The organism is Kribbella turkmenica (assembly GCF_004348725.1).
Lineage (GTDB): Bacteria > Actinomycetota > Actinomycetes > Propionibacteriales > Kribbellaceae > Kribbella > Kribbella turkmenica.
Window position 1 is genome coordinate 1 of the sequence record NZ_SMKR01000027.1, and the last position, 53393, is coordinate 53393.

45 protein-coding genes, 1 tRNA gene, 1 pseudogene and 1 riboswitch are annotated in these 53393 nt (G+C 69.3%); of the genes and pseudogenes, 38 read left to right on the top strand and 9 right to left on the bottom strand.

Annotation, left to right across the window (positions count from 1 at the left end; all coding sequences use genetic code 11):
* Window positions 1–3: 3 nt before the first annotated feature.
* Window positions 4–546 (bottom strand): PAC2 family protein, encoded by a 543-nt coding sequence (locus tag E1218_RS08560; protein ID WP_233712103.1) that lies wholly within the window; start codon window positions 544–546, stop codon window positions 4–6.
* 184 nt (window positions 547–730) lie between these two features.
* On the opposite strand from E1218_RS08560, the gene metH reads away from it, so the two are divergent.
* From metH to E1218_RS08620, 12 genes are all read left to right on the top strand, one after another.
* On the top strand, window positions 731–4201 hold the full coding sequence (gene metH / locus E1218_RS08565) for a methionine synthase (protein ID WP_202865858.1): 3471 nt from the start codon (window positions 731–733) through the stop codon (window positions 4199–4201).
* Window positions 4201–4851, top strand: coding sequence for an HAD family hydrolase (locus E1218_RS08570; protein WP_132318047.1), 651 nt, complete (start codon window positions 4201–4203; stop codon window positions 4849–4851). The genes metH and E1218_RS08570 overlap by 1 nt, the downstream gene beginning before the upstream one ends.
* Window positions 4852–4916: 65 nt before the next feature.
* The gene (locus E1218_RS08575) at window positions 4917–6491 is read left to right on the top strand and encodes an ABC transporter substrate-binding protein (protein ID WP_132318048.1); all 1575 of its coding nucleotides are present in this window, start codon (window positions 4917–4919) and stop codon (window positions 6489–6491) included.
* Window positions 6492–6719: 228 nt separating this feature from the next.
* The gene (locus E1218_RS08580) at window positions 6720–7712 is read left to right on the top strand and encodes an ABC transporter permease (RefSeq protein ID WP_132318049.1); all 993 of its coding nucleotides are present in this window, start codon (window positions 6720–6722) and stop codon (window positions 7710–7712) included.
* Window positions 7713–7768: 56 nt separating this feature from the next.
* Entirely contained in the window at window positions 7769–9544 is a 1776-nt protein-coding gene (locus E1218_RS08585; RefSeq protein WP_132318050.1) for an ABC transporter substrate-binding protein, read from the top strand.
* Between the two features lie 99 nt (window positions 9545–9643).
* A complete protein-coding gene (locus E1218_RS08590) occupies window positions 9644–10657 on the top strand; it encodes an ABC transporter permease (protein ID WP_132318051.1) in 1014 nt (337 codons plus the stop codon).
* Window positions 10654–11724 carry an ABC transporter ATP-binding protein gene (locus E1218_RS08595; protein WP_132318052.1) on the top strand — a complete coding sequence of 357 codons (1071 nt, stop codon included), beginning with the start codon at window positions 10654–10656 and terminating at the stop codon, window positions 11722–11724. The genes E1218_RS08590 and E1218_RS08595 overlap by 4 nt, the downstream gene beginning before the upstream one ends.
* Window positions 11725–11737: 13 nt before the next feature.
* Entirely contained in the window at window positions 11738–12847 is a 1110-nt protein-coding gene (locus tag E1218_RS08600) for an ABC transporter ATP-binding protein (RefSeq protein ID WP_132318053.1), read from the top strand.
* Between the two features lie 145 nt (window positions 12848–12992).
* Window positions 12993–13838 (top strand): MIP/aquaporin family protein, encoded by an 846-nt coding sequence (locus E1218_RS08605; protein ID WP_132318054.1) that lies wholly within the window; start codon window positions 12993–12995, stop codon window positions 13836–13838.
* A gap of 30 nt (window positions 13839–13868) precedes the next feature.
* Entirely contained in the window at window positions 13869–15386 is a 1518-nt protein-coding gene (glpK, locus tag E1218_RS08610) for a glycerol kinase GlpK (protein WP_132318055.1), read from the top strand.
* A 45-nt stretch (window positions 15387–15431) separates the two neighbouring features.
* Window positions 15432–17144 (top strand): glycerol-3-phosphate dehydrogenase/oxidase, encoded by a 1713-nt coding sequence (locus tag E1218_RS08615; protein WP_233712104.1) that lies wholly within the window; start codon window positions 15432–15434, stop codon window positions 17142–17144.
* A 67-nt stretch (window positions 17145–17211) separates the two neighbouring features.
* Complete coding sequence (locus E1218_RS08620) at window positions 17212–17901, top strand: hypothetical protein (protein WP_132318057.1); 690 nt, start codon at window positions 17212–17214, stop codon at window positions 17899–17901.
* Window positions 17902–17914: 13 nt separating this feature from the next.
* On the opposite strand, the gene glpK (E1218_RS08625) is transcribed toward E1218_RS08620, so the two are convergent.
* From glpK (E1218_RS08625) to E1218_RS08645, 5 genes are all read right to left on the bottom strand, one after another.
* Window positions 17915–19420 (bottom strand): glycerol kinase GlpK, encoded by a 1506-nt coding sequence (glpK, locus tag E1218_RS08625; RefSeq protein ID WP_132318059.1) that lies wholly within the window; start codon window positions 19418–19420, stop codon window positions 17915–17917.
* Window positions 19421–19441: 21 nt separating this feature from the next.
* A complete protein-coding gene (locus tag E1218_RS08630) occupies window positions 19442–20200 on the bottom strand; it encodes an IclR family transcriptional regulator (RefSeq protein WP_132318061.1) in 759 nt (252 codons plus the stop codon).
* A gap of 51 nt (window positions 20201–20251) precedes the next feature.
* Window positions 20252–22762, bottom strand: a complete 2511-nt coding sequence (locus E1218_RS08635; RefSeq protein ID WP_132318063.1) for an ABC transporter permease — start codon at window positions 22760–22762, stop codon at window positions 20252–20254.
* A complete protein-coding gene (locus tag E1218_RS08640; RefSeq protein ID WP_132318065.1) occupies window positions 22762–23505 on the bottom strand; it encodes an ABC transporter ATP-binding protein in 744 nt (247 codons plus the stop codon). The genes E1218_RS08635 and E1218_RS08640 overlap by 1 nt, the downstream gene beginning before the upstream one ends.
* 231 nt (window positions 23506–23736) lie before the next feature.
* The gene (locus tag E1218_RS08645) at window positions 23737–24624 is read right to left on the bottom strand and encodes a RecB family exonuclease (RefSeq protein WP_132318067.1); all 888 of its coding nucleotides are present in this window, start codon (window positions 24622–24624) and stop codon (window positions 23737–23739) included.
* 124 nt (window positions 24625–24748) lie between these two features.
* Here E1218_RS08645 and E1218_RS08650 point away from each other — a divergent pair, with 124 nt between their 5' ends.
* The 5 genes from E1218_RS08650 to E1218_RS08670 all read left to right on the top strand — a co-directional run bounded on the left by E1218_RS08650 (window position 24749) and on the right by E1218_RS08670 (window position 30159).
* Window positions 24749–25621, top strand: coding sequence for an intradiol ring-cleavage dioxygenase (locus E1218_RS08650; RefSeq protein WP_132318069.1), 873 nt, complete (start codon window positions 24749–24751; stop codon window positions 25619–25621).
* A 48-nt stretch (window positions 25622–25669) separates the two neighbouring features.
* Window positions 25670–26824, top strand: a complete 1155-nt coding sequence (locus tag E1218_RS08655; protein ID WP_233712105.1) for a site-2 protease family protein — start codon at window positions 25670–25672, stop codon at window positions 26822–26824.
* A 60-nt stretch (window positions 26825–26884) separates the two neighbouring features.
* The gene (locus tag E1218_RS08660; RefSeq protein WP_132318071.1) at window positions 26885–27835 is read left to right on the top strand and encodes a tRNA (adenine-N1)-methyltransferase; all 951 of its coding nucleotides are present in this window, start codon (window positions 26885–26887) and stop codon (window positions 27833–27835) included.
* Window positions 27836–27922: 87 nt separating this feature from the next.
* Window positions 27923–29668, top strand: coding sequence for a proteasome ATPase (arc, locus tag E1218_RS08665; protein WP_132318073.1), 1746 nt, complete (start codon window positions 27923–27925; stop codon window positions 29666–29668).
* Window positions 29669–29793: 125 nt separating this feature from the next.
* Window positions 29794–30159: a hypothetical protein gene (locus E1218_RS08670; RefSeq protein WP_132318075.1), complete on the top strand. Its 366-nt coding sequence runs from the start codon at window positions 29794–29796 to the stop codon at window positions 30157–30159.
* Here E1218_RS08670 and E1218_RS08675 read toward each other — a convergent pair.
* Window positions 30156–30671: an NUDIX hydrolase gene (locus E1218_RS08675; RefSeq protein ID WP_132318077.1), complete on the bottom strand. Its 516-nt coding sequence runs from the start codon at window positions 30669–30671 to the stop codon at window positions 30156–30158. The two genes, E1218_RS08670 and E1218_RS08675, sit on opposite strands and share 4 nt — an antisense overlap.
* A gap of 73 nt (window positions 30672–30744) precedes the next feature.
* Here E1218_RS08675 and dop point away from each other — a divergent pair, with 73 nt between their 5' ends.
* The 15 genes from dop (at window position 30745) to E1218_RS08750 (ending at window position 45347) form a co-directional block, all read left to right on the top strand.
* The gene (gene dop / locus E1218_RS08680) at window positions 30745–32265 is read left to right on the top strand and encodes a depupylase/deamidase Dop (protein ID WP_132318079.1); all 1521 of its coding nucleotides are present in this window, start codon (window positions 30745–30747) and stop codon (window positions 32263–32265) included.
* A gap of 57 nt (window positions 32266–32322) precedes the next feature.
* On the top strand, window positions 32323–32532 hold the full coding sequence (locus E1218_RS08685) for a ubiquitin-like protein Pup (protein ID WP_130448384.1): 210 nt from the start codon (window positions 32323–32325) through the stop codon (window positions 32530–32532).
* An 8-nt stretch (window positions 32533–32540) separates the two neighbouring features.
* Entirely contained in the window at window positions 32541–33383 is an 843-nt protein-coding gene (gene prcB, locus E1218_RS08690; protein WP_132318081.1) for a proteasome subunit beta, read from the top strand.
* A 30-nt stretch (window positions 33384–33413) separates the two neighbouring features.
* Window positions 33414–34265 carry a proteasome subunit alpha gene (gene prcA, locus E1218_RS08695; protein ID WP_132318083.1) on the top strand — a complete coding sequence of 284 codons (852 nt, stop codon included), beginning with the start codon at window positions 33414–33416 and terminating at the stop codon, window positions 34263–34265.
* A 68-nt stretch (window positions 34266–34333) separates the two neighbouring features.
* A complete protein-coding gene (locus tag E1218_RS08700; protein ID WP_165949186.1) occupies window positions 34334–34897 on the top strand; it encodes an NUDIX hydrolase in 564 nt (187 codons plus the stop codon).
* Between the two features lie 113 nt (window positions 34898–35010).
* Window positions 35011–37644 carry a beta-N-acetylglucosaminidase domain-containing protein gene (locus E1218_RS08705; protein WP_132318087.1) on the top strand — a complete coding sequence of 878 codons (2634 nt, stop codon included), beginning with the start codon at window positions 35011–35013 and terminating at the stop codon, window positions 37642–37644.
* A 36-nt stretch (window positions 37645–37680) separates the two neighbouring features.
* A complete protein-coding gene (locus E1218_RS08710) occupies window positions 37681–38316 on the top strand; it encodes a GNAT family N-acetyltransferase (protein ID WP_132318089.1) in 636 nt (211 codons plus the stop codon).
* Between the two features lie 5 nt (window positions 38317–38321).
* Window positions 38322–38410: riboswitch (ZMP/ZTP riboswitch) on the top strand.
* Window positions 38411–38434: 24 nt separating this feature from the next.
* Window positions 38435–39304, top strand: a complete 870-nt coding sequence (locus tag E1218_RS08715; protein WP_132318091.1) for a bifunctional 5,10-methylenetetrahydrofolate dehydrogenase/5,10-methenyltetrahydrofolate cyclohydrolase — start codon at window positions 38435–38437, stop codon at window positions 39302–39304.
* A gap of 32 nt (window positions 39305–39336) precedes the next feature.
* The gene (gene aroH, locus E1218_RS08720) at window positions 39337–39705 is read left to right on the top strand and encodes a chorismate mutase (RefSeq protein ID WP_132318093.1); all 369 of its coding nucleotides are present in this window, start codon (window positions 39337–39339) and stop codon (window positions 39703–39705) included.
* Window positions 39702–40766, top strand: a complete 1065-nt coding sequence (locus tag E1218_RS08725) for a prephenate dehydrogenase (protein WP_132318095.1) — start codon at window positions 39702–39704, stop codon at window positions 40764–40766. Before aroH ends, E1218_RS08725 begins: the two co-directional genes overlap by 4 nt.
* Window positions 40767–40805: 39 nt before the next feature.
* Complete coding sequence (gene cmk, locus E1218_RS08730) at window positions 40806–41501, top strand: (d)CMP kinase (protein ID WP_132318097.1); 696 nt, start codon at window positions 40806–40808, stop codon at window positions 41499–41501.
* A complete protein-coding gene (locus E1218_RS08735; RefSeq protein ID WP_132318099.1) occupies window positions 41498–42226 on the top strand; it encodes a lysophospholipid acyltransferase family protein in 729 nt (242 codons plus the stop codon). Before cmk ends, E1218_RS08735 begins: the two co-directional genes overlap by 4 nt.
* On the top strand, window positions 42219–43598 hold the full coding sequence (gene der, locus E1218_RS08740; protein ID WP_132318101.1) for a ribosome biogenesis GTPase Der: 1380 nt from the start codon (window positions 42219–42221) through the stop codon (window positions 43596–43598). Before E1218_RS08735 ends, der begins: the two co-directional genes overlap by 8 nt.
* 317 nt (window positions 43599–43915) lie before the next feature.
* A tRNA-Pro gene (locus E1218_RS08745) sits at window positions 43916–43989 on the top strand.
* Between the two features lie 413 nt (window positions 43990–44402).
* On the top strand, window positions 44403–45347 hold the full coding sequence (locus tag E1218_RS08750) for a S1C family serine protease (protein ID WP_132318103.1): 945 nt from the start codon (window positions 44403–44405) through the stop codon (window positions 45345–45347).
* A 110-nt stretch (window positions 45348–45457) separates the two neighbouring features.
* On the opposite strand, the gene E1218_RS08755 is transcribed toward E1218_RS08750, so the two are convergent.
* Both E1218_RS08755 and E1218_RS08760 read right to left on the bottom strand, forming a co-directional pair.
* Window positions 45458–45907 carry a hypothetical protein gene (locus E1218_RS08755; RefSeq protein ID WP_132318105.1) on the bottom strand — a complete coding sequence of 150 codons (450 nt, stop codon included), beginning with the start codon at window positions 45905–45907 and terminating at the stop codon, window positions 45458–45460.
* Between the two features lie 78 nt (window positions 45908–45985).
* Window positions 45986–46645, bottom strand: coding sequence for an MBL fold metallo-hydrolase (locus E1218_RS08760; protein ID WP_132318107.1), 660 nt, complete (start codon window positions 46643–46645; stop codon window positions 45986–45988).
* A 229-nt stretch (window positions 46646–46874) separates the two neighbouring features.
* Here E1218_RS08760 and uvrA point away from each other — a divergent pair, with 229 nt between their 5' ends.
* The 6 genes and pseudogenes from uvrA to E1218_RS08790 form a co-directional block, all read left to right on the top strand.
* Window positions 46875–49898, top strand: coding sequence for an excinuclease ABC subunit UvrA (gene uvrA, locus E1218_RS08765; protein WP_132318109.1), 3024 nt, complete (start codon window positions 46875–46877; stop codon window positions 49896–49898).
* Between the two features lie 223 nt (window positions 49899–50121).
* Window positions 50122–50460: a hypothetical protein gene (locus E1218_RS08770; protein ID WP_233712106.1), complete on the top strand. Its 339-nt coding sequence runs from the start codon at window positions 50122–50124 to the stop codon at window positions 50458–50460.
* A 14-nt stretch (window positions 50461–50474) separates the two neighbouring features.
* Window positions 50475–50780: a hypothetical protein gene (locus tag E1218_RS08775; protein WP_132318111.1), complete on the top strand. Its 306-nt coding sequence runs from the start codon at window positions 50475–50477 to the stop codon at window positions 50778–50780.
* Between the two features lie 102 nt (window positions 50781–50882).
* Complete coding sequence (locus E1218_RS08780; protein ID WP_132318113.1) at window positions 50883–51251, top strand: DUF6507 family protein; 369 nt, start codon at window positions 50883–50885, stop codon at window positions 51249–51251.
* Window positions 51248–51529: a hypothetical protein gene (locus E1218_RS08785; protein WP_132318115.1), complete on the top strand. Its 282-nt coding sequence runs from the start codon at window positions 51248–51250 to the stop codon at window positions 51527–51529. The genes E1218_RS08780 and E1218_RS08785 overlap by 4 nt, the downstream gene beginning before the upstream one ends.
* Before the next feature lie 64 nt (window positions 51530–51593).
* Window positions 51594–53393, top strand: a pseudogene (locus tag E1218_RS08790) (hypothetical protein); the annotation flags it as partial.

Genomic DNA, 53393 nt, shown 5'->3' on the forward strand with positions numbered 1-53393 from the left:
GCACTACATCGCCGGTACGCCGAGGGTTCCGCACAGGTCGGCGAACACGCCGGTGATACCGGTCGGGCCCTCGTACGTCGACGGCTCCAGGCTCCACGACGCGGACAGCTCCGGGTCGGACGAGGTGGCCGAGACCGGGATCGGCCGGGTGTGCGGGGAGTCCGCGAGCAGCGCGCCGAGGACGACGACGAGCTGCGCGTTCGACTCGTCCACCACCTCCAGCAGCTCCTGGCAGAACCCGCGCCAGCGCATGTTCGGCTCGACACCGCGGATCAGCAGCATGTCCCGGCCGGTGTCGTCGGGCCTGGCCAGGTAGATCCGGGTGGTCGGCCAGGTCAGCCGGCGGACGCCGTCCTCGTCGAAGCCGACCTCCGGGCGGTTCACCTGGAAGTCGTAATAGTCCTCGGGGTCGATCGCGGTGACGAGTTCGGCGTTCCACTCGTCGATCAGGTGGTCGACCGCTCCGGTGGCCGCCTCGGCGGCATCGTTCCAGCCGGCGAACGCGGCGATCACGACCGGGTCCCTCAGGTTCGCGAGGTCAACCACTCGCAGGCCCCCTGTCGTCCGTCTCTGTGCCATCCGGCGTGGTCGCCGGAAACCGGACTGCCAGCCTACGTGCTCGGACGGCCGCGTGTGGCCGGTTTCACGGCCAGCGGAAAGTGTCGCGGACGCACCCCGGCGGCCGACTACGATGTGAGACCGATGTCCGTGCCGGTGTTTTGGAGGACTCGTGGGGAGAGCCGACCTGCGGCAGTTGCTGACCGAGCGGGTGGTGGTGGCCGACGGGGCGATGGGCACGATGCTGCAGTCCTACGACCTCGGCCTGGACGAGTTCGAGGGCCACGAGGGCTGCAACGAGATCCTCAACCTGACCCGCCCGGACGTCGTCCGCGAGATCCACGCGGCCTATTTCGGCGTCGGCGTCGACTGTGTCGAGACGAACACCTTCGGCGCGAACTTCGCCAACCTGGGGGAGTACGGCATCGCCGACCGGATCTACGAGCTGAGCGAGGCCGGTGCCCGGCTGGCCCGGCAGGCCGCCGACGCGGCGTCGACCCCGGACCACCCGCGGTTCGTCCTCGGCAGCGTCGGCCCGGGCACGAAGCTGCCGACCCTCGGCCACACCACGTTCGCGACCTTGCGGGAGGCGTACGCCGAGACCGCGCGCGGACTCGTCGACGGGGGAGCGGACGCGATCCTGGTCGAGACCACCCAGGACCTGCTGCAGACCAAGGCGAGCGTGATCGGTGCCCGGAAGGCGCTGGCGGCGGCCGGCTCGTCCATCCCGGTGATCGTGTCGGTGACGGTCGAGACCACCGGGACGATGCTGCTCGGTTCGGAGATCGGCGCGGCCCTGACCGCGCTCGAACCGCTCGGCATCGACCTGATCGGGCTGAACTGCGCGACCGGTCCGAAGGAGATGAGCGAGCACCTGCGCTACCTCTCGAAGCACTCGACCATCCCCTTGACCTGCATGCCGAACGCGGGTCTGCCCCAGCTGACCGCGGACGGCGCGTTCTACCCGCTCACTCCGTCCGAGCTGGCCGATGCGCACGAGACGTTCGTGGACACCTACGGCCTGTCCCTGGTCGGCGGCTGCTGCGGTACGACGCCCGAGCACCTGCGGCAGGTGGTCGAGCGGGTCGGCGGCCGCGCGGTGCGACCGCGCGAGCCGCGGCCCGAGGCGGGTGTGTCGAGCCTGTACCAGCACGTGGCGTTCCGGCAGGACACGTCGTACCTCTCGATCGGGGAGCGGACGAACGCGAACGGGTCGAAGGCGTTCCGCGAGGCGATGCTGGCCGAGGACTGGGAGGGCTGCGTCGAGATCGCCCGCGCCCAGATCCGCGACGGCGCGCACCTGCTCGACCTGTGCGTCGACTACGTCGGCCGCGACGGTGTCGCCGACATGAAGGAGATCGCCGGCCGGCTGGCGACCGCGTCGACGCTGCCGATCGTGCTGGACTCGACCGAGCCCGCCGTCCTGCAGGCCGGGCTGGACATGCTCGGCGGCCGCTGCGCGCTGAACTCGGTGAACTTCGAGGACGGCGAGGGCGAGGGATCCCGGTTCGCCCGGATCGCCGGTCTGGCCCGGGAGTACGGCGCGGCCGTCGTCGCGCTGACCATCGACGAGGACGGGCAGGCGCGGACCGCGGAGAAGAAGGTCGCCATCGCGGAGCGGTTGCTGGAGACGCTCGAGCGGGACTACGGGATCGCCGGGCACGACGTACTGATCGACTGCCTGACGTTCACGCTGGCGACCGGGCAGGAGGAGTCGCGGCGGGACGGGATCGAGACCATCGAGGCGATCCGGGAGCTGAAGCGGCGCCGCCCGGACGTGCAGACCGTGCTCGGGCTGTCGAACATCTCCTTCGGTCTCAACCCGGCCGCGCGGCACGTGCTGAACTCGGTGTTCCTGCACGAGTGTGTGCAGGCCGGCCTGGACTCGGCGATCGTGCACGCGAGCCGGATCATGCCGGTCGCGAAGATCCCGGACGACCAGCGCGAGGCTGCGCTCGACCTGATCCACGACCGGCGACGGGACGGGTACGACCCGCTGCAACGGCTGCTCGAGCTGTTCGCCGACGTGAAGGCGTCGGACCTGAAGGCGAGCAAGCTGGAGGAGCTGGCCGCGCTGCCGGTGACCGAGCGGCTGAAGCAGCGGATCATCGACGGCGAACGCAACGGGGTCGAGGGCGACCTGGACGAGGCGCTGGGGACCAAGACCGCGCTGGAGATCATCAACGACGACCTGCTCGCCGGGATGAAGGTGGTCGGCGAGCTGTTCGGGTCGGGGCAGATGCAGTTGCCGTTCGTGCTGCAGTCGGCCGAGGTGATGAAGGCCTGCGTGGCCTACCTGGAACCGCACATCGAGAAGACCGACGACGAGGGCAAGGGCACGATCGTGCTGGCCACGGTCAAGGGTGACGTGCACGACATCGGCAAGAACCTGGTCGACATCATCCTGACCAACAACGGCTACAGCGTGGTCAACCTCGGCATCAAGCAGCCGGTGAACGCGATCCTGGAGGCGGCCGAGGAACACCAGGCCGACGTGATCGGCATGTCCGGCCTGCTGGTCAAGTCGACCGTGGTGATGAAGGAGAACCTCGAGGAGCTGAACCAGCGCGGCCTGGCCGAGCGCTGGCCGGTCCTGCTCGGCGGCGCCGCGCTCACCCGGGCGTACGTCGAACAGGACCTCGGGTCCATGTTCGAGGGTGAGGTCCGGTACGCCCGGGACGCCTTCGAGGGACTGCGGCTGATGGACGCCGCGATGGCCGTCAAGCGCGGAGTGCCGGGAGCCGCGCTGCCCGCGCGCCGCGAGCGCCGGGTGCGGTCCGGGACCCGCGTCCTCGACCGGCCGCTCGACGAGGTGCCGTCCCGGTCGGATGTTGCCGTGGACAACAGAGTGCCGACGCCTCCGTTCTGGGGTGCGCGGATCGTCCGCGGCCTCCCGCTCGCGGAGTACGCCGGTTACCTGGACGAGCGGGCGACGTTCCTCGGCCAGTGGGGACTGCGGGGGACGCGGGGTGGCGACGGCCCGTCGTACGACGAGCTGGTCGAGAGCGAGGGCCGGCCGCGGCTGCGGCTGTGGCTGGACCGGATCCTGACCGAGGGGATCATGGAGGCGGCCGTCGTCTACGGGTACTGGCCGTGCTACTCGGAGGGGAACGCGCTCGTCGTCCTGGACCCGGCCGAGCACACCGAGTTGCACCGGTTCGAGTTCCCGCGGCAGCGGCGCGACCGGTTCCTCTGCCTGGCGGACTTCTTCCGGCCGAAGGAGTCCGGTGAGCTCGACGTGGTCGCGTTCCACCTGGTGACGATGGGCCCGAAGGTCGCCGAGGTGACCGGTGACCTGTTCGCCCGGAACGCCTACCGCGACTACCTGGAGCTGCACGGCCTGTCGGTCCAGCTGACCGAGGCGCTGGCGGAGTACTGGCATGCCCGGATCCGCGAGGAGCTCGGTTTCGGTGGCGAGGACGGCGACCTGGACGGGATGTTGCGGGACCAGGCGTACCGGGGGTCGCGGTACTCGTTCGGGTACCCGGCATGTCCGGACCTGGAGGACCGCGAGAAACTGGTGCGGTTGCTCGAGCCGGAACGGATCGGCGTCCACCTATCTGAGGAGCTGCAGTTGCACCCCGAACAATCCACCGACGCGCTGGTGGTCCACCACCCCGAGGCAAAGTACTTCTCCGCCTGATGACACTCCAAGCGGTGCTCTGGGACATGGACGGGACGTTGGTCGACTCCGAGAAGGTCTGGGCGGAGGTGCAGATCGAGCTGCTCGGTTCGCTCGGCGTCATCTGGACCGTCGAGGACTGCATGCAACTCGTCGGCAGTGATCTGCGTGACGCGGTGCGGGTGTGGATGGCGCGGATCCCGGACGGGGTGATCACGTCCGAGGAACTGGCCGAGCGGATGTTCCGCGCGGTGGTCGAGGCGCTGCACCGCGAGGTCGAGTTCCGGCCCGGCGCGGTCGAGCTGCTGCAGGCGCTGAAGAAGGCGGAGGTGCCGTGCGCGCTGGTGTCGGCGTCGTACCGGGTGATGATCGACGCGGTGCTCACGCACCTGCCGCCGGACCCGTTCGACGTGATCGTCGCCGGTGACGAGGTGGTCAACGGCAAGCCGCACCCCGAGCCGTACCTGACGGCCGCCGGAAAGCTCGGAGTCGACCCGGCACAGTGCGTGGTGATCGAGGACTCGAACACCGGCACCGAGGCCGGTACGGCGGCGGGCGCGTACGTGGTCGCGGTACCGCAGTGGGTGACGATCCCGGAGGCGCCGCGGCGGCTGGTGGTCGACTCGCTCGAACCGCTCAGCCCGGAGTCACTGCGCGACTTGCTCCGCTGACGCGTTACCGTCACTTGGTGCCCTCGGGGGCAGTTAACTGGGGTCTTGGGCTGGGGAAGGGTGAGATGGTGATCGTGTCGTGGTGCCGGGTCGCGGTGACGGCCGCGCTCGTACTGGCGCTGGCCGGCTGTGGCGGGCCGGACGACAAGACGCCGCACCAGGGCAGCGAGACGCCGAAGCCGATGACCGTGCGGGTCGCGACCACCGACTCGATCACCTCGCTGGATCCGGCCGGCCCCTACGACATCGCGTCGCGGACCGTTCAGGCGAACCTGTACCAGACCCTGCTGACGATCCTGCCCGGCAAGCCGACACCGGTGCCCGACGCCGCGGACTGTCAGTTCGACTCGCCGACGACGTACACGTGCAGCCTGAAGGAAGGGCTGGTGTTCCCGAACGGGCACGAGCTGACGTCGTCGGACGTGAAGTTCAGCTTCGAGCGGCTGCTGCGGCTGAAGACTGTCAACAGCCCGGCCGCGCTGTTCTCCTCGCTGACCTCGGTGAGTACGCCGGACGACCTGACCGCGGTGTTCAACCTGAAGCGCCCGGACGCGCGGCTGCCGTACCTGCTGACCACGACCGCCGGCTCGATCGTGGACCAGGAGTTCTACCCGCCGAACAAGCTCCTCGACACCAAGGCGATGGGCAGCGGCCCGTACCAGCTGGCGGCGTACCGGCCCGGGCAGGCGGTGACGCTGACGCGCTTCGACAAGTACAAGGGTCCGCGGGGCGCGCGGAACGACGGTGTCGAGATCACTTTGCTGAAAGACTCGACTTCGCTGTACGAGGCGATCACCACCGGGAAGGCCGACCTGGCCTTCCACGGTTTCGGTCCGAGCATGATGAACAAGCTGCGCACCGACGATCAGGTGCAGGTCGTCGAGTCGGACAACGCGGCCATCCGGTTCTACGCCTTCCAGCTGAAGACACTGACCGCCCGCAAACCCGCCGTACGCCGGGCCGTCGCGCAGCTGATCGACCGCCCCGCGATCGTGAAGAAGGCGTACGGCGACCACGTGTCGCCGCTGTACTCGGTCGTTCCACCCGGCTTCGGCGGACAGGTGGACGCGTTCAGGACGGAGTTCAGGGAGCCGAACAGGATCGCGGCCGCGACGATCCTCCGGCAGGCGGGCATCGCCGTACCGGTGCCGCTGACGGTCGGCTGGACCCCGGTGCAGTACGGCACCGGCGCGAAGAACGAGGTGCTCGAGCTGAAGCGGCAGCTCGAGGCGTCGGGGCTGTTCAAGGTGACCCTGCGGAGCGCGGAGTGGCCGCAGTACCAGCAGCTGACCCGGGCGGGCGCGTACGATCTCTACCAGGGCGGCTGGATCCCGCGCTACCCGGACGTGGACGACTACTTGGCGCCGTTCGTCCGGGCCGGTGCGATATACAACAACGGCTACCGCTCGACGGTCGCGGCCGGGTTGCTCGAGCAGGAGACGACCGAGCAAAACGGACTCGAGCGCGACAAGCTGCTGGGTCAGCTACAGGGTGTACTGGCCAAGGAGGCGCCGGTGATCCCAACCTGGCAAGGACGACTCACGGTAGTCGCCGGGAAGCAGGTGGAGAACGTCGCGCCGGCGCTGAATCAGCTGTCGTTCCTGTACCTGTCCGGGCTCCGGCTGTCATCACCGCGGTGACACAAATATGCCATGGCAGTAACGGTTCGCAGGGCGTCGGCGACCGTGGGTACGACGGCGTGGTTTACTGCCGAATGTCCACGATACGGGACGATTTCCTGACGATCACGATCGGGCAACGCAGCACTTTTCGCGTTTGACTCCGGCGTGTAATGGCGGCAGGTTAAGGCGGCAGCCATTACCGGTTGCCGTCCTGGCCGAATCGAACGAAACAGGGGAACTCATCGCGTGAGCACGCCACTCGAGGTCGAGCCGGGATCGTCGGCAGCCGCGCCGGAGGCCGTACTCGAGGGCGTCCGCAAGATCGAGGGCCGCTCGCTGTGGCAGATCTCCTGGATGCGGCTGAAGCGCGACAAGGTGGCGATCGCCGGCGGCATCATCGTCGTCTTCCTGATCCTGGTCGCGATCTTCGCACCGCTGATCTGCAAGCTGGTCGGGGTCACGCCGAACGACTTCCACCAGGACCTGGTCGACCCGTCGCTGCAGACCTCGATCGGGAAGTGGAACGGCATCAGCTGGGACCACCCGTTCGGGATCGAGCCGGTCAACGGCCGCGACATCTTCGCCCGGATCGTGTACGGCGCCCGGATCTCGCTGCTGATCGCCTTCCTGGCCACGCTGCTGTCGGTCGTCATCGGCACCGTGATGGGCATCATCGCCGGTTACTTCGGCGGCTGGGTGGACACCCTGATCAGCCGCTTGATGGACATCTTCCTGGCGTTCCCGCTGGTGCTGTTCGCGCTGGCGCTGGTCGGCGCCATCCCGGACAGGATCCTCGGGCTGACCGGTGACGCGCTCCGGGTGGCCCTGATCGTCTTCATCATCGGCTTCTTCAGCTGGCCGTACATCGGCCGGATCATCCGCGGCCAGACGCTGTCGCTGCGGGAACGGGAGTTCGTCGACGCGGCCCGCAGCCTGGGCGCCCGCCGGCCGTACATCCTGTTCACCGAGCTGCTGCCGAACCTGATCGCCCCGATCCTGGTGTACGCGACCCTGCTGATCCCGACGAACGTGCTGTTCGAGGCGGCACTGTCGTACCTCGGTGTCGGTGTCCGGCCGCCGACCGCCAGCTGGGGCGACATGCTGTCCACCGCCGCGAACTGGTACCAGGTCGAGCCGCTCTTCCTGGTTCCGCCGGGACTGGCCATCTTCGTCACGGTGCTGGCCTTCAACCTGTTCGGCGACGGACTGCGGGACGCCCTCGACCCCCGCTCGCGATAACGACTTCTCTCCAACCAGGGAGCCTGGCTCTCACGAAAAAAGGGGTGCAACAAGAGATGAGATGGAATCGCATCACGACGGCAACAGCCGTCAGTGCGGCCGTCGCCTTGAGCCTGGTGGCTTGCGGGGGCAGCGACAGCGGAGGCTCCGGCGGGTCCGGCGGTGGTGGGAACACCACCCAGGCCGAGTTCGACGCGGCCGTCAAGGGGATCTACAGCCCCAGTGACAAAAAGGGCGGCACGCTCCGGATGGCCATCACCGAGAAATGGGACTCCACCGACCCCGGTGACACCTACTACGGCCTGTCCTGGAACCTGGTGCGCAACTACGTCCGGCCGCTGATGGTCTTCAAGTCGGCCCCGGGCAAGGAGGGTGCGGAGGTCGTTCCGGACCTCGCCGAGGCCGCCGGTGTGCCGAGCAACGACGCCAAGACCTGGACCTACAAGATCCGCAAGGGCGTGAAGTTCGAAGACGGCACCGAGGTCAAGGCCAAGGACGTCAAGTACGCCGTCGCCCGGTCGCTGGACAAGACCACTCTGCCGAACGGCCCGACGTACTTCAACGACTTCCTGCTGGACGTGCCCAAGGGCTACAGCGTCTACAAGGACCCGACGCTGGCCGGTGTCGCCAAGGCGATCCAGACACCGGACGACTACACCATCGTCTTCAACCTGAACAAGTCGTTCTCCGGCTTCGACTACTTCGCCCAGCTGCCGGCGACCGCTCCGGTCCCGCAGCAGAAGGACACCGGTGCGAAGTACCAGCTGCACCCGATCGCGACCGGCCCGTACAAGTTCGAGAGCCACGACCCGAACAAGGGCCTGTCGCTGATCCGCAACGACCAGTACGACCCGGCCACCGACCCGAACTCGGGCCGCAAGGCGCTGCCGGACAAGATCACCGTCGCCTACAACGTGAACGGCGCCGACATCGACAACCGGCTGCAGGCGGGAGACCTCGACGTCGACATCGCCGGCACCGGTGTGCTCGCGGAGACCCAGGCCAAGATCCTGGCGAACCCGCAGCTGAAGGCGAAGGCCGACAACGTGCCGGCCCCGCGGCTGAACTTCACGGTGTTCAACAGCGAGGTCAAGCCGCTGGACAACGTCGACTGCCGCAAGGCGATCCTGCACGCCGCCGACCACGAGGGCTACCAGCGCGCGTACGGCGGTCCGATCGGTGGCGACATCGCCACCAACCTGATGCCGCCGCTGGTCACCGGCGCGGAGAAGTTCGACACCTACGGCTTCGAGCAGAACAAGAACGGCAACGTCGACGAGGCCAAGAAGGCGCTGACCGCATGCGGCATGCCGCAGGGTTTCAGCACCAACATCGCCTACCGGGCGGACCGGCCGAAGGAGAAGGCGGTCGCGGAGTCGCTGCAGCAGTCGCTGAAGCGGGTCGGCATCAACCTGACCCCGAAGGGCTTCCCGACCGGTGACTACACCAAGCTGTACGCCGGCAAGCCGGACTACGCGAAGGCCAACAACCTCGGCCTGATCGTCTACAGCTGGGGTGCGGACTGGCCGGACGGCTTCGGCTTCCTGAGCCAGATCGTCGACAGCCGGGTCATCCGGGCGACCGGTGGTAACACCAACCTCGGTATCCGGATCCCCGAGGTCGACCAGCTGATCGACCAGGCGCTCAAGGAGACCGACAAGGCCAAGCGCGAGAAGATCTGGGTCGACGTCGACAAGTTGGTCATGGAGCAGGCCGCCGTTCTGCCGGGCATCTGGGCCAAGGGCCTGCTGTACCGGCCGGACACGCTGGCCAACGTGTACGTCAGCGACAGCCAGAACATGTACGACTACGCCGGCATCGGCCTGAAGTAGTCACCGCTGTCCCTGACCAACTCGAATCGCCAGCAGAGGTAGGTGAAGGCTGACGGTGGCCGGTGATCTGAGGATCACCGGCCACCACCGCCGAGTACGGTGTTCGCATATCTGGTCCGCCGGGTGATCGGAGCAGTGGTCCTGCTCTTCATCGTCACGGCCGTCACGTTCTCGATCTTCTTCCTGGTTCCCAAGCTCGGCGGTGCGTCCGCCGACGACCTGGCCTCGCGCTACGTCGGCAAGAGCGCCGGGCAGGAGCAGATCCACGAGACCGCAGTCAAGCTCGGCTTCACCGACCCTCTCTACGTGCAGTACGGCCGCTTCGTGAAAGGCCTGTTCGTCGGTCAGGAGTACAACTACGGCCCGGCGACCGAGCACTGCCCGGCGCCGTGCTTCGGATACTCGTTCCTGACCCAGCAGCCGGTCTGGCCCGACCTGGTCGACCGACTACCGGTGACCGCGTCGCTCGCGGCCGGCGCGGCGTTCATCTGGCTGGTGACCGGCGTCGGCACCGGCATCGTCTCCGCCCTCAGACGCGGGTCCGTGCTGGACCGATCACTCATGTCGGTGGCGCTGGCGGGCGTGTCGCTGCCGATCTTCTTCACCGGCCTGCTGTCGCTGTCGATCTTCAGCTACGGCCTCGGCTGGACCGCCCAGGGCGGCACGAACCCGATGGACGCGTCGAACCCGGCGTGGTGGGCGTACGACCTGATCCTGCCCTGGGTGACCCTCGCGTTCCTGTACGCCGCGGCGTACGCCCGGCTCACCCGGGCAGGCATGCTGGAGACGATGAACGAGGACTTCGTCCGTACCGCCCGGGCCAAGGGCCTGACCGAGCGGGCCGTGGTGATGAAACACGGCCTGCGGTCCGCGCTGACGCCCATCCTGACCATCTTCGGTCTCGATCTCGGGCTGCTGCTCGGCGGCGCGATCCTGACCGAGACGACGTTCTCGCTGCCCGGCCTCGGCCAGTACGCCGTCATCGCGCTGCGGGCCAACGACCTGCCCAAGGTGCTCGGCGTGACCCTCATCGCCGCCTTCTTCATCGTGCTGGCGAACCTCATCGTCGATCTCCTGTACGCCGTCGTCGACCCGAGAGTGCGGATCTCGTGACCGAACCCCAAGTCTCTGCGCAGGACACCGTCCAGCGGATCGATCGTGGCGAGGCGTTCCTCGACGTCCGCGACCTCAAGGTCCACTTCCCGACCGACGACGGCGTGGTGAAGTCCGTCGACGGCATCTCGTTCAAGCTCGAGCGCGGCAGGACCCTCGGCATCGTGGGGGAGTCCGGCTCCGGCAAGAGCGTGACCAGCCTGTCGATCATGGGGCTGCACAAGCCGGGCGTCGCGCGGATCAGCGGGGAGATCTTCCTCGACGGGCAGGACCTGATCTCGTCCAGCCGCGAGGAGGTCCGCCGGCTGCGCGGCAAGCGGATGGCGATGATCTTCCAGGACCCGCTGTCCGCGATGCACCCCTTCTACACCGTCGGTCACCAGATCGTCGAGGCGTACCGGGTGCACAACGACGTGAGCAAGCAGGTCGCCCGCAAGCACGCGATCGAGATGCTCGACCGGGTCGGCATCCCGCAGCCGGACAAGCGCGTGGACGCCTACCCGCACCAGTTCTCCGGCGGCATGCGACAGCGCGCGATGATCGCGATGGCGCTGTCCTGCGACCCCGACCTGCTGATCGCGGACGAGCCGACGACCGCGCTCGACGTGACCGTGCAGGCGCAGATCCTGGACCTGATCCGGGACCTGCAGCGCGAGTTCAACTCCGCCGTCATCATCATCACCCACGACCTCGGCGTGGTCGCCGAACTGGCCGACGAGATCCAGGTGATGTACGCCGGCCGGGCGATCGAGTACAGCAGCGCCGAGGACATCTTCGACCGGCCGCAGCACCCGTACACCTGGGGTCTGCTCGGCTCGATGCCGCGGATCGACCGGGAGCGCAGCGAACGGCTGATCCCGATCAAGGGCGCGCCGCCCAGCCTGATCAACGTGCCGCAGGGCTGTGCGTTCAACCCGCGGTGCAACTACGCCCACCTGAACGGCGGCGCCAGCGAGACCGAGCGGCCCGAACTGCTCGACATCGGCGGCGGCCACCTGGTCGCGTGCCACCTCTCCCCGCAAGAGCGCACGAAAGCCTGGGAGACCGACATCAAGCCGAAGCTGTGACGGGACGACGACTGTGACCACTGCGAACACCGAATCCACCGGCGTCCCGGGCGTGATCGAGCCGAAGATCGGCGAGGAACTGCTGTCCGTCGAGGGCCTGGTGAAACACTTCCCGATCCGCAAGGGCCTGCTGCAGCGCCAGACCGGCGCCGTGCAGGCGGTCGACGGGCTGACCTTCAACGTGACCCGCGGCGAGACCCTGTCGCTGGTGGGGGAGTCCGGCTGCGGCAAGACCACCACCGGCCGGCTGCTGACCCGGCTGCTGGAGCCGACGTCGGGCCGGATCGTCTTCGAGGGCAAGGACATCAGCCACCTCAGCGAGGGCAAGATGCGCCCGCTGCGACGCGACGTCCAGATGATCTTCCAGGACCCGTACGGCTCGCTGAACCCTCGGCACACGGTCGGCAAGATCGTCGGGGCGCCGTACAAGCTGCAGAACGTGAAGACCGAGCAGGGCACGAAGAAGGCCGTGCAGGAGCTGCTCGAGCTGGTCGGCCTGAGCCCGGAGCACTACAACCGCTACCCGCACGAGTTCTCCGGCGGACAGCGCCAGCGCATCGGCATCGCCCGGACGCTCGCCCTCCGCCCGAAGCTGATCGTCGCCGACGAGCCGGTGTCCGCGCTCGACGTGTCGATCCAGGCACAGGTGGTGAACCTGCTCGAGGATCTGCAGAGCGAGTTCGACCTGACGTATGTGATGATCGCCCACGACCTGTCCGTCGTCCGGCACGTGTCGGACCGGGTCGCGGTGATGTACCTCGGCAAGATCGTCGAGCTCGCCGACCGGGTCTCCCTCTACGAGAAGCCGATGCATCCCTACACGGTCGCGCTGCTCTCGGCGGTCCCGATCCCGGACACCAAGCGCAAGGCCAAGCAGGACCGCATCCGCCTCCAGGGCGACGTCCCCAGCCCGATCAACCCACCTCCCGCCTGCCGCTTCCACACCCGCTGCTGGAAGGCGCAGGAGATCTGCAAGACGATCGAGCCACCGCTGGTCGAACTGGCCCCCGGCCACCGCAGCGCCTGCCACTTCCCGGAGAACGCCACCCCGGAGCAGGAGGCCACCGCGCAGGCAGCGGCCAAGGAAGACCCGGCCACCAGCAAGCAGAACCCGGCCGGCTGACTCCGCCGACCAGGAACCCCGCACCGCTCCGGGCGGCGCGGCCCGTCGTTCGACAATGTCGAACGGCGAGCGTTGTGCCGCCTCGCGATCGCTCCTAGATTCCAGCCAGCCGTGGTCGTCACGGCATTGGAAGGGAGGTCAGCAGATGGCAACGACCGAAGCGGTCAAGTCGAAGACTTTGCTCGGTGAGTTGGCGGCCGAGTTCGCGGGCACCTTCATTCTCATCATGTTCGGTGTCGGCGTCGTTGCGCAGGTGGTGGTCGGCGCCGGTGCGTACGACGGTGCGCTCGGTGACCACGACTCCATCGCGTGGGCCTGGGGTCTCGGCGTCGTGCTCGGCGTCTACACGGCAGGCAGGATGACCGGCGCGCACATCAACCCTGCCGTCACGCTCGCGATGGCGGTCTTCCGTGGCTTCTCCTGGAAAAAGGTGGTGCCGTACTCGGTGGCGCAGTTCCTCGGCGCCTTCGTGGCCGCGCTGCTGGTCCGGTGGAACTACAGCGAGGGGCTGAACAAGGTCGATCCCGGTCTGACCATCAAGAGCCAGGGCGTCTTCTCGACCCTGCCGGGCAACGGTGTCGACATCGGGGTCGGGATGTGGGGCGGCTTCCGTGACCAGCTCATCGGCACCGCGCTGCTGCTCTTCCTCGTGCTGGCGGTCGTCGACATGCGAAACACGTCGCCAGGCATGAACATGGCGCCGTTCATCATCGGCCTGATCGTCGTCGCCATCGGCATGGCCTGGGGCACCAACGCCGGCTACGCCATCAATCCCGCTCGTGACTTCGGACCGCGGCTCGCCTCGTTCATCACCGGCTACGACACGGCGTTCCGAGATCAGTTCGGCGATCTGTACTTCTGGGTGCCGATCCTGGGTCCCCTCATCGGCGGCCTGATCGGGGCCGGACTCTACGAGCTGCTGATCGGCCGGTTCCTGCCGATCGCCGAAGACGAGACCGAGCCGGGCCGGGTCCCTGAGGAGACCACGTAATGACAACCCTGCAGCAGGAGAGGACTTCCCATGGCTGACTTCGTCGGCGCCGTCGACCAGGGCACCACGAGCACCCGCTTCATGATCTTCGACCACTCCGGCAACGAGGTGGGCATCCACCAGCTGGAGCACAAGCAGATCCTTCCGCAGGCCGGCTGGGTCGAGCACAACCCGGTGGAGATCTGGGAGCGGACCAGCTCGGTCATCCGGACCGCGATGAACGCGCAGGGTTTGCATGCGAGCGACCTGGCGGCGCTCGGCATTACCAACCAGCGTGAGACGGCCGTGGTCTGGAACCGCAAGACCGGGCGCCCGTTCTACAACGCGATCGTCTGGCAGGACACCCGCACGGACCGGATCGCCTCCGCGCTCGAACGCGAGGGCAAGGGCGACGTGATCCGGCAGAAGGCCGGTCTGCCGCCCGCGACGTACTTCTCCGCGGGCAAAATCCAGTGGATCCTCGAGAACGTCGACGGGGTCCGCGAAGCCGCCGAGGCCGGTGACGCCGTCTTCGGCAACACCGACACCTGGCTGCTGTGGAACCTCACGGGCGGTACGGACGGTGGCTCGCACATCACTGACGTGACGAACGCCAGCCGGACCATGCTGATGAACCTGGAGACGCTCGACTGGGACGACGAACTGATCTCGTTCTTCGACATCCCACGGCAGATGCTGCCCGAGATCCGGCCGTCGTCAGACCCGAACACGTACGGCGAGACGCTGACCAGCGGACCGCTGGGTGGCCAGGTTCCGCTGACGGGTGACCTCGGTGACCAGCAGGCGGCCACCGTCGGCCAAGTCTGCTTCAAGCCGGGCGAGGCCAAGAACACCTACGGCACCGGCAACTTCATGCTGCTGAACACCGGCACCGAGCTGGTCCGGTCGAAGGCCGGCCTGCTCAGCACCATGTGCTACAAGTTCGGCGACGAGGCGCCGGTGTACGCGCTCGAGGGATCGATCGCGGTGACCGGGTCGGCGGTCCAGTGGCTGCGGGACCAGCTCGGCATCATCTCCGGTGCGAGCGAGACCGAGACGCTGGCCCGGCAGGTCCAGGACAACGGCGGCGTGTACTTCGTCCCGGCGTTCTCCGGCCTGTTCGCGCCGTACTGGCGCTCGGACGCCCGGGGCGCGATCGTCGGGCTGTCGCGGTTCAACACCAACGCTCACCTGGCGCGAGCAACACTGGAAGCGATCTGCTACCAGAGCAGGGACGTCGCCGACGCGATGGAGAAGGACTCCGGCGTCAAACTCGACGTGCTGAAGGTGGACGGCGGGGTGACCGCGAACGAGCTCTGCATGCAGATGCAGGCGGACATCCTCGGGGTACCGGTGAGCAAGCCGGTCGTCGCGGAGACCACCGCGCTGGGGGCGGCCTACGCGGCCGGCCTGGCCGTCGGCTTCTGGAAGAACAAGGAAGAACTGGTGCAGAACTGGAACGAGGACAAGCGGTGGGAGCCGCAGTGGGACGACGACGCCCGGGCCAAGGGGTACGCCGGCTGGCAGAAGGCCGTTCAGCGGACGCTCGACTGGGTCGACGTCGACTGATCACCCTCGGGTACGACGAGTAACGCAATCGGAAGGAACAGCACAGTGGGCGCAGTGGCTCTGTCACCGCAAGCGCGGACCGAGGCCATCGACGCGATGGCCGACGGCCGGGAACTGGACGTCCTGGTGATCGGTGGCGGGGTGGTCGGCACCGGCTCGGCCCTCGACGCCGCGACCCGGGGCCTGACCACCGGACTGCTGGAGGCGCGCGACTTCGCGAGCGGCACCTCCAGCCGGTCCAGCAAGTTGGTCCACGGCGGCCTGCGGTACCTGGAGATGCTCGACTTCCGGCTGGTGCACGAGGCGTTGCAGGAGCGCGGGCTGCTTTTGCAACGCCTGGCACCGCACCTGGTGAAGCCGGTGCCGTTCCTCTATCCGCTCCAGCACCGCTGGTGGGAGCGGTTCTACGCCGGCGCCGGAGTCGCCATGTACGACGGCATGGCGGTCAGCTCGGGGCACGGCGCCGGACTCCCGATCCACCGGCACCTGACCCGGCGCGGCGCGATGCGGCTGATGCCGAGCCTGAAGAAGTCGGCCCTGGTGGGCGCGATCCAGTACTACGACGCCCAGGTCGACGACGCCCGGCACACGATGGAGCTCGCCCGGACGGCGGCGTCGTACGGCGCGCACGTGGCGAACCGGGTGAAGGTCACCGGTTTCCTCCGCCAGGGCGAGCGGGTGACCGGGGTGCAGGCCAAGGACCTGGAGAGCGGCCGCGAGTTCGAGGTCCGGGCCAAGCAGGTCGTGAACGCGACCGGAGTCTGGACCGACGACACCCAGGCGATGGTCGGCGAGCGCGGCCAGTACCACGTCCGCGCGTCCAAGGGCATCCACCTGGTGGTGCCGAAGGACCGGATCCAGTCCAGCACCGGGATGATCCTGCGGACCGAGAAGTCCGTGCTGTTCGTCATCCCGTGGGGCCGGCACTGGCTGATCGGCACCACGGACACCGAGTGGAACCTGGACAAGGCGCACCCGGCCGCGACCAGCAAGGACATCGAGTACCTGCTCGACCACGTGAACGCCGTCCTGAACACGCCGCTGACCCGCGAGGACGTCGAGGGCGTCTACGCCGGCCTCCGGCCGCTGCTGGCCGGTGAGTCGGAGAGTACGTCGAAGCTGTCCCGCGAGCACGTGGTCGCGCACGCCGCGCCGGGTCTCGTGGTGGTCGCCGGCGGCAAGTACACGACCTACCGGGTGATGGCCAAGGACGCGATCGACGCGGTCGCGAACGCCCTCGACGGGCGGGTGCCGAAGTGCACCACCAAGAACATCCCGCTGGTCGGCGCCGACGGCTACCACGCGCTGTGGAACCAGCGGCACCTGATCGCCCGGCGCTCCGGCCTGCACGTCGCCCGGATCGAGCACCTGCTGAACCGGTACGGCGCCCTGATCGAGGAGGTTCTCGAACTGGTCGCGGAGGACCCGTCGCTCGGTGAGCAACTGCCCGGCACGCAGGACTACCTGAAGGCCGAGATCGTGTACGGCGCCAAGGCCGAGGGCGCCCGTCACCTCGACGACATCCTGGCCCGGCGGACCCGGATCTCCATCGAGGCCTGGGATCGCGGGGTCGGCGCCGCCGAGGCCGCGGCCCGGCTGGTGGCCCCGATCCTCGGTTGGGACGAGGCAACGATCGAGCGCGAGGTGTCGTTCTACCTGCGCCGGGTCCAGTCCGAGCGCGACTCCCAGGAGCAGCCGGACGACGAGTCCGCCGACAAGGTCCGCCTGGAGGCCCCGGACATCGTGTCCCCGGCCTGAGCCGGGTTCGACCCCTGGACGGGTCCGCCCTCCCGTGGCTTACTCGAGGTGAACCGGGGGAGGGCCGATGGTCGAAACGGGGCTGGACGCACCGGGTAGGCAGTGGCGGACGATGTCCGTCACCACCGGGGTCGCCGGGCTGGCCGGGTTCGTGCTGGTGGCCGTCAGCCAGGCCCTGGTGCAGGCCGGTGGAGGCGAGCCGGCGTTCGACGCACCGGGCCAGGAGATCCTCGGCTTCTTCGAGACCCGCAACGACACGCTCTACCCGATCGGCTCGTTCCTCGGGCTGATCGCCGTACTGGCGCTGTTGTGGTTCTTCGCCGGGTTCTGGGTGGTGCTCCGGTCGGCCGAAGGGATGCCGCCCTGGCGGTCGGTGGTGGCACTCGGGTCGGGGCTCGTCTACGTCGTCCTGGTGATGCGGCCGGGCTGGGATCTCGCCGGGTTCCGGGCCGACGAGGGGGTGGATCCGCAGCTCGCCCGGCTGGCCTACGACAACGGCAACCTGGGCTTCGCGAACGCGTGGCTCGCGCTGGCGAGTTTCCTGGTCGCGGCCGGCTGGATCATCCTTTCCACCCGGGCGTTGCCGGCCTGGCTCGGCTGGGTCGCGCTGGCGGCAGCCGCCGGTTTCCTCGCGGGCCGGGCGTTCTGGACGACTCCGATCTGGTTGATCCCGTACGCGGCGTACTGGCTGTGGACGATCGTCGTCAGCGTCCAGTTGCTGCGAGGACGCCTGCGAACCGCGTCGGCCGCGCAGTGAGGACCGGCGCCGGCTACTCCGGCCGGATCCAGTTGAAGGTGCGCTGGACAGCGGCCTTCCAGTTCTCGTACTCCGTCGCCCGCCGGGCCGGGTCCATGTGCGGCAGCCACTGGCCGGCCCGGTGCCAGTTGCTCCGGAGCCCTTCCAGGTCGGGCCAGTAGCCGACGGCCAGCCCGGCGCCGTACGCCGCGCCGAGCGAGACCGTCTCGGTCACCATCGGCCGCACCACCCGGACGTCCAGCAGATCGGCGAGGAACTGCATCAGCAGATTGTTCGCCGTCATGCCGCCGTCGACCTTCAGCGCGGTCAGCGCGATACCGGAGTCGGCATTCATCGCGTCGACCACCTCAAGCGTCTGGAAACCAGTTGCTTCCAGCACTGCCCGGGCCAGGTGGCCCTTGGTGATGTAGCCGGTGAGTCCGGCGATCACGCCGCGTGCCTCGCTGCGCCAGTGCGGCGCGAACAGGCCGGAGAAGGCCGGCACGATGTACGCCCCGCCGTTGTCCTCGACGGTCCGGGCGAGCGTCTCGATCTCGGCCGCGGTGTGGATGAGCCCGAGCCCGTCGCGGAACCACTGCACCAGGGACCCGGTCACCGCCATCGAGCCTTCGAGCGCGTACGATGCCGGTTCGGTGCCGATCTGGTAGGCGACGGTGGTCAGCATGCCGTGCTTGGACCGGACGATCTCCTGCCCGGTGTGCAGCAGCAGGAACGAGCCGGTGCCGTACGTGCACTTCGCCTCGCCCGCACTGAAGCAGGTCTGACCGAACAGCGCGGCCTGCTGATCGCCGAGCGCGGCCCCGATCCGGACCCCGGGCAGGACCTCGGTCGCCAGGCCGAACACTCCCGACGACGGCCGGATCTCCGGCAGGATCACCCGCGGCACGTCGAACGCCTCCAGCAGCGTGTCGTCCCACTGCAGGGTCTCGATGTTCATCAGCATCGTCCGGCTGGCGTTCGTCACGTCGGTGACGTGCAGGCCGCCGTTCACCCCGCCGGTGAAGTTCCAGATCAGCCAGCTCTCCATCGTGCCGAACAGCACCTCACCGCGCTCGGCCCGCTGCCGCAGCCCGGTGGTGTGGTCCAGCATCCAGCGGATCCTCGGCGCCGAGAAGTACGTCGTCAGCGGAAGACCGCACAGGTCCGCGAACCGGTCCGGGCCCTGGTCGCCGGCGAGCTCGCTGACGAGGCGGTCGGTCCGGGTGTCCTGCCAGACCACCGCGTGGCCGATCGGCTGTCCGGTCCAGCGGTCCCAGAGCAGGCTGGTCTCCCGCTGGTTCGCGATGCCGATGGCAACGATCTGGGACGGCTCCGCGCCGATCTGCCGGACGGCGGCCGGGACCACCCTGGTCACGTTCCGCCAGATCTCGGTCGCGTCGTGCTCGACCCAGCCCGGCCGCGGGAACAGCTGCCGGTGCTCCCGCTGCGCGACCGAGACCAGCCGGCCGCGGCGGTCGAACAGAATGCACCGGGACGAGTTCGTCCCCTGGTCGACTGCCGCCACGTACTGCTCAGCCATGCCGCCACCCCCGTCGAAGCATCAGCTGTCCTCCCGCAGGTCCCGGCCGATGGCCTCGGCGGTGGCCCGGACCATGCTGATCAGGTCCGGACGGTGCCGCAGCCGGCTGTCGCAGATGCGCTCGATCCGGCCGGTCATCCCGACCGCCCCGACCACGAGTCCGCCGAGCCCCCGGATCGGCGCCGCGATACTGGCCATCTCGACGATGTACTCCTCGCACTCACCGGCCCAGCCCTTGGTTCGGACCGCGGCGAGCTCGTCGGCCAGCCGGGCCGGGTCGACGATCGTGCGGGTGGTGTAGGCCTCGAGCTTCGCCGGGCGGGCGGCGCCGCTGGTGTCGAACGCCAGTACGGCCTTCCCGAGCGCGCAGGCGTGCGGCGGCAGCGTCGTACCGACGTCGAGGTCCTGATCGCTGTCGTCGGGCCGGAAGACGTGGTGGACGACGACCAGTTTGCCCTCGACCAGGCGGCCGACGCGGACGACCTCGCCGCTGCGGGAGGCGAGCGAGTCGGCCCAGTTGATCGCGCGGCTGCGCAGCTCGTTCGAATCCAGGTAGGTCTCGCCGAGCCGGCCGAAGGCGTCGCTCAAGTGGTAGTGCGCGCCGCTGTGGTCCTGCTCGACGAACCCGACCTGGTGCAGGGTCCGGAGAATCCCGTGCACGGTCGTCTTCGCCAGCCCGAGCGCGTTGCCGAGGTCGGCGACCCCGAGCCCGTCGGGTGCGGCCGCAAGCAGTCGCAGCACAGCGGCAGCCCGCTCGATGGACTGCACAGTGCCCGGCACACCGGCAGGTTATCGGTGATTCGTCCGCATTGCTCCAGTTCGGTGCAGGCCTTACTCCGTGGCGATCGCTCGCAACACATCGAGGCGCGCGGCCCGGCGTGACGGCCAGAGCGCGGCCAGCACCCCCACGGCCCCCGCCAGCAGTACGGCGACCAGCAGTTGCGGCACCGGGACGTCCAGCACACTCAGCCCGTCATCGACCATGACCCGCTGTACCGACGCCGCGAAGACGACGCCGATCGCCAGCCCGAGCAGCGCGCCGAGCAGACAGATCGCGATCGACTCGACCCGCAGCATCCGGCGCAACTGCGGCCGGTCCATCCCGATCGCGCGCAGCAGGCCGATCTCGCGGGTGCGTTCGACCACCCCGAGTGCGAGCGTGTTCACGATGCCGAGGATCGCGATCAGGATCGCCAGTCCCAGCAGCATCCCGATCACGCCCAGCGCGACGTTCACCGGGCCCCGGGCACTGGCGACGTACGCCTGCTGGTCCCGGACCTGGATCGTCGGATAGTCCTTCAGCTCCGCGCGGATCGCCCCGGCCGGGGAGGCTCCGGGCGCGGCGTCGACGTACAGCACCGAGTCGGTCGTCGCGCCACCGATCGACGCGTACGTCGGCAGCGAGACGACGATCGCGTTGAGCTGGCGGTTCGGGGCCAGGATGCCGGCCACCGTGAGCCCGTGCCGGCCGGTGTTCGTCGTCAGGTCGAACGTCTCACCCGTCGACAGGTCCAGCGTCTTGGCCAGGGTGCGGGGGACAAGGGCCTGGCCGCCGCCGAGTCCGTCGAGGGAGCCGGCGTCGAGCTTCGCGGTGATCGGGCCGTCGAGGGTGCCGTCGCTGACTCCGCTGACCTGGACCGTGCGATCGCCGGCCTTGCCCTGCTGCTGGCGGACCCGGTGGACCGATTCGACTCCGGCGACCTTCCCGATCCGGTCGGCGACCGCCGGGCTGAACGTGGCCGGGTCGTCCGAGCTGACGACGAGTTCCGACGTACCGATCGCGTCGGTGATGTCCCGCTCGATGGACGCCTTGGCCGAGGCGGCGATCACCAGCAGGCCACTGATCAGGGCGACCGCGATCATCAGCGCCGACGCGGTCGCCGACGTACGGCGTGGGTTCCGCTCGGCGTTGCGGCGACCGAGGATGACGGGCGCCTCGCGGCCGAACGGCCACATCAGGGCGCGAACGGCGTACCGGCTGACGAGCGGACTGGTCATCACGACGCCGAGCAGCGTGATCGCGGCGGCGAACGCGAGCAGGACGGCACCGGTCAGACCGCGGGCCCGCACACCGATCAGGTAGAGCACGACCGCCATGAGCAGCATGAACCCACCGATGGCCAGCCGGAAAAGCAACGACCGTTCGGGCAGCGCGACCTCGTCGCGGAGCGCGGCCATCGGCGGGAACCTCCCGGCACGGCGGGCCGCCGGGTACGCCGCCGCGACCGTGACGACGATGCCGACGAGATAACACGCGACGACCGTCCCCGGATGAACCTGCAGCGCAACGTCGGGGATCGACAGGTCGAGCCGGCGATAGCCGAACCGGATGCCCGCGGCCACGCCGATGCCGAGGAGCAGACCGAGCGTCGAGCCGATCGCGCCGATCACCAGGCCCTCGACGAGGACCGAGGCGGTGACCTGCCCGCGGGAGGCGCCGATCGCCCTGAGCATGGCGAGCTCGCGGGACCGCTGCACGACCAGCATCGCGAACGTGTTGACGATCAGGAACGCGCCGACGAACAGCGCGAGCCCGGCGAACAGGACCAGAACCGCGCTGTAGCCGCCGAACGCGTCGTCGAGCGCGTTCTCGCCGGCGGCCGCGACCTGATCCGCGGTGCGCACCTGCACGTTGTCACCGAGCGACTTGGTGATCGCCTGGCTGACGGTGGCCGGGTCCGATCCGGCGGTGACGGCCACGCCGACCGAGGTCCAGCCCGGTTCGCCCAGGAGCAGCAACTGGGCGGTCGCCGGGTCGAAGGTGACCAGCGGCGCACCGGCCGCGGGCCCGGACAAGGGCGGGCTGGTGATCGCGGTCAGCTCGGCGGTGACGGCCTCCGTTCCGGTGACCACGCGGACCTGGTCGCCGACTACGTACCCCTCACGGGATGCGGTCGACTGGTCGAGGGCGAGCTGGGACCCGCCCCACGGCGGCCTCCCGTCGAGCACCCGGAACGGCGCCGTCGCGGCGTCCCGCGGCCACGCGCCGCCGTACGTCGGCAGGCCGTACGTCTCGGTCGGCTTCCCGTCGGCGCCGAGGATCTGGACGTCGCGGACCAGCAACTCCGGGTTGGCTCCGGCCACACCCGGTACGGCGGCGATGCGCTGGACCGTGTCGGACGTCAAGGTCGCCGGCCGGCCGGTGCGGACCCCGACCGGGTCGACCGGGGTGACGGTGATGTCCGCGGTACTGCCGGAGAAGTTCTTCTTCAGCGCGGCCGACAGCGTGTCGGTGAACACCATCGCGCCGCCGACGAAGGCGGTCCCGAGCAGCACCGCGACCGTGCAGAGGACGAACCGCGACCGGTGCGCAAGGACCGACCGGAGACCGAGCCGCACCATCAGCCGGCCGCAGCGGCGGTCGCGTCGAGCTGCTTCATCGTGTCGAGCACGCTCTCGGCCGTCGGGTCGAGCAACTCCGACCGCAGCTCACCGTCGGCGAGGAACAGCACGCGATCGGCGTACGACGCGGCGGTCGGGTCGTGCGTGACCATGACGACGGTCTGGCCGAAGTCCCGGACGGAACGGTGCAGGAAGGCGAGGACGTCGGCGGACGACCGCGAGTCCAGGTTGCCGGTGGGCTCGTCGGCGAACACCACATCCGGCCGGGCCGCGAGCGCGCGGGCGCAGGCGACCCGCTGCTGCTGTCCGCCGGAGAGCTCCGACGGCTTGTGACCGAGGCGGTCCTTCAGGCCGATGGTGTCGATGACGGTGTCGAGCCACTCCTGATCGAACTTCCGGCCGGCCAGGTCGAGCGGCAGTGTGATGTTCTCCAGCGCGGTCAGCGTCGGAACCAGATTGAACGCCTGGAACACGAACCCGATCCGGTCGCGACGCAGATGCGTCAGCTGCTTCTCCGGCAGCCGGGTGATGTCGAGGTCCCCGACGAACACCTGCCCCGCGGTCGGCTTGTCCAGCCCGGCCAGACAGTGCAGCAGCGTCGACTTCCCGGACCCCGACGGCCCCATGATCGCGGTGAACCGCCCCTGCCCGAACTCGGCCGTCACGTCGGCGAGCGCATCCACCTGCGTCTGACCGCTGCCGTACCGCTTCCACAACCCCGAACCCCGAACCGCCACGCTCATGCGACGAACGCTATCCACCCGAGGTTCCTTCGCGCCCCCCACCCGGCCGCGGACCGCCGCCAACCAGCCGCCAACCAGCCGCCAACCAGCCGCCATCCAGCCCCTCAGTGGTGCCTGACACAACTTATGGAGGGAGCGCACAGGAAATAACCGATGTCAGCCCACCACATCCTGTACAAGCCCACCACAGCGGCCCTCCGCAAGACGAACTCCCGCGCCGACGCGCGTGGGTCAGCCGTCGACGCTGACGAGATCCACCCCGGCGGACTCGGCGGCGACCTCCTCCACTGAGCGGCTCGGCAGCGGCGGAGGCGTGCCACCCCACGCCGGGCACAGAGCCTTGTGGTCGCACCACTCGCACAGCGGACCCGGGCTGGGACGCCAGTCACCTGACTCGAGCGCCCGCGTGATCGCCATCCACAGCGCGGACACCTTGCGTTCACAAGCGCGCAGATCGGCCTCGTCCGGGACGTAACGGACGATCTCGCCGTTGCCGAGGTACACCAGTTGGAGCATCGCCGGTACGACGCCGCGCAGCCGCCACAGCACGAGCGCGTAGAACTTCATCTGGAACAACGCCTTCGCCTCGAAGAACTCCGAGGGCGAGCGACCGGTCTTGTAGTCGACCACGCGGATCTCGCCGGTCGGCGCGACGTCGAGGCGGTCGACGTACCCGCGCAGCACCAGACCCGACTCGAGCTCGGTCTCGACGTACAACTCCCGCTCGGCCGGCTCCAGGGCGTTCGGGTCCTCCAAGGTGAAGTACTTGCCGAGCAACTGGTGCGCCTCGGCCAGCCAGGCGGCCAGCTCCTCACCACTCGCGTCCTCGGCGAACAGCTGGGCCACTTCGGGCTCGGCAGCCAGCACCTGCTGCCACTGCGGCTCCAGCATCTCGGCCGCGTGCGCGAGTGTCCGCTTGCCCCGCGGCAGGTCGAACAGCCGCTCCAGCACGCCATGAACGACGGTGCCGCGGACGGCGGCGGCCGACGGCTTCTCCGGCAGCCGGTCGATCACGCGGAAGCGGTACTTGAGCGGGCAGCTCATGAAATCCGCGGCCCGGGACGGCGACAGTGCCCCTCCCGGATGCGCATGCGGATCTGCCGCGACTGCGAGGCTCATGCCAGAACCCTAAGCGAGTCCGCCGACACTTCGCGGCCCCACACCCCGGTCCTGTGGAAAACCTCCCAGCGAGTTCCCAGCAGGCTTTCGGCGAACCATCGGTCTCGCTTGCCACGCTGTTGCCATGACGCCACCACCCAAACCACCCCGCGAACACGACCTGGGCCTCGACCACGACCTGCGGACGCTGCAGCGCCGGCGCCTCCTCGGCCTGTTCGCCGGCGCCGGCCTCGTCGCGGTCGCCGGCTGCTCGCCCGATCAGCCGACCGATTCGGCCACCACCGGCCAGACCTCCACGACACCGTCCGCCACCACGACCACCGGCACTCCCTCGACCGGCACCCCCTCGGCCAGTACGACGACCGGCACCACCGTCGACGAGATCCCGGAGGAGACGGCCGGCCCGTACCCCGGCGACGGCTCCAACGGCCCGAACGTGCTGACCGAGTCCGGCATCGTCCGCAAGGACATCACCAGGTCTTTCGGATCCGCGTCCGGCGTCGCCACCGGCGTACCCCTGACCGTCGAGCTGACCGTCCTGGACGCCGCCAAGGACACAGTGCTCCCGGGTGCGGCCGTGTACCTGTGGCACTGCGACGCGCAGGGCCGCTACTCGCTCTACTCCGACGGCGCCACCGAGGAGAACTACCTGCGCGGCGTCCAGGCGGCGGACGCGAACGGCAAGGTCACCTTCACCTCGATCTTCCCGGCCGCCTACCCGGGCCGTTGGCCGCACATCCACTTCGAGGTGTACTCGAGCCTGTCCGAGGCCACCGCCGCCGGGAAGATCAGCGCGACCTCGCAGCTCGCGTTCCCGAAGGACGTCTGCGACACCGTCTACGCCACCGACGGATACGACGGCAGCGCGCGGAACCTGGAGCGGACGTCGCTCGAGGACGACAACGTGTTCGGCGAGGACGACGGGGTTCACCAGCTCGCCACGGTGACCGGCGACGTCGGCAGCGGGTACCTCGCGACGCTCGCCGTCGGCGTGTGACCCGGGTAGGTAGCACGGAGCTACCATCGGGCAAGTAGCGTTGGGGCGATGCCAGAACCGCGTGATCCTCAGAGCCCCGCCCAGTCGGCCGGCCCACCGCCGCCCGGTACCTGGGTTCTCGGTCGTGTCCGCGGGATCCGGCTCACGATGCGGTTCACCTGGCTGCCGGTGGCGATGCTGCTGGCGATCGGGTTCGCCGCGATCATCGGGCAGCAGTTCCCCGGCCTGGGCAGCTGGCGCTACCTGGCCGCCTTCGCGTTCGTGGTCGCGTTCACGGTGTCGATCCTGGTGCACGAACTGGCGCACGCGCTGATGGCGATGCGGTTCGGCATCGGGGTGTCCGAGATCAACCTCGGTTTCTTCGCGGCCGGGACGCACATCGAGGGCGAGCGGAAGTCACCATTCGAGGAATTCGCCGTCTCGGTGGTCGGCCCGATCGCCTCGCTGGTGATCGGCGGCACGGCGTACCTCGGTTCACGCGCCTTCGACGAGGGCGTCGCGTACGTCGCCCTCTGGGAGCTCGGGGTCGCCAACCTCATCGTCGGCGTGACCAACCTGCTGCCCGGCCTCCCGCTGGACGGCGGCTGGGTGCTGCGCGCGGCGGTGTGGAAGGTCACCGGCAACATGCACACCGGCACCATCGTGGCCGCCTGGGCCGGCCGGCTGCTCGCGATCACGGTGCTCGCGGCCCCGGTCCTGCTGGAGGAGATCTGGGGACGGCAGCCGTCCATGATCGACTTCCTGATCGCGCTCGCGGTCGGGTTCTTCCTCTGGATGGGGTCGACCGCGTCGTTGATGCAGGCCCGGCTCAAGCGCAGGTTGCCGCAGCTGCAGGTCCGCACGATGGCCCGGCGCGCGATCGCCGTCCACGCCGGCACGCCGATCTCGGAGGCGGTCCGGCTGGCGAGCGACGCGCAGGCCGGGGCGGTCGTGGTGATCGACGGCGAGGGCAAACCGCACGCGCTGGTCTCGGAGTCCGCGGTCGCCGCGGTGGCGCAGAACCAGCGCCCCTGGACCAACGTCAGCGAGGTCGCGACCCGGATCGGGCCGGGCCACATCATCGGGGTCAACGACACCGGTGAGGAGATCCTCAAGACGCTCCGCGAGCACCCCGCGTCGGAGTACCTGGTGCTCGACGCCGGCGGGTCCGTCTACGGCGTGCTGGCGACCGCTGACATCGAGCGGACCTTCCGGGGCCGCTGAGCAGCCTGGAGCCACCTGGGTTACGCCGTACAGGTGACGGAAAGTTAAGGTGAGCGCCTTATGGCTGACTTGCGTGACTTCCCCGACCAGGCGTATTCCGGGGTCCACCACGGCCCGTTGCAGGCGGGGGAGTGGATCACCCTTCAGGACTCCAAGGGCCGCCGGCACTCGGTGTTCCTGGAGCGCGGGAAGATCTTCCACACCACCAAGGGCGGGATCGCGCACGACGACCTGATCGACGGCCCGGACGCGGTGGTGATCAGGTCCAGGGGCGGTGTCGAGTACCTCGCGCTGCGGCCGCTGATGGCCGACTATTCGGTCTCGATGCCGCGCGGCGCGGCCGTGATCTACCCGAAGGACACCGCGCAGATCGTGACCATGGCCGATATCTTCCCGGGCGCGAAGGTGGTCGAGGCCGGGGCCGGCTCCGGCGCGCTGACCACCGCGCTGCTGCGCGCGGTCGGCATCCACGGGCAGGTGATCTCGTTCGAGCGCCGCGAGGACTTCGCCGAGGTCGCGCGGAAGAACGTGACCGGCTTCTTCGGCGGCGAGCACCCGGCGTGGCGGCTCGAGGTCGGCGACCTGGTCGAGAAGCTGAACGAGCGGGACGTGGACCGCGTCGTCCTGGACATGCTCGCGCCGTGGGAGTGCGTCGACGCCGTCGCCGAGGCGTTGTCACCCGGCGGGGTGTTCTGTGCGTACGTCGCCACCACGACCCAGCTGAGCCGGGTCGTGGAGACGCTGAGGGCTCACGGCGAGTTCACCGAGCCCCGGGCCTGGGAGTCGCTGGTGCGCGACTGGCACGTCGAGGGTCTGGCCGTCCGGCCGGGGCACCGGATGCAGGGTCACACGGCGTTCCTGGTGACCTCGCGGAGGATGGCGCACGGCGTCCAGGCACCCCGGAAGAAGCGCCGTCCGGCCCCCGGTGCGTACGGCGACGACTACTCCGGACCGCGTCGTGCCGAGGGACCCGCGGAATCATCCGGAGACATGCCGGGAGCAACGGACTGATCCGCAACCGACACGTGATGGGATTCAGCTTGCCCGGTGAGGTTTTCTGGGTAAGGTCCATAGGGTCGAGCCCCACATGGTGAGGTGATGATCGTGGCTGGAGACGAGAGTCCTACCGCGGCAGAGCTGCGTAACCAGGTCCGTTACCTGGAAGCCGAGGTCGCAGCGTTGCGGCGTCGGTTGCTGGAGCACCCGGCTGACAGCCGGTCGCTCGAGAGCAGGCTGTCCGAAACCCAGGCCTCGCTGGCGAGTGTCACCGCTCAGAACGAGCGGCTGGCCGAGACGCTGCGGGAGGCGCGAGAGAAGATCATCGCCCTGAAGGAGGAGGTCGACCGGCTGGCGCAACCGCCGTCCGGTTTCGGCACCTTCCTCGGACGCAATGACGACGACACGTTGGACGTGTTCACCGGTGGGCGCAAGCTGCGGGTCGCGGCGAGTCCTTCGGTCGACCTGGACGCGCTGAAGCTCGGCCAGGAACTGATGCTGAACGAAGCACTCAACGTGGTCGAGGCCTGTGACTTCGAGGTCGTCGGCGACGTGGTGATGCTGAAGGAGCTGCTGGCCGACGGCGAGCGGGCGCTGGTGATCGCACAGGCGGACGAGGAGCGGGTGGTGCGGCTCGCGTCGCCGCTGCTCGACATCCCCCTGCGGGCCGGTGACTCGCTGCTGCTGGAGGCCCGGTCCGGGTACGTCTACGAGAAGATTCCGAAGTCCGAGGTCGAGGAGCTGATCCTCGAGGAGGTCCCGGACATCGACTACACCCAGATCGGCGGCCTGACCGGCCAGATCGAGCAGATCCGGGACGCGGTCGAGCTGCCGTACCTGCACAAGGACCTGTTCCTCGAGCACGAGCTGAAGCCGCCGAAGGGCGTCCTGCTGTACGGTCCGCCGGGCTGTGGCAAGACGCTGATCGCGAAGGCGGTGGCGAACTCGCTGGCCAAGAAGGTGGCCGAGAAGACCGGGGTGGAGGGGCAGAAGTCGTTCTTCCTCAACATCAAGGGTCCGGAGCTGCTGAACAAATATGTCGGCGAGACCGAGCGGCACATCCGGCTGGTCTTCCAGCGGGCCCGCGAGAAGGCGTCCGAGGGCATGCCGGTGATCGTGTTCTTCGACGAGATGGACTCGCTGTTCCGCACCCGCGGCTCCGGTGTCTCCTCCGACGTCGAGAACACCATCGTCCCGCAGCTGCTGAGCGAGATCGACGGCGTCGAGGGCCTGGAGAACGTCCTGGTCATCGGTGCCTCGAACCGTGAGGACATGATCGACCCGGCCATCCTGCGGCCCGGCCGGCTGGACGTGAAGATCAAGATCGAGCGCCCGGACGCCGAGGCGGCCCGGGACATCTTCTCGAAGTACCTGACCACCAGCCTGCCGTTGCACACCGACGACCTGAACGAGTTCGGCGGCGACCGGGGCGAGTGCGTCAACGGGATGATCCAGCGCACCGTCGAGCGGATGTACACCGAGGCCGACGAGAACCGGTTCCTCGAGGTCACCTACGCCAACGGCGACAAGGAAGTCCTGTACTTCAAGGACTTCAACTCGGGTGCGATGATCCAGAACATCGTCGACCGGGCGAAGAAGATGGCGATCAAGGCCTACCTGGACGAGAACCAGAAGGGCCTGCGGGTGCAGCACCTGCTGCAGGCGTGCGTGGACGAGTTCAAGGAGAACGAGGACCTCCCGAACACGACCAACCCGGACGACTGGGCCCGGATCTCGGGCAAGAAGGGCGAGCGGATCGTCTACATCCGGACGCTCATCTCCGGCAAGCAGGGCACCGAGCCCGGCCGCTCCATCGACACCGCGACGAACACGGGTCAGTACCTGTAACCCGCCGTACGCCGACCGCCCCCGGACCACGTGTCCGGGGGCGGTTCGCGTCTTCGGACCGTGAAAGGGGTGCGGCCGGGGTTTCCCCTGATCACGGACCGGCCGCTGCAGGTTACCGTTCTCGTATGGCGACGGACGAGGTGCGCAAGGACCTGCGCGCGGCGGTGGAGGCGCGGCAGGAACTGGGTGCGGAGTACGAGAACGAGATCATCGAGAGCTTCCTGGACAAGCTCGACGCCCGCGACGCCCAGCGCCACGGCCGGGACCTCCAGCACCGGCGGGAGGACCAGATGCTGGAGGCGGCCGGCCTGAAGCGGCGGGAAGGGTCCGATCCCGGCGGGCTGGCGCTGGCGATCGTCTCGGTGACCTGCGCGATCCCGATCACCGCCATCGCCGCCGACATGACCGGGCTGCCCGGCATGCTGATCAGCTGGGCCGGCCTGGTGGGCATCAACTTCGCCTGGCGGACCAACCGGCGCAGCGCCGGCTAGGCGGGGCCTGAGGGCGCGTCCACGAGGCTCCGGACGTACGGGCCCAGCAGCGCCGTCGTGTCCGGGACGAACGGCCACTCGTCCAGGCGCCGTACGAGCTCCTCCGGGGACATCCACGCGCCCCAGGAGACCTCCTCGGGCTGGTGGGTCACCGGGCCGTCCCAGACGCACGTGTACAGGTACGCGTGGTAGTTCGTGGACTCGTCGGCGTAATCGCCCTCCGGCAGCTTGACCAGGTCCGTCCCGCTGATGCCGAGCTCCTCGGCCAGTTCCCGGACGACGGCGTCGTCAGGGTCCTCGCCGGCGGCTATGACACCGCCTGCCGAGAAGTCGTAACACGCCGGGAAGACGTCCTTGGTCTCGGTCCGGCGGTGCACGTAGATGTCACCGGCCGGATTCCGGACGAGGACGCCGGTCGCCGCGTGCCGCAGGTTGTCCCGGCGCATCACCGAGCGCGGTGCCGAGCCGGTGACATGGTTGTCTTCGTCCAGGATCGCTACGATTTCGTCCACCCGGGAAGTTTCACACGTAACCCTGTGGACACGGCAACGGCGTTCGGTGGCGGTACCGCGTAGGCTCGTTCGCATGAGTGTTCGGCGGATCATGGGAACCGAGACCGAGTTCGGCATCTCGGTTCCGGGCCAGCCCGGGGCCAACCCGATGCTGACCTCGAGCCAGGTGGTGAACGGGTACGCGCAGACGCAGCCGCTCGCGCGCAAGACGCGGTGGGACTTCGACGAGGAGCACCCGCTCCGGGACGCGCGCGGGTTCGACCTCAGCCGGGAGGTGGCCGACTCCAGCCAGCTCACCGACGAGGAGACCGGTCTGGCGAACGTGATCCTCACCAACGGCGCCCGCCTGTACGTCGACCACGCCCACCCGGAGTACTCGGCGCCCGAGACGACGAACCCGCGGGACGTGGTCGTCTGGGACAAGGCCGGTGAGCTGGTGATCATGGAGGGCGCCCGGCAGGCCCGGCAGATCCCCGGTGCTCCGCCGCTGAACCTCTACAAGAACAACACCGACAACAAGGGCGCGTCGTACGGTTCGCACGAGAACTATCTGATGCGCCGCTCGACCCCGTTCGCGTCGATCGTGCGGCACCTGACGCCGTTCTTCGTCAGCCGGCAGGTGGTCACCGGGGCCGGCCGGGTCGGGATCGGCCAGGACGGCACCGCGCACGGCTTCCAGATCAGCCAGCGGGCCGACTACTTCGAGGTCGAGGTCGGCCTGGAGACGACGTTGAAGCGGCCGATCATCAACACCCGGGACGAGCCGCACGCGAATCCGGACCGCTACCGCCGGCTGCACGTGATCATCGGCGACGCGAACCTGTCCGAGATCTCGACGTACCTGAAGGTCGGCACGACGAGCCTGGTGCTGTCGATGATCGAGGACGGCTGGCTGACCGACGACCTGAGCGTGGACCGTCCGGTCACCGCGCTCCACGAGGTCAGCCACGACCCGGCCTGCACCCACCTGATGACGCTCAAGGACGGCCGCAAGCTGACGGCGGTCCAGCTCCAGACGGAGTACCTGGAACAGGCCCGCAAGTACGTCGAGGACAAGTACGGCGACGACGCGGACCGGCAGACCAAGGACGTGCTGCACCGCTGGGAGCAGGTGCTCGACCAGCTGGCCACGGACCCGATGAAGCTCGCTGACCAGCTGGACTGGGTGGCGAAGCTGAAACTGCTGCAGTCGTACCGAGACCGCGACGGCCTGGAGTGGGACGACTCGAAGCTGCACCTGGTCGACCTGCAGTACGCCGACCTGCGCCCGGACAAGGGTCTTTACTACAAGTTGGTGAAGGCCGGCCGGATGCAGCGTCTGGTCACCGACGAGGAGATCCGGATGGCGGTCTCGCACCCGCCGACCGACACCCGGGCCTACTTCCGGGGCCGCTGCATGCAGCAGTACGCGCCGCAGGTCGCGGCCGCGTCCTGGGACTCGGTGATCTTCGACCTGCCGGGCAAGGAGTCGCTGCAGCGGATCCCGACGCTGGACCCGTTGCGGGGCACGAAGGCCCATGTCGGAGCCCTTTTGGACCAGTGCGACACCGCGAGTGACCTGGTTCGCACCATTACTGGGGGCGCCGCCGGGTAGGGTCGCTATTGAGGGTCGGTTGGGCGGCCCTCCCAGCGGTTCTAGGAGGTGTGTGCCATGGCGAAGGACGGCGGGCAGCAGCACAAGCAGCCGAAGCGTTCCTCGACCGAGGAAGAGGTCGAGCAGGTCGAGGCGTCGGAGGACGTCCAGGAGCGCAAGGAGCGGCTCGACGAGGACGTCGACTCGATTTTGGACGAGATCGACGAGGTGCTCGAGGAGAACGCCGAGGAGTTCGTCCGCGGATTCGTGCAAAAGGGTGGGGAGTGAACCGCTCGATGACATTCGATGCCTCCGGCCGGTTGCCGGAAGCCTTCCTGACTCCAGGTGGCTCGTCGTTCATGGACTTCCTGGCCGGGCACGCGCCCGACCTGTTGCCGGGACGGCGCAGCCTGGGGTCGGCCGACTACTCCAACGACGTCCCGCACGGTACGACGATCGTCGCCGCGACCTTCCCCGGTGGCGTGGTGATGGCCGGCGACCGGCGGGCCACGATGGGCAACATCATCGCCCAGCGTGACATCGAGAAGGTGTTCCCGGCCGACGAGTACTCCGCGGTCGCGTTCGCGGGCTCGGCCGGGTTCGGGCTCGAGATGGTGCGGCTGTTCCAGGTGGAACTGGAGCACTACGAGAAGCTCGAGGGCACCACGCTCAGCCTGGACGGCAAGGCCAACCGGCTGAGCGCGCTGATCCGGGGCAACCTGGCGATGGCGATGCAGGGCCTGGCCGTGGTCCCGCTGTTCGCGGGCTACGACGAGGACATCAAGGGCGGCCGGATCTTCTCCTACGACCCGACCGGCGGGCGGTACGAGGAAACCCACTTCCACAGTGTCGGCTCGGGTTCGCTGTTCGCCCGGGGCGCGCTGAAGAAGCTCTACCGCGAGGACCTGTCCGCGGCCGACTGCGCGACGGTGGCGATCCAGTCGCTGATCGACGCCGCCGACGACGACTCGGCGACCGGCGGGCCGGACATGCTGCGGCGGATCTTCCCGGTGGTCGGCGTGGTCACCGCGGACGGCTATCAGCGGCTCCCCGAGGACGACGTGGCCGACATCGTCGACCGCGCGTGGGCCGAGCGGCACAACCGCCCGGACGGGCCGGCCTCGGCGACCCTGACCTGACCCATCGACTGATAGAGGACGACACCTTCGATGAGCGTTCCGTTCTACGTCTCGCCCGAACAGCTGATGCGGGACCGGGCCGACTTCGCCCGCAAGGGCATCGCCAAGGGCCGCAGCGCGATCGCCCTGCAGTACGCCGACGGCATCCTGTTCGTCGCGGAGAACCGGTCGCCGGCGCTGCACAAGGTGGCCGAGATCTACGACCGGATGGCGTTCGCCGCCGTCGGCCGGTACAACGAGTTCGAGAACCTGCGGATCGCCGGCGTCCGGCTGGCCGACATGCGCGGGTACTCCTACGACCGGCGCGACGTGACCGGCCGGGCGCTCGCCAACGCCTACGCGCAGACGCTGGGCGCGATCTTCTCCTCCGGCGGTGAGAAGCCGCTCGAGGTGGAGATCCTGGTCGCCGAGATCGGTGCCACCGCCGCCGACGACCAGATCTACCGGCTCACCTACGACGGCTCGATCGCTGATGTGCGCGGGTACGCCGTCATGGGCGGGCCGGCCGAGCAGGTCGCGGACTACGTCGGCGAGCACTACCAGGAGGGCATCTCGCTGGCCGGTGCGCTCCGGCTGGCGGTGGACGCGCTCGGGCACGACGGCAGCAGCGATGTGCGGGAGCTGACCCCGGACCAGATCGAGGTCGCGGTGCTGGACCGGACCCGGACGCAGGTGCGCAAGTTCAAGCGCATTTCGGAGGAGACGCTCGCGCGCATCCTGTCCGAGTCCCGTCCGGACACGACCCCGTCGGAGTCCGCGGCCGAGGCGCCGGTGGAGGCCGATGCGACCCCCACGGCGGCCGACGACAGCCCGGAGGCGTCCCCGGCGGACGACGTACCGGTGGCCCCGCCGGAAGACCCGGACGACGACCGCCCGCTGTGACCGACCAATCGGCGAAGCGTGCGCCCGGCCGCGCTGCGGCCGGGCGCGCGGGCGTAGAGGAGGACCAGGTGTCCGGGGGCGCAGACCCGGGGGACTGGGAGCTGCTGGACGAGCGGCTGGGGTTCGATGGGTATCTGACGGTCAACCAGCGCCGCTACCGGCTGCCGGACGGGCGGGAGGTCGACTGGGACGTCTTCGGGCCGAAGACGGTCTCCGGGATCACGTCCGGGATCACTGTGCTGCCACTGACCCCGGAGGGCCGGATCGTCACGATCCGGATCTTCCGCCCGGGGCCCGACCGCGTGGTCACGAACCTGCCGGGTGGGCTGGTCGAGCCGGGCGAGGACCCGGCCGTGGCCGGTGCCCGCGAGCTGGAGGAGGAGACCGGCTACACCTGTGAGTCGTTCGAGCTCGTCGGCTGGAACTGGTCGGCCGCGTCCTCGGTCTACCGCAAGTACGTCGGGATCGCGCGCGGCTGCCGTCCGGACGGGCAGCAGGCGCTGGACGAGTTCGAGGACTGCGTCCCGGTCGAGCTCACCGTGGACCAGCTCCGGGCCGAGCTGCGGACGCCGGGCGCGATGACCGGGATCGACGCCGCGTACGTCGCGCTCGACCACGCCGGGCTGATCTGACCGCGAGGCCGCGATACCGAACTGACTGGAACTGGTCACCTCGTGTACTTGACGAGCAGGTTTGCGCACTGAGTGGATGGAAGTAGCACGCCCTTCCGCCCGAGGAGTTGCTCATGCGCCGCGTCGACCTCCCGGTGATCCTGCTGATCGCCGCCCAGATCTTGTCCGTACCGGCCGCTTCGGCCGCCAGTTCGAGAGAGGCCGCGGTGTCGCCGGAACCTCAGCAAACCGTCACCCGCCGGGACGGGTTCCCGCTCGGCCGGACCGTCGGCCTGGTCCACGGCCCGACCACTGACCCGGACGCCGAGCGCGTCGTCCGCGAGACCCTTGCGCGGGCCGGCGTACGGACCGTTCGTGACCGGCCTGGAGACGTGACCATCTGGCTCGGTGGCAGTGAGCAGGCGCTGCGCGAGCTGGAGGTGGAGCCGGCAGCCGGCCTGCCCGACGAGGGGTACGTCGTCGCGATCGGCCGACGGCAGATCGTGCTCGACGGCGTGGACACCGACGGCACGTACTACGCGGCCCGGACGTTCGCGCAGCTCGTCGACGGCAACCGGGTGGACGGCGTCGAGATCCGGGACTGGCCGACGATGCGGTACCGCGGCTCGATCGAGGGCTTCTACGGCACGCCGTGGTCGCACGCCGACCGGCTCGACCACATCGACTACCTCGGCGCGCACCGGATGAACACGTACGAGTACGCGCCCAAGGACGATCCGTACCACCGCGAGCAGTGGCGCGACCCGTACCCGGCCGACAAGCTGGCCGAGCTCGGTGAGCTGATCGAGCGCGGGCAGCGGAACAAGGTCGACTTCACCTTCGCGCTCTCGCCGGGCCTGTCGATCTGCTACACCTCCGACAGCCACTACCAGGCGCTGGTCGCCAAGTTCGAGTCGCTCTACGCGCTCGGTGCCCGGGCGTTCAACGTGCCGCTGGACGACATCGACTACAACACCTGGCACTGCCCGGAGGACCGGGAGAAGTACGGCACCGGCGGCGGTGCGGCCGGTCAGGCGCAGAGCGAGTTGCTGAACCGGATCCAGCGTGACTGGGTCGCGTCGAAGCCGGACGTGGCACCGCTGCAGATGGTCCCGACCGAGTACTACAACGTCACCGAGACGCCGTACAAACAGGCGTTGCGGGAGCAGCTCGACAGCGCGGTGGTCGTGCACTGGACCGGGATCGGCGTCGTCCCGCGGACAATCACGACCGCACAAGCGGCCCGGGCGAAGGCGGTGTTCGGGCACGACATCCTGATCTGGGACAACTACCCGGTCAACGACTACGCGGCCGGCCGCATCCTGCTGGCCGACTACAGCGGCCGCGAGCCAGGGATCGCCGAGCACGTCGCCGGTGTGATCTCCAACCCGATGAACCAGGCGGCGGTCAGCAAGCTCGCGCTCTACTCGTTCGCCGAGCTCGGCTGGAACCCGGCGACGTACGACGAGCAGGCCTCCTGGAACCACGCGATCGCGGAGCGCGCCGGGGGAGACCGCACGACGATCGCGGCGCTGGAAGTGTTCGCCGACCTGAACACCTACGACTCGACCCTGCACCCGGAGAGCGCCCCGGTGCTCGCGGCGAAGACCGGGGAGTTCTGGAGAACCTGGCGCGCCGGTCACGAGGACAGCGCGATCGAGCGGATCCGCCCGTACTTCGACGCGATCGAGAAGACGCCCGGACAGCTCCGGCGAGGCGTGCAGGACCCCGCGTTCGCCGACGAGGCGAAGGCATGGCTCGACGCGACCGTGCTCTGGGGTGAGGCGCTGCAGCGCTCGCTGCGCCTGCTCGGCGAAGTGGCCGAGGGCAACGGGCCGGAAGCGTGGAAGAGCCGGCGACGGATCGACGAACTGGTCACCCAGGCGAAGGCGATCCGCGACGTCCGGCTGCCGCACTCGAACACCTACCCACGGATCGGCGAGGGCGTCGCGGACGCGTTCCTCACCGAGGCCGGCCGGGTCCACGACCAGTGGATGGGCCTCGAGCCCGGACGGACGGCGACCAGCTCACAGGGCACGTACGCCGACAACGTTCCCGCCCGGATGATCGACGGCGACGAGTCGACCTTCTTCTGGAGCAACGGGGCACCGGTGGCCGGTGACGAGATCCGGGTCGACCTCGGCGCGCCGCGGGCGATCGGCGACATCGCCGTCCTGATGGGCAAGTCGGGCAGTCCGCAGGACTTCATCCACTCCGGTGTCCTCGAGTACTCGACCGACGGCTCCAGCTGGACCGAGCTCACCCGGGCGACAACCGCCGAGGTGCGGTTCACCGCCGACGCGACCGCCCGGTACGTGCGCTATCGCGCGCTGGCCGACAATCCGTCGTTCTGGCTGGTGGTCCGGGAGTTCTCGGTCGAGGTGACGGACGGGTCCGAGTTGGTGCTCACGGCAACGGGTACGCCGGCGCCGGCCGAGGGCTCGGCATTGGCGGATGCCGTCGACCACGACGTGTCGACGGCCTACCGCGCGGCCACAGCTGCCGGCGAGGGCGACGCGCTCGTCGTCACCCTGTCGAGCCCGCGCACGCTGGATCGGGTCACTGTGCTGCAGGCGCAGGACGCGGCCGCGACCGGCGTCCTCGAGGTGAAGACGGCGGCCGGCTGGCAGCGGGCCGGCACGGTGAACGGCGCGTACACGGCGGTCACCGTCCCCGAGGCCGACGTCGAGGCGATCCGGGTCAGCTGGTCGGCAGGCGACGTACCTCCGCAGGTTCACGAGGTGATCCCTCACTCGGTCGCCAAATAGGTTGCCGGGAGGCGGGCAGGGCTTCACGATGGGCCGGTGCTGAGCGACCACTGGCCACTGCGCCGTCTCCAACTGACCACCGACCGGCTGATCCTGCGGCTGCCGGACGAGGAAGAGCTCGCGGCGCTCGCGGACGTGGCCGCGAGCGGCGTCCACGAGCCGGGGGAGCAGCCGTTCCTCCAGGCGTGGACCAACGGGACGCCGGAGGAACGCGCGCGGCGCGTCCTGCAGTCGCACTGGGGCTCGATGGCCTCGTGGACCCCGCAGGACTGGGAACTGCCGCTGGGAGTGTTCCGGGACGGGGTGCCGATCGGCATCGTCGCACTGCGGGGCAGGGACTTCGCCATCCTCCGGGAGGTGAAGACCTGGTCCTGGCTGGGGCTGCCGCACCACAGCCAGGGGTTCGGCACTGAATCCCGCCGGGCGCTACTGCACCTGGCGTTCGACGGGCTGGGCGCGGAGGCCGCGCTGACCGAGGCCTTCCAGGACAACGCCGGGTCTCAGGGCGTCTCCCGGAAGCTCGGCTACCGGCCGGACGGCATCTCGAGGGACGTGCTGCACGGGCGCGCCGTGGTCTCGGACCGCCTCCGGCTCACCCGCGAGGACTGGCGGCCGGCCGAAGACATCCGGATCAGCGGCCTCGACGAGTGCCGCGCCTTCTTCATCGCCTAGGCTGGTCCGCGGACCGCGACTGGCGTTGAGGTGGAGGACCACCGGGGAACGGTCTGCCGGAGATCCGGCCTCGCCGCGCGCCTGGGCACCTCTGCCGATGCCTGAAGGAGCGCGTCGCATGACCAAGTTGATGATCGGGACCGATCTCGCCGCCGAACTGGTGGCGAAGGCGGCTGACCGGGCCCGGGTGCTGCAGGACGAGACCGGCGTCCAGCCCTGCCTGGCGACCGTGCTGGTGGGCGACGACCCCGCGTCCGCGACGTACGTGCGGATGAAGCAGAATCGGTCCAGGAAGGCCGGGATCGCGTCCCGGAGCATCGTCCTGCCCGCGGAGACGACGACCGGGGAACTCGTCGCCGAGCTGCGGAAGCTCTCGAACGACCCCGCGGTCCACGGGATCCTGCTGCAGCACCCCGTGCCGGCGCAGATCGACGAGCGGGCCGCGTTCGAGGCGATCGACCCGGCCAAGGACGTCGACGGCGTGACCATGCACGCGTTCGCCGCGATGGCGTTCGGTGAACCCGGGTTCCGGTCCTGCACTCCGGGCGGCATCCTGCGGCTGCTCGAGGCGTACGACGTCCCGATCGAAGGCGCGCACGCGGTCGTCATCGGCCGCAGCCCGATCCTCGGCAAACCGGCCGGGATGTTGCTGCTGGCATCGAACGCGACGGTCACCTACACGCATTCGCGGACCAGGAACCTGCCCGAGATCGTCCGCACCGCGGACATCGTGGTCGCCGCGGTCGGCATGCCGAACTTCGTCCGCGGCGACTGGCTGAAGCCGGGCGCGGTGGTGGTCGACGCCGGGTACAACGACGGCAACGTCGGCGACGTCCACTTCGACGAGGCGGCGGCCGTGGCGAGCTCGATCACGCCGGTCCCGGGCGGGGTCGGCCCGATGACGATCGCGCTGCTGCTGGAGCAGACCGTCGCCGCGGCCGAGGCACAATCCGAGACGGCTGTCCACTCTCTGGCCACTCTGCCCTAGGGTTGAGGTAGACGACCTAAGGAGGCAGGCACGTGGCGGTACGGGCGATCCGGGGTGCCACCCAGCTGGAGGTGGACGAGCGCGAGCACCTGCTCGAGCGGTCCGCCGAGCTGGTGAAGGCGGTCCTGGAAGCGAACGATCTGGACCGCGAGGACCTGATCAGCATCCTGTTCACCGTCACGCCGGACCTGCACTCGGAGTTTCCCGCCGTCGCCGGCCGGCAGATCGGGCTGACCGACGTACCGCTGATGTGCATGCAGGAGATCGACGTGCCGCACGCGCTGCCGCGGGTGGTCCGGATGATGGTGCACGCGGAGTCGCCGCGGTCGCGGGAGAAGATCCAGCACGTCTACCTGCACGGGGCGGTTGCCCTCCGTCCCGACCTGACGGGCGCCCAGTGACCGAGTTGCGCGGGCCGGTCCGGATCGTCGGCGCCGGGCTCATCGGTACGTCGATCGGCCTGGCGCTGGCCCGGCTTGGTGTGGTGGTGGAACTGGTCGACGCCGATCCGGACAACGCGCTGATGGCCGAGCGGATCGGGGCCGGCTCCCGGCTGGTCCAGATCGAGCCGCAGCTCGTCGTGGTGGCCGTACCGCCGGACCACGTCGGCGAGGTGGTCGCCGAGCAGCTCGCGCAGACCGGCGCGATCGTCACCGACGCCGCGAGCGTGAAGTCGAAGCCGCTCGCCGACGCGGCCCGGCTGACCGGCGACCTCAGCCGGTACGTCGGCAGTCACCCGATGGCCGGGTCCGAGCGGAACGGGCCGCTCGCGGCCCGCGCCGACCTGTTCGACGGCGCGACCTGGGCGATCACCCCGCACGAGACCAGCGCGCCGGAGGCGGTCGAGCTGGTCCGGCGGCTCGCGGAGGCGTCCGGCGCGCGCACGGTCGAGCTCTCGGTCGAGGACCACGACCTCGCGGTCGCCCGGGTCTCGCACCTGCCGCACCTGATGTCGGCGCTGGCCGCCGGCACGCTGGTGGACGCGCCGAACTCACACCTGCAGCTGTCCGGCCAGGGCGTCCGGGACGTGACCCGGATCGCGGCCGGCGACCCGAAGCTGTGGACCCAGATCGTCTCGGCGAACTCGGCCGCGCTCGCCGGCCTGCTGGAGCAGATCCGCGGCGAGCTCGACCGCGTTCTTGTTGCTCTAGGCAAGGAAGAGGCCGCCGAGGAGCTGACCACGATCCTCGGTCAGGGCGTTTCCGGTGCGGTCCGGGTGCCCGGCAAGCACGGCGCCCCGCACATCGACCTGGTCACCGTGCTGGTCACCATTCCCGACCGGCCGGGGCAGCTGGCCCGGCTGTTCGCGGACGCGGCCGCGTCCGGCGCCAACGTCGAGGACCTGCGGATCGACCACAGCCCGGCCCGGCCGGTCGGTGAGGTCGAGCTGGCCGTGAAGCCCGGCTCGGTCGACCAGTTGGTCGAGGTCCTGACCGAGCGTGGCTGGGTGGTCCACCGGTAGGCGCCGGGGTTGTCCCCTGCCAGAGGTAACCTCTGGGCCATGATCATCGCTGTGGACGGCCCGAGCGGGTCCGGCAAGTCGAGCACGGCCCGGGGCGTCGCCACCCGGCTCGGACTTCGGTACCTCGACACCGGTGCGACGTACCGCGCGGTGACCTGGTCGGCCCTGGAGCACGGCCTCGATCTGGACGACACGGCGGCGGTGGCGCAGCGCGCCCGGGAGCTGCGGCTGGAGATCAGCACCAACCCCTCGAAACAGTACGTGATCGCCGACGACGTCGACGTGACGACCGCGATCCGGGAGCCCCGGATCAGCGAGACCGTCAGCAAGATCGCCACCAACCTGGACGTCCGCAAGGAGCTGATCCGGCGGCAGCGCGCGATCATCGACGCCGCCCAGCCGACCGGCGGCATCGTGGTCGAGGGCCGCGACATCGCCACCGTGGTCGCGACCGACGCCGAGCTGAAGGTCCACCTGACCGCCGACCAGGACGCCCGGATGGCGCGGCGCGGCGCCGAGCTGACCGCCGGCGCGGTCACGGCCGACCAGTTGCGCGACCAGATCGTCCGCCGGGACGCCGACGACGCGACGGTCTCGCAGTTCCTGGTGGCCTCCGACGGTGCCGTCACCGTCGACTCGACACATCTGTCCCTGGAGGAGGTCGTCGACGTGATCAGCCGGCTCGCGAAGGAGGCCGAGGCCGCCCCTCGTGGCCCCGGCGACCGGGAGTCATGACGGCCCAAGTGACGGGGCACTTGGAGTTGCCCCGCACCGACGACCTGCCCCGGCTCCCGTACCGGCTCGCGCTGCCGCTGCGCCGGGTCGCGAAGGCGTATTTCCGGCGCCGCTACGACGTGATCGTGCACACCGAGGATTTGTTCCCGCGCACCGGTCCGGTGCTGATGGCCTCGAATCATCTCGGTCTGCTGGACGGCCCGCTGCTCGGGGCGATCGCGCCGCGGATGCTGCATCAGCTCGGGAAGATCGAGGCGTTCGGCGGACTCCAGGGTCGCGTCCTGCACCGGTTCGGCCAGATCCCGGTGGACCGGTCGACGTACGACACGCTCGCGATCCGCAAGGCGATCCACGTCCTGCGGGACGGTCGGGTGCTCAACATCTATCCGGAGGGGACCCGCGGCCCGGGCGACTTCCGCCGGATCCGGACCGGAGTGGCGTACCTGGCGATGGTGACCGGCGCGCCGATCCTGCCGGTGGCGCTGCTCGGGACCCGCCTGCCGCACGGTGACGTGGAGCGGTTCCCACCGGCCGGGAGCCGCGTGGACGTGGTCTACGGCACGCCGTTCACCATCGACCGCGTACCCTTTCCGAGGAGGCACTCCGACGTACGAGCGGTTGCCGACCAGATCGGCGACGTGCTGCGAGCCCATGTCAGGGCGGCCGTCGAAGCGACCGGCCACCCGCTCCCGGGTGCGCCAGACAAGAAGGATCCTGATGAGTGACCTGCCCACCGGCTACGACTTCGCCGAGCCCACGCACGAGCGCGAAGACACCGGGCCGCTGCCCGTGCTCGCGATCGTCGGGCGGCCGAACGTGGGCAAGTCCACGCTGGTGAACCGCATCATCGGCCGCCGCGAGGCCGTCGTCGAGGACACCCCGGGCGTCACCCGGGACCGGGTCTCGTACGACGCGAACTGGGCCGGCCGCGGCTTCACCGTGGTCGACACCGGCGGGTGGGACCCGGACGCGGTCGGCATGGCCGCGCTGGTCGCGGCCCAGGCCGAGATCGCCATCAACGCCGCCGACGCGGTGCTGTTCGTGGTGGACGCGACGGTCGGGATCACGGACGCCGACGAGGCAGTGGTCCGGGTACTGCGCAAGTCCGGCAAGCCGGTCGTCCTGGCCGCCAACAAGGTCGACGACCAGCGGATCGAGTCCGAGGCGATGAACCTGTGGAGCCTTGGCATCGGCGAGCCGTTCCCGGTGTCGGCGATGCACGGCCGCGGCACCGGCGACATGCTGGACGCCGTCCTGGCCGCGCTGCCGGAGGCGCCGCCGGAGCGCGACGGCGAGGCCGGCGGACCGCGCCGGGTGGCGATCGTCGGCAAGCCGAACGTGGGCAAGTCCTCGTTGCTGAACAAGGTCGCCAAGGAGGACCGGGTCGTCGTCAGCGACGTCGCGGGGACGACGGTCGACCCGGTGGACGAGCTGATCACCCTCGGCGGCAAGGAGTGGCGGTTCATCGACACCGCCGGCATCCGGCGCAAGGTCAAGAACGCCCAGGGCCACGAGTACTACGCCTCCCTGCGGACCAACGCGGCGATCGAACGGGCCGAGGTCGTCGTCGTGGTCATCGACGCGTCCGAGGTGATGTCGGAGCAGGACCTGCGGATCATGAACGCGGTCGAGGAGGCCGGCAAGGCGCTGGTGATCGCGTACAACAAGTGGGACCTGGTCGACGAGGACCGGCGCTACTACCTGGAGCGCGAGATCGACCGCGACCTGGTCCAGTTCCGCTGGGCGCCGCGGGTGAACATCAGCGCCCTCACCGGCCGGCACATGGAGAAGCTCGTGCCTGCGATCGAGGCCGCGCTGGACGGCTGGCAGACCCGGGTCCCGACCGGTCAGCTGAACGCGTTCCTCGGCCGGCTGGTCGCCGCGCACCCGCACCCGGTTCGCTCCGGCAAGCAACCGAAGATCCTGTTCGGCACCCAGGCGACCACGATGCCGCCGACCTTCGCGATCTTCACCTCCGGGCAGATCGAGCCGTCGTACCAGCGGTTCATCGAACGGCGGCTCCGCGAGGACTTCGGCTTCGTCGGCAGCCCGGTCCACGTGCAGATCCGCGCCCGCCAGAAGAGGTCCAAGCGCTGATTCGGTTGCCTTCGAAGGGCTGCCGACGAGGGTTCGCCGGTGATCAGAACCTTCGAGGTCGAGCCGGTCGGCACTGTGCCTTCCAGCTGCACGACGCCGACCGGCAAGCCCGCACGCATGGGAAGCAGACGGGCACTGCTCGTCGACGAGCGGACCCTGCGCGACGCGCACGGGTGGGCTGCCGGATCGCTCAGCGCAGGCGCAACCGCCCCGCACGAGCCGCCATTTGGTCCCTGACCGTCGACCTCCCAACCCGGTCAGAACCACCCCTATGAATGCGGTAAGGTTTACCCCGGCTCGCTCTCCGGGGCGAGTTCCGGGCTGTGGCCTAGTCAGGTAAGGCGCTTGTCTGGGGGACAAGAGATCCCGAGTTCAAATCTCGGCAGCCCGACCGCAAGAGGGGCACCGATTTCTGTCGGTGCCCCTCTTTACGTTTGTCTCCATGAACACATCGGGGGATGCCCGAACCTGAAGCGACGACCAGTTGCGCGACGCCATCCGCGGATCGAATTGCTGGCCGACGTCCTTGCCGGCCTCGGTGGCGGCGACAGCGCTGCGAACCGAGTTCGGGTCCGGAACGCTGTGCGCCTCGGTCTGGATTGCGCGCACCTGAACACGCCCGTACGTCCGTCAACGACAGACGAAGGGTTCACGGAGCCGGTACGGCCGGAGATGCTGCGAACCGCGGCGCCGGCGTTGGCGATGGCTTGGTTCGCCTTGCGCCTTCGATCGTCAGTTCTGTGGTCCGACTCACGCCCTGTCGCCCACTTGCTTGCGGTGTAATGCTGTAATCGGGAGGCGGAGATGGCGGACGACACGGCTGAGGACGACGTACTGGACGCCTACTCCCGGGTGGTCTCGGGAGTGGCGGAGCACTTGATCCCGCGGGTGGCCAGCCTGCGGATCGCGAGCCGGCGAGGCGACTCGTCCGGGTCGGGCGTGGTTCTGACCGCGGACGGCCACCTGCTGACCAACGCGCATGTGGTCGGGGGCAGCGATCAGGCGACCGCCGAGTTCGCCGACGGTACGGCGGCACAGGCCCGCGTGGTCGGTGTGGACCGGCTGTCGGACCTCGCCGTACTGCGGGCCGACCGGGAGGTCCCGGACCCGCCGGAGTACGGGGACGCGGACCACCTGAAGGTCGGGAACCTGGTGGTTGCGGTCGGCAACCCGCTCGGCCTGGCCGGGAGCGTGACCGCCGGCGTGGTCAGCGCGCTCGGCCGGTCGCTGCCGGTGCGGACCTCGAACGCGACCCGGATGATCGAGGACGTGATCCAGACCGACGCGGCGCTGAACCCGGGCAACTCCGGCGGAGCACTTGCCGACGGCAACGGCCGGGTCATCGGCATCAACACGGCAGTCGCCGGCATCGGCCTCGGCCTGGCGGTCCCGATGAACACGACCACCCGCCGGATCATCTACTCGCTCCTGCACGACGGCCGGGTGCGGCGTGCCTACCTCGGGCTGGTCACGACGCCGGCACGGCTGCGGCCGCAGCTCGCCGAACGCTTCGACCAGCGCACCGCGCTGCGCGTCGTCGAGGTGATCGCGGGAAGCCCCGCAGCCCAGGCCGGCCTCCGCCAGGGCGACCTCGTCCTCGCCGTCGACGGCGCGCCGCTGCGGGACGCCCAGTCCCTGCAACGGCTCCTGTTCGAGGACGCCATCAGTCGCCGCACCGAGATCACCGCCATCCGCAACGGCGCTCTGGTCGACGTGGTGGCTTTCCCGGCCGAGCTCACCGACCGCTGAGCTCCGCTCGGACCATAACTCCAGTCCTGGGCCGCAGCGGTCGCAGGCGACCCCGGCGTACCGGTGGCCGAGCGAGTTTCGGCCGCTCGGGGAGACGGCAGAGCTGCTGTTCAGGCCGAGCTGAACGCTGCGATGATCGCGGGGCCGAGGTCACCCGAGGGCGGACTGGTCAGCTCTGTGGTCTCGGTGTCAATGGCGTTGAAGACGTCTGATCGTCTTCGGTCGCGGCGCAGGGGAATAACCTTGATGAGGCTTGCCTGGCGGCTTACGTCGACAAGATCAGCCGGAGCGAGGAAGGCCCGCCAGCTCCGGACGCCCGCTTGCGAAAGTATCGGGCCACGGAAGGCACGCCCTTGCTCTGTCCATTCGTCTTGACGCGGGTGCGGCACGACTTCCGCGTGTTGCGACAGCAGACTGAGGACCTGCTGACCCAATGAATCCGCGGACGTATCTACGTCTAGCACGACCGGCCGCTCCGGGCGTCCAAGCCACAGACCTGTTGTCGTCCTCGCCGAGCGGAGGACGTAGTACGCATCAGGTCGGCGGTAGATCGAGACCAACGCGCGATGATCCTCGGGCGCGACTCTCGATGCTACTTTCCGCCGACTGAACACCTGACCGAGCTTCACCGCGCTCTTCTACCAGCCACGTTCTCGCCACTCGGGGACGTTCGGGCGTTCCTTGCCGAGGGTGGTGTCGGCGCCGTGGCCCGGGTATACCCACGTCTCGTCGGGAAGTGCGTCGAAGAGCTTGGCCTCGACGTCGTTGATCAGCGAGGTGAAGCGCTCCGCGTCCCCCTCGGTGTTCCCGACGCCGCCCGGGAAGAGGGAGTCGCCGGTGAACAGGTGGGGCGGGCCGGCCGGGTCGTCGTACAGGAGGGCGATCGAGCCGGGCGTGTGGCCGACGAGGTGGATGACCTTCAGCGTGCACCGGCCGACCGGGATGGTGGCGCCCTCGTCGACGTTCTCGTCCGTGGGGACGCCGATGCCCTCGGCGTCGTACCGGCCGGCGACCGTGGTCGCGCTGGTCCGGGCGACCACCTCGGCGAGCGCCTGCCAGTGGTCCTGGTGCCGGTGCGTGGTGACGACCCGCTCGAGGCCGCCGTCGCCGACCAGGTTCAGCAGCGTCTGAGCGTCGTTCGCCGCGTCGATCAGGACCTGCTCGTCGGTACGGCGGCAGCGCAGCAGGTAGGCGTTGTTGTCCATCGGCCCGACGGCCACCTTGGTGATCATCAACTCGGCCAGCTCGTGGGTCTGCGCCGGTCCGCCGACCTTGACGTTGCCGTGGTACTCCGCCATGCATCCTCCTGGATTCGGTCCTGCGACCGATCCTTGCACCAACCACCCCGCCGGGTCATGTCCGGACGGGTCGTCCGGAGCACCGTCCGCGATCGAATATACTTTCGAAGTGGGCTCGATCGGGGTGCCCGATCCGGCGGCGGAAGTTTTTGTCGGTGGGCCTCGTTAGCATGACCGGGCATGCCAGAGCACCACCCGGAACCCCTCGAGAACGGCTGAGAGTGAGCTTGTGTCTGACCGTCTGATCGTGCGCGGAGCGCGTGAGCACAACCTGAAGGACGTCTCGGTCGACCTGCCGCGGGACGCCATGATCGTCTTCACCGGCCTGTCCGGTTCCGGTAAGTCCAGTCTGGCGTTCGACACGATCTTCGCCGAGGGCCAGCGGCGGTACGTCGAGTCCCTGTCGGCGTACGCGCGCCAGTTCCTCGGCCAGATGGACAAGCCGGACGTCGACTTCATCGAGGGCCTGTCGCCGGCCGTGTCGATCGACCAGAAGTCGACCTCCCGCAACCCGCGCTCCACCGTCGGCACGATCACCGAGGTCTACGACTACCTCCGGTTGCTGTTCGCCCGGGCCGGCCGCCCGCATTGCCCGGAGTGCGGTGAGCCGATCGCGCGGCAGACCCCGCAGCAGATCGTGGACCGGGTGCTCGAGCTGGAGGAGGGCACCCGGTTCCAGGTGCTCGCCCCGGTCGTCCGCGGCCGCAAGGGGGAGTACCTCGACCTCTTCCGCCAGCTGACCGGTCAGGGCCTGTCCCGGGCCCGGGTGGACGGCGAGACGATCCAGCTGATCGACCCGCCGAAGCTGGACAAGCAGAAGAAGCACACGATCGAGGTCGTCGTCGACCGGCTCGCGGTGAAGAGCTCCGCGAAGCAGCGGCTGACCGACTCGATCGAGACCGGGCTCGGCCTGGCCGGTGGCCTGGTCGTGCTGGACTTCGTCGACCTGCCGGCGGACGACCCGCACCGCGAGCGCCGGTTCTCCGAGAAGCTCGCCTGCCCCAACGACCACCCCCTCGCCATCGACGAGCTGGAGCCACGGTCGTTCTCGTTCAACTCGCCGTACGGCGCCTGCCCGGTGTGCAGCGGCCTCGGCACGCGGATGGAGGTCGACCCGGAGCTGCTGGTCCCGGACCCGTCGAAGTCGCTGGAGGAGGGCGCGATCCAGCCGTGGTCCGGTGCGAACGTCTCGCAGTACTTCGAGCGTCTGCTGGCCGCGCTGGCCAAGGACCTCAAGATCAAGACCACGACGCCGTTCGGCGAGCTGCCGGCGAAGGCGAAGCAGTCGCTGCTGACCGGGCACGACCGGCAGGTGCACGTCTCCTACAAGAACCGGTACGGCCGCGAGCGGTCGTACTACACCACCTTCGAGGGTGTGATCCCGTACGTCGAGCGCCGGCACGCGGAGGCGTCGAGCGACACCAGCCGGGAGCGCTTCGAGGAGTACATGCGCGAGGTACCGTGCCTGGCCTGCAACGGCGCGCGGCTGAAGCCGATCTCGCTCGCGGTCACCCTCGGCGGGAAGAACATCGCCGAGGTCAGCGCGATGTCGATCGACGAGGTGCACGACTTCTTGCTGCAGATGGAGCTGACCCCGCGGGAGAAGCAGATCGCGGAGCGGGTGGTCAAGGAGATCGGCGAGCGGCTGCGGTTCCTGCTCGACGTCGGCCTGGACTACCTGGCGCTCAGCCGCCCGGCGGGTTCGCTGTCCGGTGGCGAGGCGCAGCGGATCCGGCTCGCGACCCAGATAGGCTCCGGCCTGGTCGGCGTGCTGTACGTGCTCGACGAGCCGTCGATCGGCCTGCACCAGCGGGACAACCGGCGGTTGATCGACACCCTGGTCCGGCTGAAGGAGCTCGGCAACACGCTGATCGTGGTCGAGCACGACGAGGACACCATCGACCACGCCGACTGGGTCGTCGACATCGGCCCGGGGGCCGGTGAGCACGGCGGCCAGGTGGTCGTCTCCGGCACGGTCGAGGACCTGAAGAACCACCCGGACTCGATCACCGGTGCGTACGTCTCCGGCCGCAAGGAGATCCCGATCCCACCGGTCCGCCGGCCGCTCACCGAGGGCCGCGAGCTGACCGTGTACGGCGCCCGGCAGAACAACCTCAAGGACATCGACGTCACCGTCCCGCTGGGCGTGTTCGTCGCGGTCACCGGCGTGTCCGGCTCGGGCAAGTCGACGCTGGTCAACGACATCCTCTACACCTCGCTCGCACGCCAGATCTACGGCGCCCGCGCCGTCCCCGGCCGGCACACCAAGATCTCCGGCATGGAGCTGGTCGACAAGGTGATCCACGTCGACCAGTCGCCGATCGGCCGGACCCCGCGGTCCAACCCGGCGACGTACACCGGCGTGTGGGACCACGTCCGCAAGCTGTTCGCGGAGACCCCGGAGGCGAAGGTCCGCGGGTACCAGCAGGGCCGGTTCTCGTTCAACGTCAAGGGCGGCCGCTGCGAGGCCTGCTCCGGTGACGGCACGCTGAAGATCGAGATGAACTTCCTGCCGGACGTCTACGTCCCCTGCGAGGTGTGCCACGGCGCCCGGTACAACCGGGAGACGCTCGAGGTGCACTACAAGGGCAAGACGGTGGCCGACGTTTTGGACATGCCGATCGAGGAGGCGTCGGAGTTCTTCGCCGCCATCCCGGCGATCTCGCGGCACCTGACCACCCTGACCGAGGTGGGCCTGGGCTACGTCCGGCTGGGCCAGCCGGCGCCGACGCTGTCCGGTGGTGAGGCGCAGCGGGTGAAGCTGGCGTCGGAGCTGCAGAAGCGGTCGACCGGGCGGACGGTGTACGTCCTGGACGAGCCGACCACCGGTCTGCACTTCGAGGACATCCGCAAGCTGCTGGGCGTCCTCGGCGGGCTGGTCGACAAGGGCAACTCGGTGCTGGTGATCGAGCACAACCTGGACGTGATCAAGACCGCCGACTGGATCATCGACCTCGGCCCGGACGGCGGCCGGCGCGGCGGCACGCTGGTCGCCGAGGGTACGCCGGAGGAGGTTGCGGCCAACCCGGCGTCGTACACCGGTCAGTTCCTCGCGGAGATCCTCCACGGGCGCGCCGCCAAGCCGAGCGCGAAGCAGCAGGGCGCCGCCGCGAAGAAGGCGGTCGCCAAGGCGGCGCTGAAGAAGGCTCCGGCCGGCAAGGCCTCGGCCGCCAAGTCGGCGGTCGTGAAGTCCACCGCCAAGAAGGCACCGGCGAAGAAGGTGACCACGGCGCGGAAGCGCGCGGCGGGCTGATCCCGGCCTCACGACGACCCGCGGTTTCCGTGGTTCGGGCCCGGGGCCGACTGCCCGGAAACACGTTGGCTGGGGCAACAAGTTTCGCCGTCACAGCGTGCCTTGGGCGGCAAGCTTTTCGACCTGGAGTGAAAGGGTGCACCCGCAGGTCCGGGTGGGACGAGTGACCCGGTACGGCGACTATCGTGGCGTCGCGGCGCAACCACACTTCGGAGGAGAGACTGTGAGCGGACGCTGGGACATGGGCCAGGACACCCTGAGCCAACTGGCCAAGAAGACCTCGACCGGGACGCAGGACCTCGGTGGCCTGGTGAAACAGCTGGTCGCCGCGGCGCAGCCGCTCGAAGGCAAGATGAATGGTGCCGGCAAGAAGATGTTCGACGCGTTCAAGGCGAACGTGGACGGCATCGCCGCCGACCTGAACGCCGGTCTCGCGGCCATCAACCAGGGCCAGTCCGGCATGGACGCCGCCTTCCGCGGCGGTGACAGCGAGATGGCCGACACGGCGAAGAAGAACCAGGGCGCGGCCGACTTCAACGCCGCCAAGTTCGGCAAGCGCTGAGAGGGGAATCGACGATGGCAAACCGCAACAGCTACGACACCGCCGCCTCGGGCGAGGTCCAGACGAAGATCAACAGCCTCTCCGGCCAGATCTCGGGCCTGATCGCCACCCACAAGCAGAACGTGACCGCGGCCCTGTCGGACGCGTCGGCCAGCGGCGTGACCGAGAACTACCGCGCCGTCGAGGACCGCTTCAACAAGGCGGCCGACCAGACCCTGGCGATCATCAACTCGCTGAAGGAGACCCTGGCGCAGAACGACGCGACCGCCGCCGCGACGCTGAAGAAGGCGTCCGCCGCGGTCGACGGCATCGGCGGCTGACCGCCGGTCACACAGCTTCACCAGCCCTGGACGTTCCCCGCCGCCGGGTGCGTCCGGGCTTGTCGTGGGCCGGGGGAGGCCCGGAAGACCTGAGGAGTGACAGTGGACTGGGACATCGACGTCGAGGGCGTGAACAAGGTGCTCACCGACACGGTCAACGAGGCGAAGCCCTTCGACGGGCTCGCGAAGACGTACGGCACCAACCTCGGCGCGATCGTGGAGGGCCTGAACTACGACGTGTTCACGGTCGTCGCGGTCGCGATCGGTGAGTACGCCCAGCACTGGTCGCCGACCCTGGAAGCCGCGGCGAAGCAGGTGGGCGCGTCGCTGACCGGCGCCCAGAACGCGGTCAAGGCGTACATGGAGGGGCAGTCGGAGATGGCCCTGAACGCCCAGCGCGCCGCGGCGAAGGGTGAGATCCCGAACCCGCCGGGCGGAACCCGGCCGACCGGAGGGAACAAGGCGGTATGACCGACCAGCAGCCGGCGATGGCGCCGGACGACGTTGCCCAGGCCGGCCGGGTCCGGCTCGCGGCGTGGCTGACCGCCGAGGCGCCCGGCCCCGACCTCGGCGCGACCCCCGAGGAGCTCGCGGACTGGCCGGCGTACCAGGTGGAGGAGTTCCTCGTCTTCGTGCCACCCGGTTTCGCCAACCTGATCTTCCTGCTGTCCGACCACGGCATCAGTTCGTTCGCGCCGAGCGAGCAGACGCTCGAGCAGGCGATCGCCGCGGCCCGGCCGCAGCCCTGATCGCCGCCGAACGCCGTACCAGGAGCAATCGTCGACCCCGTGTGTGACCGAGGACTGAACTGACATGATCAAACCCGAAGGCATCCCGATCGCGGAACTGACCAAGGTCGTCTCCGCGCTCGACGAGAACGTGTCGGGACTGAGCAAGCTCGGGCAGGGGTTCACCGACGTCGGCAACGGCGTCCACACCACGTTCCAGCGGCTCACCGGCGTGTACCACGCGCCGGAGCGTGAGGTGCTGGTCGGCTCGACGAAGAAGATCCAGAAGAACCTGACCGAGTTCGGCCCGAGCCTGCCGAAGATGTCGGGACACCTGGTCACGCTCGCCGACGAGGTACGCAGCCGGCTCGGCAAGCTGAAGGACATCCGGGACGAGGCGTACGAGTGGCACCGCCGCAAGAACCGCAACCCGGACTGGCAAAACGATCAGGACATGATCGACGACAACAACCGGATGGTTCAGGACACCACCCGGATCATGCAGGAGGAACTGCCCGGCCTCTGCTTCACCGCGGCCAACGAGATCGTCAAGCTGCACGGCGGCAAGACCTGGGACCCGAAGACCGGTGTCCGCGAGGGCGAGGAGCCGCCACCGCCGCCGGACGAGGACAAGGAACCGGAGCCGCCGGCGTGGGGCACTGAGGAGGAGCGGGACAAGCCGCTCTGGCAGGACATCGTCGAGTTCCCGGTCGATTTCGTCGTCGGCGTTGCCACCGTCGTCGGTGAGACGATCGAGAGCGTCCTGACGCTGATTCCGGTGCTGCCGCTGCTGGGGGAGATCCCCGGCCTGCGCGACTGGGCGAAGGACACCCTCGGGTACGACATCCCGACCTGGGAGGACGCGGGCAACGCCTGGGTCGGGCTGGGGACGTTCGTCGGCCAGATCGCGACCGCCCCGATCCAGCTCGCCTGGTGGGGTTTCGACGCCGTCACCGGGATGGACACTCGCCCCGACTGGGTCAAGGACTGGGGCGAGATGGGCCTCACCATGGGCGAGCAGATGTTCAAGGGCTTCGTCGCCTGGGACGAGTGGTCGAAGAACCCGGGCAAGGCGCTCGGCATGGCGCTCACGAACGTCGTCGCGACCGTCGCCAGCGGTGGTAGCGCGGGTGCGGTCAAGACCGCCGCGCTGGCCGGGAAGTTCGGTGCCGCGAGCAACGCGGTGGCGCGGGTCGCGAACGTGGCCGGCAAGTTGCAGAACGCCCGGATCGGCCTGCACGACATGACACTCGGCGCGGTCACCAAGATCCCGAAGGTCAGCGACGTCGTCGGCGGCCTCTCGAAGATCCCGATCGTCGGCGACACGTTCACGATGCAAGGCGTCCCGAGCGTGAACGTCCCGTCCGTGGATGCCCCGTCGGTCGATTCGCCGGACGTCTCGGTCGACACCCCCAACGCCTCTGTCGACACCCCGTCGGTGAACGCCCCGTCGGTCGACGCTCCGACGGTGACGGCCCCGTCGGTCGACGCTCCGACGGTGACGGCCCCTTCGGTCGATGTCCCGTCGGTGAACGCGCCGTCGGTGAATGCGCCCTCGATCAACGCGCCATCGGCTGACGCGCCGAGTGCCAACGCGCCGTCTGCCCCGCTGTCCCACGCGGACCCGGGCACGACCACCCCGGTGTCACACACGAACCCCGGCACAACTGCACCAGGCTCGCAGCCCGGTACCACGCCGGTGTCCCGCACAGACCTCGGCAGCACCACCCCAACCACCCGCGCCCCCGAGTCCACCACCTCACCAACCACGCGCACACCCGACACAAGCACGTCACCGGGCACCCGCACCCCGGACTCGACCACGTCGCCCGGGACGCGTACGCCCGAGTCGTCCACGTCGCCCGGGACGCGTACGCCCGACTCC

Bases quoted from the DNA above. Each gene is read 5' to 3' on its own strand.
- E1218_RS08640 (WP_132318065.1), bottom strand. From the start codon at position 23,505: ATGAGCGTGGCGGTTCGGGGTTCGGGGTTGTGGAAGCGGTACGGCAGC.
- E1218_RS08685 (WP_130448384.1), top strand. From the start codon at position 32,323: ATGGCGAAGGACGGCGGGCAGCAGCACAAGCAGCCGAAGCGTTCCTCG.
- E1218_RS08670 (WP_132318075.1), top strand. From the start codon at position 29,794: ATGGCGACGGACGAGGTGCGCAAGGACCTGCGCGCGGCGGTGGAGGCG.
- E1218_RS08660 (WP_132318071.1), top strand. From the start codon at position 26,885: ATGGCTGACTTGCGTGACTTCCCCGACCAGGCGTATTCCGGGGTCCAC.
- E1218_RS08570 (WP_132318047.1), top strand. From the start codon at position 4,201: ATGACACTCCAAGCGGTGCTCTGGGACATGGACGGGACGTTGGTCGAC.
- E1218_RS08705 (WP_132318087.1), top strand. From the start codon at position 35,011: ATGCGCCGCGTCGACCTCCCGGTGATCCTGCTGATCGCCGCCCAGATC.
- prcB (WP_132318081.1), top strand. From the start codon at position 32,541: ATGACATTCGATGCCTCCGGCCGGTTGCCGGAAGCCTTCCTGACTCCA.
- E1218_RS08735 (WP_132318099.1), top strand. From the start codon at position 41,498: ATGACGGCCCAAGTGACGGGGCACTTGGAGTTGCCCCGCACCGACGAC.
- E1218_RS08655 (WP_233712105.1), top strand. From the start codon at position 25,670: ATGCCAGAACCGCGTGATCCTCAGAGCCCCGCCCAGTCGGCCGGCCCA.
- E1218_RS08585 (WP_132318050.1), top strand. From the start codon at position 7,769: ATGAGATGGAATCGCATCACGACGGCAACAGCCGTCAGTGCGGCCGTC.
- E1218_RS08650 (WP_132318069.1), top strand. From the start codon at position 24,749: ATGACGCCACCACCCAAACCACCCCGCGAACACGACCTGGGCCTCGAC.
- E1218_RS08715 (WP_132318091.1), top strand. From the start codon at position 38,435: ATGACCAAGTTGATGATCGGGACCGATCTCGCCGCCGAACTGGTGGCG.
- E1218_RS08775 (WP_132318111.1), top strand. From the start codon at position 50,475: ATGGCAAACCGCAACAGCTACGACACCGCCGCCTCGGGCGAGGTCCAG.
- E1218_RS08750 (WP_132318103.1), top strand. From the start codon at position 44,403: ATGGCGGACGACACGGCTGAGGACGACGTACTGGACGCCTACTCCCGG.
- E1218_RS08620 (WP_132318057.1), top strand. From the start codon at position 17,212: ATGGTCGAAACGGGGCTGGACGCACCGGGTAGGCAGTGGCGGACGATG.
- E1218_RS08605 (WP_132318054.1), top strand. From the start codon at position 12,993: ATGGCAACGACCGAAGCGGTCAAGTCGAAGACTTTGCTCGGTGAGTTG.
- glpK (WP_132318055.1), top strand. From the start codon at position 13,869: ATGGCTGACTTCGTCGGCGCCGTCGACCAGGGCACCACGAGCACCCGC.
- E1218_RS08575 (WP_132318048.1), top strand. From the start codon at position 4,917: ATGGTGATCGTGTCGTGGTGCCGGGTCGCGGTGACGGCCGCGCTCGTA.
- dop (WP_132318079.1), top strand. From the start codon at position 30,745: ATGAGTGTTCGGCGGATCATGGGAACCGAGACCGAGTTCGGCATCTCG.
- glpK (WP_132318059.1), bottom strand. From the start codon at position 19,420: ATGGCTGAGCAGTACGTGGCGGCAGTCGACCAGGGGACGAACTCGTCC.
- arc (WP_132318073.1), top strand. From the start codon at position 27,923: ATGATCGTGGCTGGAGACGAGAGTCCTACCGCGGCAGAGCTGCGTAAC.
- E1218_RS08785 (WP_132318115.1), top strand. From the start codon at position 51,248: ATGACCGACCAGCAGCCGGCGATGGCGCCGGACGACGTTGCCCAGGCC.
- E1218_RS08635 (WP_132318063.1), bottom strand. From the start codon at position 22,762: ATGGTGCGGCTCGGTCTCCGGTCGGTCCTTGCGCACCGGTCGCGGTTC.
- der (WP_132318101.1), top strand. From the start codon at position 42,219: ATGAGTGACCTGCCCACCGGCTACGACTTCGCCGAGCCCACGCACGAG.
- E1218_RS08760 (WP_132318107.1), bottom strand. From the start codon at position 46,645: ATGGCGGAGTACCACGGCAACGTCAAGGTCGGCGGACCGGCGCAGACC.
- E1218_RS08645 (WP_132318067.1), bottom strand. From the start codon at position 24,624: ATGAGCCTCGCAGTCGCGGCAGATCCGCATGCGCATCCGGGAGGGGCA.
- cmk (WP_132318097.1), top strand. From the start codon at position 40,806: ATGATCATCGCTGTGGACGGCCCGAGCGGGTCCGGCAAGTCGAGCACG.
- prcA (WP_132318083.1), top strand. From the start codon at position 33,414: ATGAGCGTTCCGTTCTACGTCTCGCCCGAACAGCTGATGCGGGACCGG.